Annotated in this window: 45 protein-coding genes and 2 pseudogenes (1 of these 47 running past the window's edge); 28 read left to right on the top strand and 19 right to left on the bottom strand. The window is 59.9% G+C overall.

Annotated features, from left to right (window positions below):
- Positions 1-423, top strand: partial view of a hypothetical protein gene (locus GGD67_RS28835; RefSeq protein ID WP_179737662.1) — the 3' portion only. The gene continues 249 nt to the left of window position 1, outside the view; only the last 423 of its 672 coding nucleotides appear in the window; the start codon falls outside the window, past its left edge; the stop codon is at positions 421-423.
- Positions 424-625: 202 nt separating this feature from the next.
- The gene (locus GGD67_RS28830; RefSeq protein WP_179737660.1) at positions 626-808 is read left to right on the top strand and encodes a hypothetical protein; all 183 of its coding nucleotides are present in this window, start codon (positions 626-628) and stop codon (positions 806-808) included.
- A 1,002-nt stretch (positions 809-1,810) separates the two neighbouring features.
- On the opposite strand, the gene GGD67_RS28825 is transcribed toward GGD67_RS28830, so the two are convergent.
- The gene (locus GGD67_RS28825; protein ID WP_179737658.1) at positions 1,811-2,839 is read right to left on the bottom strand and encodes an acyltransferase; all 1,029 of its coding nucleotides are present in this window, start codon (positions 2,837-2,839) and stop codon (positions 1,811-1,813) included.
- Between the two features lie 637 nt (positions 2,840-3,476).
- On the opposite strand from GGD67_RS28825, the gene GGD67_RS28820 reads away from it, so the two are divergent.
- Positions 3,477-3,683, top strand: coding sequence for a hypothetical protein (locus GGD67_RS28820; RefSeq protein ID WP_179737656.1), 207 nt, complete (start codon positions 3,477-3,479; stop codon positions 3,681-3,683).
- 749 nt (positions 3,684-4,432) lie between these two features.
- Here GGD67_RS28820 and GGD67_RS39555 read toward each other — a convergent pair.
- Complete coding sequence (locus GGD67_RS39555; RefSeq protein WP_246790881.1) at positions 4,433-5,068, bottom strand: hypothetical protein; 636 nt, start codon at positions 5,066-5,068, stop codon at positions 4,433-4,435.
- A 569-nt stretch (positions 5,069-5,637) separates the two neighbouring features.
- Here GGD67_RS39555 and GGD67_RS28810 point away from each other — a divergent pair.
- From GGD67_RS28810 to pseF, 13 genes and pseudogenes are all read left to right on the top strand, one after another.
- Positions 5,638-6,452: pseudogene (locus tag GGD67_RS28810) on the top strand (YqaJ viral recombinase family protein).
- A 137-nt stretch (positions 6,453-6,589) separates the two neighbouring features.
- Positions 6,590-6,790 (top strand): hypothetical protein, encoded by a 201-nt coding sequence (locus tag GGD67_RS28800; protein WP_179737560.1) that lies wholly within the window; start codon positions 6,590-6,592, stop codon positions 6,788-6,790.
- 221 nt (positions 6,791-7,011) lie between these two features.
- Positions 7,012-8,973 (top strand): SDR family NAD(P)-dependent oxidoreductase, encoded by a 1,962-nt coding sequence (locus GGD67_RS28795; protein WP_179737654.1) that lies wholly within the window; start codon positions 7,012-7,014, stop codon positions 8,971-8,973.
- Between the two features lie 334 nt (positions 8,974-9,307).
- Positions 9,308-10,684: a CBS domain-containing protein gene (locus GGD67_RS28790; protein WP_179737652.1), complete on the top strand. Its 1,377-nt coding sequence runs from the start codon at positions 9,308-9,310 to the stop codon at positions 10,682-10,684.
- A gap of 22 nt (positions 10,685-10,706) precedes the next feature.
- Positions 10,707-12,626 (top strand): N-acetylneuraminate synthase family protein, encoded by a 1,920-nt coding sequence (locus GGD67_RS28785; protein ID WP_246790875.1) that lies wholly within the window; start codon positions 10,707-10,709, stop codon positions 12,624-12,626.
- Positions 12,626-13,315: an acylneuraminate cytidylyltransferase family protein gene (locus GGD67_RS28780; RefSeq protein WP_179737640.1), complete on the top strand. Its 690-nt coding sequence runs from the start codon at positions 12,626-12,628 to the stop codon at positions 13,313-13,315. The genes GGD67_RS28785 and GGD67_RS28780 overlap by 1 nt, the downstream gene beginning before the upstream one ends.
- A complete protein-coding gene (locus GGD67_RS28775; protein ID WP_179737638.1) occupies positions 13,308-14,069 on the top strand; it encodes an SDR family oxidoreductase in 762 nt (253 codons plus the stop codon). Before GGD67_RS28780 ends, GGD67_RS28775 begins: the two co-directional genes overlap by 8 nt.
- A complete protein-coding gene (locus GGD67_RS28770) occupies positions 14,066-14,914 on the top strand; it encodes a sugar phosphate isomerase/epimerase family protein (RefSeq protein WP_312013814.1) in 849 nt (282 codons plus the stop codon). Before GGD67_RS28775 ends, GGD67_RS28770 begins: the two co-directional genes overlap by 4 nt.
- Positions 14,911-15,672, top strand: coding sequence for an SDR family NAD(P)-dependent oxidoreductase (locus GGD67_RS28765; RefSeq protein ID WP_179737636.1), 762 nt, complete (start codon positions 14,911-14,913; stop codon positions 15,670-15,672). The genes GGD67_RS28770 and GGD67_RS28765 overlap by 4 nt, the downstream gene beginning before the upstream one ends.
- A gap of 13 nt (positions 15,673-15,685) precedes the next feature.
- Positions 15,686-16,525 (top strand): SDR family oxidoreductase, encoded by an 840-nt coding sequence (locus GGD67_RS28760; RefSeq protein ID WP_179737634.1) that lies wholly within the window; start codon positions 15,686-15,688, stop codon positions 16,523-16,525.
- A 53-nt stretch (positions 16,526-16,578) separates the two neighbouring features.
- Positions 16,579-17,580 (top strand): UDP-N-acetylglucosamine 4,6-dehydratase (inverting), encoded by a 1,002-nt coding sequence (gene pseB, locus GGD67_RS28755; protein ID WP_179737632.1) that lies wholly within the window; start codon positions 16,579-16,581, stop codon positions 17,578-17,580.
- Positions 17,577-18,755 carry a UDP-4-amino-4,6-dideoxy-N-acetyl-beta-L-altrosamine transaminase gene (gene pseC, locus GGD67_RS28750; protein WP_179737623.1) on the top strand — a complete coding sequence of 393 codons (1,179 nt, stop codon included), beginning with the start codon at positions 17,577-17,579 and terminating at the stop codon, positions 18,753-18,755. The genes pseB and pseC overlap by 4 nt, the downstream gene beginning before the upstream one ends.
- Positions 18,752-19,441 carry a pseudaminic acid cytidylyltransferase gene (gene pseF / locus GGD67_RS28745; protein ID WP_179737612.1) on the top strand — a complete coding sequence of 230 codons (690 nt, stop codon included), beginning with the start codon at positions 18,752-18,754 and terminating at the stop codon, positions 19,439-19,441. The genes pseC and pseF overlap by 4 nt, the downstream gene beginning before the upstream one ends.
- Here the strand turns inward: pseF and GGD67_RS28740 are convergent.
- The 6 genes from GGD67_RS28740 to GGD67_RS28715 all read right to left on the bottom strand — a co-directional run bounded on the left by GGD67_RS28740 (position 19,428) and on the right by GGD67_RS28715 (position 26,605).
- The gene (locus tag GGD67_RS28740; RefSeq protein WP_179737610.1) at positions 19,428-20,657 is read right to left on the bottom strand and encodes an HAD-IIIA family hydrolase; all 1,230 of its coding nucleotides are present in this window, start codon (positions 20,655-20,657) and stop codon (positions 19,428-19,430) included. The genes pseF and GGD67_RS28740 overlap by 14 nt on opposite strands.
- The gene (locus GGD67_RS28735; protein ID WP_179737608.1) at positions 20,651-21,553 is read right to left on the bottom strand and encodes a hypothetical protein; all 903 of its coding nucleotides are present in this window, start codon (positions 21,551-21,553) and stop codon (positions 20,651-20,653) included. The genes GGD67_RS28740 and GGD67_RS28735 overlap by 7 nt, the downstream gene beginning before the upstream one ends.
- Before the next feature lie 25 nt (positions 21,554-21,578).
- Entirely contained in the window at positions 21,579-22,967 is a 1,389-nt protein-coding gene (locus GGD67_RS28730; protein WP_179737606.1) for a DUF6418 domain-containing protein, read from the bottom strand.
- A gap of 289 nt (positions 22,968-23,256) precedes the next feature.
- Positions 23,257-24,180, bottom strand: a complete 924-nt coding sequence (locus tag GGD67_RS28725; RefSeq protein ID WP_179737604.1) for a hypothetical protein — start codon at positions 24,178-24,180, stop codon at positions 23,257-23,259.
- 9 nt (positions 24,181-24,189) lie between these two features.
- On the bottom strand, positions 24,190-24,924 hold the full coding sequence (locus GGD67_RS28720) for a hypothetical protein (protein WP_210286678.1): 735 nt from the start codon (positions 24,922-24,924) through the stop codon (positions 24,190-24,192).
- Between the two features lie 169 nt (positions 24,925-25,093).
- Positions 25,094-26,605: a lipopolysaccharide biosynthesis protein gene (locus tag GGD67_RS28715; protein WP_179737602.1), complete on the bottom strand. Its 1,512-nt coding sequence runs from the start codon at positions 26,603-26,605 to the stop codon at positions 25,094-25,096.
- A 350-nt stretch (positions 26,606-26,955) separates the two neighbouring features.
- Here GGD67_RS28715 and GGD67_RS28710 point away from each other — a divergent pair, with 350 nt between their 5' ends.
- Genes GGD67_RS28710 through GGD67_RS28700 form a run of 3 tightly spaced genes read left to right on the top strand, consistent with a single transcriptional unit; the run spans position 26,956 to position 29,325 of the window.
- Positions 26,956-27,651 carry an SDR family NAD(P)-dependent oxidoreductase gene (locus GGD67_RS28710; RefSeq protein WP_179737600.1) on the top strand — a complete coding sequence of 232 codons (696 nt, stop codon included), beginning with the start codon at positions 26,956-26,958 and terminating at the stop codon, positions 27,649-27,651.
- Entirely contained in the window at positions 27,648-28,391 is a 744-nt protein-coding gene (locus tag GGD67_RS28705; protein WP_179737598.1) for a metallophosphoesterase, read from the top strand. The genes GGD67_RS28710 and GGD67_RS28705 overlap by 4 nt, the downstream gene beginning before the upstream one ends.
- A complete protein-coding gene (locus tag GGD67_RS28700) occupies positions 28,381-29,325 on the top strand; it encodes an ATP-grasp domain-containing protein (protein WP_179737596.1) in 945 nt (314 codons plus the stop codon). The genes GGD67_RS28705 and GGD67_RS28700 overlap by 11 nt, the downstream gene beginning before the upstream one ends.
- Before the next feature lie 26 nt (positions 29,326-29,351).
- Here GGD67_RS28700 and GGD67_RS28695 read toward each other — a convergent pair whose 3' ends face one another.
- From GGD67_RS28695 to pseG, 4 genes are all read right to left on the bottom strand, one after another.
- Positions 29,352-30,176, bottom strand: a complete 825-nt coding sequence (locus GGD67_RS28695; RefSeq protein WP_210286677.1) for a class I SAM-dependent methyltransferase — start codon at positions 30,174-30,176, stop codon at positions 29,352-29,354.
- A gap of 133 nt (positions 30,177-30,309) precedes the next feature.
- Positions 30,310-31,710, bottom strand: a complete 1,401-nt coding sequence (locus tag GGD67_RS28690) for a surface carbohydrate biosynthesis protein (RefSeq protein ID WP_179737592.1) — start codon at positions 31,708-31,710, stop codon at positions 30,310-30,312.
- Positions 31,703-32,815 (bottom strand): pseudaminic acid synthase, encoded by a 1,113-nt coding sequence (gene pseI / locus GGD67_RS28685; protein ID WP_179737590.1) that lies wholly within the window; start codon positions 32,813-32,815, stop codon positions 31,703-31,705. The genes GGD67_RS28690 and pseI overlap by 8 nt, the downstream gene beginning before the upstream one ends.
- A 212-nt stretch (positions 32,816-33,027) precedes the next feature.
- Positions 33,028-34,122: a UDP-2,4-diacetamido-2,4,6-trideoxy-beta-L-altropyranose hydrolase gene (gene pseG, locus GGD67_RS28680; protein WP_179737588.1), complete on the bottom strand. Its 1,095-nt coding sequence runs from the start codon at positions 34,120-34,122 to the stop codon at positions 33,028-33,030.
- Positions 34,123-34,281: 159 nt separating this feature from the next.
- Between pseG and GGD67_RS28675 the strand changes: the two genes are divergently transcribed.
- From GGD67_RS28675 to GGD67_RS28665, 3 genes are all read left to right on the top strand, one after another.
- Positions 34,282-35,682: a capsule biosynthesis protein gene (locus GGD67_RS28675; RefSeq protein WP_179737586.1), complete on the top strand. Its 1,401-nt coding sequence runs from the start codon at positions 34,282-34,284 to the stop codon at positions 35,680-35,682.
- Positions 35,683-35,693: 11 nt separating this feature from the next.
- Complete coding sequence (locus GGD67_RS28670) at positions 35,694-36,443, top strand: glycosyltransferase family 2 protein (protein WP_179737584.1); 750 nt, start codon at positions 35,694-35,696, stop codon at positions 36,441-36,443.
- A gap of 159 nt (positions 36,444-36,602) precedes the next feature.
- On the top strand, positions 36,603-37,565 hold the full coding sequence (locus tag GGD67_RS28665; RefSeq protein ID WP_179737582.1) for a UDP-glucuronic acid decarboxylase family protein: 963 nt from the start codon (positions 36,603-36,605) through the stop codon (positions 37,563-37,565).
- A gap of 546 nt (positions 37,566-38,111) precedes the next feature.
- Here the strand turns inward: GGD67_RS28665 and GGD67_RS28660 are convergent.
- Positions 38,112-40,481, bottom strand: a complete 2,370-nt coding sequence (locus tag GGD67_RS28660; RefSeq protein ID WP_179737580.1) for a M10 family metallopeptidase C-terminal domain-containing protein — start codon at positions 40,479-40,481, stop codon at positions 38,112-38,114.
- 198 nt (positions 40,482-40,679) lie between these two features.
- Between GGD67_RS28660 and GGD67_RS28655 the strand changes: the two genes are divergently transcribed.
- Positions 40,680-40,982 (top strand): hypothetical protein, encoded by a 303-nt coding sequence (locus GGD67_RS28655; protein WP_179737578.1) that lies wholly within the window; start codon positions 40,680-40,682, stop codon positions 40,980-40,982.
- A gap of 118 nt (positions 40,983-41,100) precedes the next feature.
- Positions 41,101-42,294: a CaiB/BaiF CoA-transferase family protein gene (locus GGD67_RS28650; protein WP_179737576.1), complete on the top strand. Its 1,194-nt coding sequence runs from the start codon at positions 41,101-41,103 to the stop codon at positions 42,292-42,294.
- Positions 42,295-44,973: 2,679 nt separating this feature from the next.
- Here the strand turns inward: GGD67_RS28650 and GGD67_RS28645 are convergent.
- Both GGD67_RS28645 and GGD67_RS28640 read right to left on the bottom strand, forming a co-directional pair.
- Positions 44,974-45,855, bottom strand: a complete 882-nt coding sequence (locus GGD67_RS28645; RefSeq protein ID WP_104461356.1) for an outer membrane protein — start codon at positions 45,853-45,855, stop codon at positions 44,974-44,976.
- A 153-nt stretch (positions 45,856-46,008) separates the two neighbouring features.
- Positions 46,009-46,400: pseudogene (locus GGD67_RS28640) on the bottom strand (tripartite tricarboxylate transporter permease); the annotation flags it as partial.
- A 534-nt stretch (positions 46,401-46,934) separates the two neighbouring features.
- Between GGD67_RS28640 and GGD67_RS28635 the strand changes: the two are divergent.
- On the top strand, positions 46,935-47,420 hold the full coding sequence (locus tag GGD67_RS28635) for a hypothetical protein (protein WP_179737574.1): 486 nt from the start codon (positions 46,935-46,937) through the stop codon (positions 47,418-47,420).
- 350 nt (positions 47,421-47,770) lie between these two features.
- On the opposite strand, the gene GGD67_RS28630 is transcribed toward GGD67_RS28635, so the two are convergent.
- The 3 genes from GGD67_RS28630 to GGD67_RS28620 all read right to left on the bottom strand — a co-directional run bounded on the left by GGD67_RS28630 (position 47,771) and on the right by GGD67_RS28620 (position 50,976).
- On the bottom strand, positions 47,771-49,273 hold the full coding sequence (locus GGD67_RS28630; protein ID WP_179737572.1) for a tripartite tricarboxylate transporter permease: 1,503 nt from the start codon (positions 49,271-49,273) through the stop codon (positions 47,771-47,773).
- An 11-nt stretch (positions 49,274-49,284) separates the two neighbouring features.
- Complete coding sequence (locus GGD67_RS28625) at positions 49,285-49,827, bottom strand: tripartite tricarboxylate transporter TctB family protein (protein WP_179737570.1); 543 nt, start codon at positions 49,825-49,827, stop codon at positions 49,285-49,287.
- Positions 49,828-50,001: 174 nt separating this feature from the next.
- Positions 50,002-50,976: a tripartite tricarboxylate transporter substrate binding protein gene (locus tag GGD67_RS28620; RefSeq protein WP_165637466.1), complete on the bottom strand. Its 975-nt coding sequence runs from the start codon at positions 50,974-50,976 to the stop codon at positions 50,002-50,004.
- Positions 50,977-51,294: 318 nt separating this feature from the next.
- On the opposite strand from GGD67_RS28620, the gene GGD67_RS28615 reads away from it, so the two are divergent.
- Entirely contained in the window at positions 51,295-51,648 is a 354-nt protein-coding gene (locus tag GGD67_RS28615; RefSeq protein WP_179737568.1) for a hypothetical protein, read from the top strand.
- Between the two features lie 255 nt (positions 51,649-51,903).
- A complete protein-coding gene (locus tag GGD67_RS28610) occupies positions 51,904-52,398 on the top strand; it encodes a hypothetical protein (RefSeq protein ID WP_179737566.1) in 495 nt (164 codons plus the stop codon).
- A 720-nt stretch (positions 52,399-53,118) separates the two neighbouring features.
- On the opposite strand, the gene GGD67_RS28605 is transcribed toward GGD67_RS28610, so the two are convergent.
- Positions 53,119-54,792 (bottom strand): hypothetical protein, encoded by a 1,674-nt coding sequence (locus tag GGD67_RS28605; RefSeq protein ID WP_179737564.1) that lies wholly within the window; start codon positions 54,790-54,792, stop codon positions 53,119-53,121.
- Between the two features lie 1,054 nt (positions 54,793-55,846).
- Between GGD67_RS28605 and GGD67_RS28600 the strand changes: the two genes are divergently transcribed.
- Positions 55,847-57,241: a hypothetical protein gene (locus GGD67_RS28600; RefSeq protein ID WP_179737562.1), complete on the top strand. Its 1,395-nt coding sequence runs from the start codon at positions 55,847-55,849 to the stop codon at positions 57,239-57,241.
- Positions 57,242-57,671 lie beyond the last annotated feature (430 nt).

The raw sequence follows: 57,671 nt of genomic DNA, 5'->3' as shown, positions 1-57,671 counted from the left end.
CGAAATCTGTATCGGTTGCTCGGCTACACCCCGAAGCGGAATTATGAATTCCTCGACTCGCGTCCTGTTTGGTCACAGCTAAGAGCAAGGCTTGTCGAACAGGCTGCGACCGCGATTAAGGCAGCGGGCGGACGGATCAGCTCGGGCGGCTGGAGCGATTGCCTGCGCGTCAACGGGACAACCTATCTTTCAGTCAGGGCGGCCCGTTGGACACCCGGGCGAAAACCGAACCATGCACCGCACTGGAGCATCGAGCGCGAGACGTGCCTTCCCGATGGCTGGATTGCCGCCATCAGGCTGTCCGAGCACAACAAGACGGTGCTCGACTACGTTCTATTACCGACCGACGGCAAGGTGAAACGCACGATCCGCTTTTCGGAAGCGGCGCGGGCAGGACGAGGGATTATACGCTTCAAGCCGTAAATGGCCTTGTTCGAGCGATTACCCGGCGGGCTTATCAAGGCGCACCCCACCTTCAAAGCCAGGCTGGGGTCACAGCGCAAACGGCGATGCGGATTGCGGTCACGTCCGCAACAGACGCGGCGAAGGTGGTACGGGTTAGCTTTGTCACCGGCTTATGGGGTGGTCGACCACACGAACCCGTTGGTCGCGGTTGGCAACCTCCATGCGTTCACCGAATTGGCCCCTCGACGGCATCCACCCGGACGACGCCGGCCATATAAAGCTGAAGAATGCCTTCGTAGCGGCGATCGATGGATCTTGGTCGAACTATGAAGCGGCATATCTTCCGAGTTCGGCCAAGGCCGCATTCGTGACCTTCCGCAATATCGGCCATCCTAATTCTTAGTAGCGGTCATAGTACCGTGGCCGGTACCCATAGTCTGGGGCGTCATATCGGTGATGTCGATAACGATAGCCGTATGGCGGGTCATCGGGCAGCGGCCTCTTATAGGTGCCGGGGGCGTGATAGTTATTCGGGTAGCAGCGGCCGTTCGAAAAGTTGAAGTCGTAGCCTGGCGGGCATCCGCCGTCTCTTCCTCGGAATTGAATTTGCTGGAATTGAGCTTCCTGGGCAGGCGCGCCCGCTACCGGTCCAAGGGCAGCCAGCGCCAGTATTGCAGTGTGAATAAGCACTGTGTCTCTCCCTCTTGATCAATCTACAGCGAAAGCCACGATAGCAACTTCCACTACGTGCAGCATGGGCCGCGAACATGCAATCGCCCCTGAATGGGGCGTTCACCAGCCGTTCACACTGGAATGCGTTCGTGCGGCCGCCGAGGTCCACAGACCAGCGTCGATCGTCGGCAGTGAGTCAAGGTCGCGGCTTCGAGGGGGTGTTTTAGGTTGGGTTGCGGTGGCAAGAGTTTTGGACCTCTCAACCAAGCGAGAATTTTCTAATGGCGGTACGATCAAAGCACGCTTAATCATCGGATTTGGCGGATGGCGATCAAGGCAACTCCGCTGCAAATTCTCGGCCGTTCGCGCGATTCATCGTTCTGGCAGAGCCATTGGCGAGAACGCCAGCCGGATGCCGAGTTGGCCGGATAGCCGAACCATGATGATCCGTGGTGATGTCGGTTAAGCTCAAACATCTCCCTCGCCCAACCACCGCAACCGCAGGGTGAGGGCAATAGGACGGCTGGCGAACTCTGACCCGCCGCGACCGAGGCGCGTTCTTCCCCAGCGCATCTTGGACGCGATAGAATTCGACCGTTGTCCGCGCCAATGAAATCTTTGGCAGTTTTGAAACCTCTCCACGCTCTTGATTTCCAGTTCAAGATCGGCAATCCACCGAAAAGTCGCGTGGCGAGTAGCTACATCAACGCGCCGCAAGACGACACCGCTTTCCTCAATCCGTAGCGACGTCTTTCGTCAGAGCGAGTTCATTTGAAGGAAGCGGATTTTGCAGGAATGTGGTGAGCGGCTTGACGCTCCGCCGCTCAATGAAGGAGTATGTCAGCCAGGCGATCATTCCAAGGAAAACCGGCAGGGCTACCGCCCGCAAGAGTAGGTCGATCGGCCGATCGTCGCCGATGCGCAGCGCGTGAAGGATCATGTGGCCTACGTCCTGATGGATCAAGTAGAGCGGATAGCTGATCAGGCCAATGAAGGCGGCAGGCCGCAGAAATTTCGGCGCTTCGTATCGAGAGGCGAGAAACACGGCAAGTGTGCCAAGCGATAGCGTCAGAAGCCGCCATCCTTCCATTGGAATAGACGGTTGCTGATAATGCAGAAATTGATGGGCGCATTCGAGGAACAGCGCAGTCGCCAAGCCAGAGAGCGCTTGCTTGGGATTGCCGCCGGCTAGAGAAGCGACACTTAGGCCTGCGATGAAGAAGGCGAAAAAGTCGTTTGTGTAAAACGTGCTCGGGCTCGACAGAGCAAAGCGCGCCAGGCAGTAGGCACAGACCGCAGGCAGGAGGAATTTGCGGAGGCCGAGTGCAAGGATTGCTGCGCAAAGCGCATAGAACTGAAACTCCACGAACAACGACCAATACGCCCAATCCGGCGGCGCAAAGTCGATGCGGAGAACGTTGAGGGTGGGGAGCGCAACGAGTGTGTAGGCGTAGTCGCGCCACGACACCAAGCGGGACGGCTCAATGAGTTCTGGAGCAGCGTGCTTGAAGGCAGTCGTCAGGAAGCCGCAGACGACGAGAGCCGGAAGCAAGCGGCCAACGCGCTTGCAGTAAAAGTGCCAGGCGGACCGTGATGTATCGGCGCTGAACGAAATGCAGTACCCGCTGATGATGAAGAAGAGGAGAACGCCGTGAGTCCCCCGATTAAACAAGGAGATCGGCACGAAGTGATAAAGCAGTACCCAGATTATCGCGACTGCCCGCAGGCAATCGATTCCAACCGACCGGTGGTCGTGTTTCAAATTGCGCCCCGTCGTTTGTAATTGTTTCCAGCTCCTACCACCAGGGACCGAGAGCGGACAACCGTTGATTGATAAGGGGCTAATGGAACTCGGATGGGTGTGTCCTATAGGACGCAGGCGATCGTGCATGGGCCCAAAGAAAATGGCGGAAGCGCCGAGGCGCTCCGAAAGGGGATAGACAAAATTGGCCAAATCATGGTGGGATGGCTCTGGGTTTGATCACCCGGACCAGAGCTAGACCGCCTTCCCTTGGTCAAGGAATCACTCGTTTGGCGACGAGAGATGGCCGCTGAAACGACGGACGCGCTTGGCGGCGCGGCTCCGACCCGGCCTTTTATGGCCGGGCGTCTTCGCGAAGTTGAAGATCGTCACCGCACCAACGCGATCCGCTATGTACATTCGCGACTGACCGTCGCTGGTCGTGTTGGTTAACCTCCGCGGGCGATCACAAGTCTGGTCGCAATCTCAGGTAATTTCCCGCTGGCTCCCAGGCCGGCGGGTTTTCCTTGAAGCTTTGGTCTGACGGAACACGCGCTTCATGACGGCGGTGTTAACCCAATTTTAAGAGCTATTGTGCGGCGGCATCCCTCTAAGCTAAAAGAGGTGCCATCCAAAGTCAGTTGCGTTTAAAAGAGTCATGATTACGTACAAGCAATATCACATCCAGCGCGTTGAGCACGGCCATAGCCGCTGGACTGCCCGCATCACGCGGGCGGATGGCCAGAATATCCGCACCATCCTGCCGGCTTCCGAGCATCAATACCTGGATACGAAGCCAACCGCGTCCGCTGAGGAGGCTGAGAAGCTCGCCAAGGAAGGCATCGACTTCGGCGGTGTGGTTTAACCGGCCCCTTGAGGAACTCTCCCGCAGGGCCTGAGAATCCAAGTGGTCTTTGGGTTGCACCGCCCTTCATTTTCCGCGGCTGCGGGAGCGCAGCAAAAATCCTTCACCTCAAGCGGCCCATTGCCTTCCAGCCTAATCACCTCCAGCTCATAGCAAGACACCCCGTCTCCCCAGCCACGCCAGCGCCGCGGAGCAAACGGCCCAAAGCTAGGCGGTCCAAAACCAGGACCGTCCACGGGCAGCGCTGATCGAACGCAGATACAGGAACGCTCCGAGAAGCGTCCCGTAGTTCCTTCGGAATTCTCGGTTGAGCTTAGCGACTTCCGGCAGATCGGATAAAGGCTTGCATTCGTCGGCCATTAGCTGGGCTCCATTGCGGGCCCCATAAACCACTGCCTTGCCCGACGGTGCAAGCTAAATTTCCGTTTTTCCGATGGATTTGAGTATCGCGACCGATTAACGCTGTAGGGCCAATCGCCACCAATGCCGAGCTAGTCGCCGAGGCACCTATCTCAGGTTCGAATCCGGCCACTGAGGAACCTCATCGGCGGGGCGGGATCGACGCAAGTTCTGCCTCACGACAGCGTAGAACACAAAAAGGCCGATGGTGATGGCGACCGCCAGCAGTGGGAAAATGCAGTTCATGCAGCCTCCAAGGGATCCCAAATTAGCAGTGCTGCACAGATCACACAATCAGGCCCGAATGTTCCCCAGGTTGAGCCCGCACGGTTGCCTCCTAACCTGTGTCCTTATCCGCTGTTCCGCTTTAGGCGTTTGATTCGCCGCTGCCGCGACAGGGCAGCCTTCTCATAACGTTCCAAGCTCGATACATCTCTCATTTGCTCCGGTTCAGCGCGCTCAATCACGGCCAAGATCAGACCTATCCTGACAGCTCGCAAGCGATCCTGCCAATTCCTGGCTTGAGCCAGATCTTGCAGCGCGATCTCCATACCCGCGCCTATGAACTCCTCCGCAAAAGCTGCATCGAACACGGCGAAACCAGAACCATCAGAAGCGTCCCAACGCGATAAACCATGCCGATAAGCGTTGCGGCTCGATATTGCTTTCCCAGAACTTGTTTGCGGGCCTGTACTCTTCGCTGGTTTCGATTTGTCGCTTTGACGCCAACTTCCCTCCTTGATTTTGCAAGCTAGAATCGACGCACAAATCCTACGTTCCCGCGTCTCGGCGATGCGACAGTGATTGATGAGGAGGGTCGTGGGACAAGTCGCTAACAGCGGGGCGATGAAGGTGTGGAGGTTCGACTCATCAAACAGATAGGCTGCGATGCCGGCCGCCTGCGCCGCAGCAAGGTCCGTCTGCTTGTCCCCGATCATGAAGCTAGCATCGTATCCACCGGGTACCGCTGAAGCAGCTCTAATCATCCCCGGCTGCGGCCTACGACAATTGCAGAGGACACAGTAGCGCTCAATCAAGCCGCAGGGATGATGGGGGGCAGAACTCAAATGCATCGAATACGCACCAACGATTGCAATCTCACGCGACATCCATTCGTGCAAATTGCGAACATAAAACCCTCTCGCAATTCCTGATTGGTTCGTTACGACAAACGCGAAGTACCCGGAATCATTGCCTGCCTTCAAGGGCCTGTTGGGCTCCTTCTACCCACACCGGATCTTGTCCGGATCAAAAGCATAGCCAATCGTCCTCATTGAGGAAGCCATCGCGATTAAAAAAAATCGCCGAACGCACCAAGCTCACTGGCCCACCATGGAAGGGATATGAGCAACAATGTTGCTGCAGAAACGACTGGCATTCCCCGGCGATTGGAGCGTTACTGAGTCGGCCGGGCGCCTACGCCGATTTTAGCGCCGGTATCTCGCCTCGCGGACGCGGGGCTTCAGGCAGTGCGGCGAAGAGCGCCGCTGTTCTGAGATAGGAGATACCCGTGCGTAGCGTGGAGAGTGAAGGCCAGGCCGAGCCACAGATTCAAATCATCAGGTTCAAGCGGAACGACCGGCGATATTTCATCGGCGGATCGGATGCTCGCATCATCATGGGGGATGACCAAGAGAGGCTCATCCGCCTCTGGCGCGAAAAACGCTGCGAAACGGAGCCGCAGGACCTCTCGGACAATTTGATCGTTCAGCTCGGAACTGTGACCTAGGTCCTGAATTGCGCCTAGTATCAACGCGCAAGCGGGCATAGGATCAAGGACATCCAGAAGCGCGTTCGTCATCCCATCCACAAGTGGATGGCCGCAACGTTGGATGGGACCGTCGAGCAGACCGGCGCGGATTCGAAGCCAAATTCATGCTGCCCTGGGTCTTCACGGAGGAAGCCGCCGCCGAGAAGCACATGGCTCAGCTGCAGCACAACATGTGGATCACCGCTTCCCGCAGCGCCGTTCTCTCCATCATCACCGGCGGCGGCAAATGGGTCGAGATCAAAATCCACGCGGATCGCCGTATCAACATCTCCTCCTGACTGCCGAAGAGGTTCTGGCGGTGCGTCCAGAACGGCGAGCCACCTGCCCTGTTCGACATCGAGGCACCGCGCCCGCGGCTGGAGGCAATTAGGGTCGTCGACATGTCCCCTTCCAATCAGTGGGCGGAGCTGGCGGCCACTTATCTACGAACCCGAGAGGCGCACGGCGAGCACGAGACGGCGAAGTCCGATCTGAAGAAGCTCGTGCGAGAGGATGCCAAGGAGGCCGCCGGGCATGGGATCAAGGCCAAGCGATCCAAGTCGGGCGCGATCAGCTTTGAAGCTCAAGCGGCGGAGGCTTCCCATGCATCAGTCCAGTGAGCGCACGGGACCATCGCGACCGCCCTCGCCCGAGCGCAGGCAGAATTAACGAATCCGGAAAGAACCGTGACCGCCCTTCCCACGTGAAGACGACCGAACCTTGCGCTACGCCTCGCTGCGTACGGCCTGGGGACATCGTGCGCAAGTCCTACCCAGCAGGAGATCGCAGCGATGCCTCGCCGAACTTCACCAACCAAATGCAGTTCTCGACCGCCTCATACGAATGCGAGAGCCATAGAACCAATGAGCCGATTGCAGGTGTGATCGAAGGCAGCCACACGAACGAAACCAAGGGCGCGTTCAGACCGCTCAGGTTCTACGTTGCTCGAGTTGAATGAAAGCGAGCCGTCTTTCACCAGGACCGTTCTGATTTGTGGCTCGCTCAAGAACAGCTCGCCCCCAAAGCGCTGCCTCCTTGTTCGAGTGAACGGATATGGCGCATCAGCCCAGAAGGACTGCTACCCCTCTCGTCATAACCGACATCCCCGCTAGCATGTCCTGCCGAGATGGACTATCAGCGCAGCCAGGTTGTTCCAAACTGGGTTTCATCGGTCGGCGGATGACGCGTCTTTCGCATCTCACCTTGCGCAATTTCCTAATCGCGCTCCACGACCTGCTGGCGACCGCGGCGGCGCTTTTTGCCGCCTTCTATCTGCGATTCGAGGGTGGCGACGGCTTCTTCGACCGCCTGCCGCTGCTGTTCCAGATCCTGCCCTACTTCCTCGCCTTCAGCGTGGTCGTGTTCTTCATCTTCAACCTGACCACGACGAAATGGCGCTTCATCTCGCTGCCTGACGCGCTGAACATCATCCGCGTCGCGACCGTGCTGACGGTCGCCCTGCTGGTGCTCGATTACATCTTCGTCGCCCCCAACGTCCGCGGCGCCTTCTTCCTCGGCAAGGTGACGATCGTCCTCTACTGGTTCCTCGAGATCTCCTTCCTCAGCGCGCTGCGCATGACCTACCGCTACTTCCGCTATACGCGGGTGCGGCGTCACGCCAGGGGCGAGGAGGCCGCGCCGACGCTGCTGATCGGCCGCGCCGCGGATGCCGAGGTGCTCCTGCGCGGCATCGAGAGCGGGGCGATCAAGCGCATCTGGCCGGTCGGCGTGCTGTCGCCGTCGAGCTCGGATCGGGGTCAGTTCATCCGCAACGTGCCGGTGCTGGGCGGCATCGACGACGTCGAGGACGTCGTCGCCGATTTCGCCAAGCGCAACAAGCCGATCGCGCGCCTCGTCATGACGCCCTCGGCATTCGAGCCGGAAGCGCGTCCGGAATCGATCCTGATGCGGGCGCGCAAGCTGGGTGTGATCGTCAACCGGATGCCCTCGCTCGAGAGCGGCGATACACCGCGGCTTACGGCCGTCGCGGTCGAGGACCTCCTGCTGCGGCCGAGCGAGACGATCGACTATGCGCGCCTGGAAGCGCTGATCAACGGCAAGGCGGTGATCGTCACCGGCGGCGGCGGCTCGATCGGGTCGGAGATCTGCGAGCGGGTCGTGGCCTTCGGCGCCGCGCGGCTCCTGATCGTGGAAAACTCCGAGCCCGCGCTCTATGCCATCACGGAAGCGCTCGCCGCGCGAGGGGCGGCTGCCGAAGTCGAAGGGCGGATCGCCGACATCCGCGACCGCGAGCGCATCATGCGCCTGATGGCCGGGTTCAAGCCGGACATCGTGTTCCACGCCGCCGCGCTCAAGCACGTGCCGATCCTCGAACGCGACTGGAGCGAGGGCGTCAAGACCAACATCTTCGGCTCGATCAACGTTGCGGATGCCGCCGTTGCCGCCGGCGCCGAAGCCATGGTGATGATTTCGACCGACAAGGCGATCGAGCCGGTGTCGATGCTCGGCCTGACCAAGCGTTTTGCGGAGATGTACTGCCAGGCGCTGGATCACGACCTCGCAGCCGGGGCGCACGGCGCCAAGCCGCCGATGCGGCTGATCTCGGTCCGGTTCGGCAACGTGCTGGCTTCGAACGGCTCGGTGGTTCCGAAATTCAAGGCCCAGATCGAGGCCGGCGGCCCGGTGACGGTGACGCATCCCGACATGGTCCGCTACTTCATGACCATCCGCGAGGCCTGCGATCTCGTCATCACCGCGGCCACGCATGCGCTCGGAACGCACCGTCCTGACGTCTCCGTCTACGTGCTCAACATGGGCCAGCCGGTGAAGATCGTCGATCTCGCCGAGCGCATGATCCGCCTTTCCGGACTGCAGCCCGGCTACGACATCGAGATCGTGTTCACGGGCATGCGGCCGGGCGAGCGCCTGCACGAGATCCTGTTCGCCACCGAGGAGCCGACCCGCGAGATCGGCGTTGCCGGCATCATGGCCGCGCAGCCGAACGAGCCGCCGATGCAGACGTTGCGCAAATGGATCGCGGCGCTGGAGCAGGCGATCGCACGCGACGATCGCGCCACCATCAGGACCATCCTGAAGGATGCGGTGCCCGAATTCGGGTCGATCCCGGCAGGACCCAAAAGCGAGGTTTCTTTCGCGATTTCACCGATCAAGCTGCCGTAGGTAGAGCGGGATTGCTGTCAGTGTGCACGCTTTGGATGCGTGAAAATGCTTCTCTTGCGCGGCTGCAATCAACTTGCGTCCAGCAACACCGCCGCACCATCGTGGTGCCCGCGCTCGATTCCCACCCTAATTTTGATCACATTCGGTCGGTCTGGGCCCTTCTATAGAAGCTGCGACCAATGTAAATCGGGCCACTGCGCTGACAAAGCGGTTGACGCGTGCCATTTTGGCGAGTGAAGCCTGGGCGCAGGAACCTTGCATCGTCCCACCCGCTCCCGTATTACCAGCCCTGCAACGATATGGCCTGGAACTGACCTTTCCTGGATTTCAAGACGTGCTTGAACGAACCCTCGTCACCATCGCCGAGACCGAGACCATTGAGGAAGCCTTCCGGCGCCTGAATGCGAACATGCTCGGTATTCTGTTCGCACAGGACGCGAGCGGACGAATCGTCGGCGCCGTGACCGACGGCGACATCCGCAGGCGCATGCTGACCGGCACCACGATCCAGGACCGGGTTGCGACCTGCGTCAATCGCAACTTCATCTCGGCGAGGGCCGGCGGTCCGCGCGAGCAGATCCTCAAATTGCTCGATCAGCGCGTGCACGTGGTGCCGATCCTCGATGGCGAAGGCCGGCTCGTCGACGTGTTCAGCCGCGAGCTGTTCAACCTGTCCGAAGAGAGCGAGGTGTTCGCGCGCGCCCGCTCGCCGGTGCGGATCAGCTTCTCCGGCGGCGGCACCGACCTGACGCACTATTTCGTCGAGAATGACGGCGGCGCGGTCATCAACGCCACGATCAAGATGTACGCTCACGCGACGCTGCGGCGCCGGAGCGATTCCAGCATCCGGATCTATTCGCACGATTTCCGCAGTACGATCGAGGCCGAGAATCTTGCAGAGCTCGGAACGGACGGGAATCTTGCGCTGATCAAGTCCGTCGTGCGCCTGATCAAGCCGACTTACGGGTTCGAGCTCGAAGTCTCTGCCGACTTCCCGGTCGGCTCAGGCCTCGGCGGCTCGGCCGTGGTCACATCCGCCATCATCGGCTGCTTCAACGAATTCCGCGGCGACCAGTGGGACCGCCACGAGATCGCGGAGATGGCATTCCAGGCCGAGCGGTTGATGCTCAACATCCCCGGCGGCTGGCAGGACCAGTACGCCACCGTGTTCGGCGGCTTCAATCACATGGAGTTCTTCTCCGACCAGAACACCATCGTGCCGCTTCGTCTCGACCCCAATATCATCGCCGAACTCGAGGAGAGCCTGGTGCTCTGCTACACCGGCTCGGGCCGCGATTCCGGCGCCATCCACCGCGACCAGAAGGCACAGCACGAGACCAGCGACGCCGTCGCCGGGGCCGCCAAGCAGAAGGAAGTGACGCGCCACATCCGGCGGCATCTCCTGCGCGGCCAGCTCCTGGAATGCGGCCGGCTGATCGACGAGGCCTGGCACGCCAAGCGGAAGCTCAGCTCGAAGATCTCGTCGGACGCGATCGATGCGATCTACGATTTCGCCAAGCAGCACGGCGCGGTCGGCGGCAAGCTGCTGGGCGCCGGCGGCGGCGGTTACTTCATGTTCTTCGTACGTCCGTTCGAGCGCTACCAGCTCATCGCCGCGCTGGAGCAACAGGGGCATAGCTGTTCGCGCATCATGTTCGAAGAGAACGGGCTGCGGACGTGGAAGTCACGCTTTCCCGCGCGCTTCGCCTGACGCATATGAGACGAGAATGTTGATGACATCGCCCAAACAGCCTGCTCCGGTCCGCATCGGCAACCGTTTTCTGGGCGATGGCGAGCCCTGTTACGTCATTGCCGAGATCGGCAACAACCATAATGGCGACTTCAACCGCGCCATTGCGCTGGTCGATGCCGCGGTCGCGGCCGGTGCCGATTGTGCCAAATTCCAGATGCGCAAGCTCGACGAGGTCTATCGTGCGTCGAGCCTGTCCGGAAAGAACGACGACCTCGCGGTCGAATACACGCTCGATCTTTTGCGCCGCTTCGAGCTTCCGACGGCGCAGCAGAAGAAGATCGCCGAATATTGCGCGGCCAAGGGCATCCAGTATCTCTGCACGCCCTGGGACGCGAGCAGCGTCGCCGTGCTCGAAGGTTTCGGCGTGCAGGCCTACAAGGTCGCCTCGGCCGACCTCACCAATTTGCCGCTGCTCGCGCGCCTCGCCGCCACCGGCAAGGCGCTGATCGTCTCGACCGGCATGAGCACGACGGACGAGATCAAGGCCGCGGCGACATTCCTCGACGAGCGCAACGCCGGCTACGTGCTCCTGCATTGCCAGAGCACTTATCCGGCCGCGCTCCACAACATCCATCTGCGTTTCATGGAAACTTTGCGCGAGATCCATCCGGTGGTCGGCTATTCAGGCCACGAGCGCGGCACTGCCGTCTCGACCGCCGCGGTGGCGCTCGGCGCCGTCGTGATCGAACGTCACATTACCCTTGACCGGAAGATGGAAGGTCCGGACCATGCCGCCAGCCTGGAGCCGGAGGAATTCAAGTCGCTGGTCTCGGGCATCCGCGAAGTGGAGGCAGCGCGCGGCGTGAAACGAGCCGAGCGCGCGCTGAGCCAGGGCGAGTTGATCAACCGCGAAAACCTGGCCAAGAGCCTGGTGGCCGCGCGCGACCTTTCGGCCGGCACCGTGATCTCCGAAGCCGACATCGCGGTGAAAAGCCCGGGACAGGGCCTGTCGCCGCTGAAGATGCCGGCGCTGCTCGGCCGCAAGCTGACGCGGACGATGGCGGCCGACGACTATTTCTTCCAGAGCGACCTCGACGAAGGCGCCGCAAAAGCACGGCGGTACCGCTTCGACCGCCCCTGGGGCGTGCCGGTGCGCTATCATGACACCGAGCGCTTCCTGGAGATCTGTCAGCCCGACATCATCGAATTCCATCTCAGCTACAGCGACATGGAGCGCGATCCCGCGGCGTATCTGTCCGGCACCTATGATCTCGGCTTCGTCGTGCATGCGCCGGAGCTGTTTGCCGGCTCCAAGCTGATGGACCTGGCAACGCCTGACGAGGCGCTGCGGCGCTATTCACTGGAGCAGACCCAGGCGGTGATCGACATTACCCGCGGCCTGAAGAAGTACTTTCCCAAGACCAAGCGCCCGCCCATCGTCGCCAATATCGGCGGCTTCACCATGGACGAGCCGCTGCCTCCCGAGGAGAAGGCCGAGCGCTACCGCATCTTTGCGCAGAGCTTGACCGAGCTCGACATGGACGGTGTTGAGCTGACGCCGCAAACCATGGCGCCGTTCCCCTGGCATTTCGGCGGCCAGCGCCACCAGAACATCTTCATCTTCCCGGAAGAGTCTGCCGCGTTCTGCGCCAAGCATGATCTGCGCATGTGCGTCGACATCTCGCACACCAAGCTCGCGGCCAATCATTTCGGTTTCGACTTCGCGCAAGGCCTCGCACAGCTCGGGCCGCACACCGCGCATCTGCATTTCGGCGACGCCAAGGGGCTCGATGGCGAAGGCCTGCAGATCGGCGAAGGCGAGATCGATTTCGGCGACATCGGACAGGTGCTGCGCAAGCACGCGCCGGGAGCTTCCTTCATTCCGGAAATTTGGCAAGGCCACAAGAACATGGGCGAAGGCTTCTGGACCGCGCTCGAGCGTCTCGAGGGACACATCTGATGGCGCGCAAGACGCTGGCCGTGATCGCCGCGCGCGGCGGCTCGAAGGGCATCCCGCACAAGAACCTGCTCGATCTCTGCGGCAAGCCGCTGATCGCCTGGACCGTCGAACAGGCGCGCGCCGCACGGGGCGTCGACGTGGTAGCCGTGTCTTCGGATAGCGACCAGATCCTCGCCGCGGCTGAAGCCGCCGGCGCGGTCGGCGTGCGGCGCCCCGACGACATTTCCGGCGACCTCGCCTCCTCCGAATCCGCCTGGCTGCATGCGCTCGATGCGACCGACGCGCGGATGGGACGGTTCGAGCGGATCGTCGCGCTCCAGGCGACCTCGCCGATCCGCGAACCCGGCGACATCGAGAACGCGCTTGCGACCTTCGATCGCGACCACCTCGACAGCCTGCTCTCGGTTTGCGAGGTCGAGGATTATTTCAACTGGCATATCGGCGCGAACGGACCGGAGCCGATCAACTACGACTATCACAATCGCCGCATGCGGCAGCAGATCGAGAAGCGTTATCTGGAGAACGGCTCGTTCTACGTCCTGATCCCCTCCCTCCTGCGCGAGGAGAATAACCGTCTCGGCGGCAAGATCGGCTTTCACGTGATGGAACGTCACAAGATGTTCCAGATCGACCGTCCCGAGGACGTCAAGCTTTGTGCCGCCATCATGCGCAGTTACGGCTATGCCTGATCTCAGCGCCTTCTCGCTCAAGGACAAGATCGCGGTGGTGACCGGCGCCTCGCGCGGCATTGGCGCGGCCATCGCGACCGGCCTGCAGGATGCCGGCGCTACGGTGTACGGCCTCAGCCGTTCCGGGACCGCGCCGCAAGGTGTGACCGCGATTGCCTGCGATCTCTCCGACGACAAGGCGATCGAAAGCGCGTTCCGCACGATCGCGGCGCAAGGCCGTGTCGACGCACTGGTCAACGCCGCCGGCATCAGCCTTCCCCCGCAAAGCACCGAGAGTGAGCTCGCGCGCTTCCGTGCTACGGTCGCGACTGACCTCACCGGCGTCTACGCCACCATCCTCGCCGCCTATCCCCTCTTGAAGAAGGCGGGATCGGCTGCGATCGTCAACGTCACCAGCATCAATTCGATCCGAGGCTTTCCCGGCAATCCGGGCTACGTGGCGGCGAAGGCGGGGCTTGCCGGGCTGACACGCGCGCTCGCCACCGACTATGCGCCCGACGGCATCCGCGTCAATGCGCTTGCGCCGGGCTATGTCGCGACCGAGATGACCGCGAAGAGTTATGCCGATCCTGTCATGCACGAAGAGAGGCGCCGTCACACCATGCTTGGCCGCTGGGGACAGCCCATCGACATGGTCGGCGCCGCCGTCTTCCTGGCGTCGGAAGCCTCCGCCTATGTGACCGGTCAGGAGATCTTCGTCGACGGCGGCTGGATCGCCAAGGGCCTCGCCATCACTTCGGATAGCAAATCGTGACCACAACGCTGCAACGCATCGGCTTCATGCAGGGACGGCTGACGACTCTGGTCGACGGCAAGATCCAGGCGTTCCCCTGGGACGAGTGGCGGGACGAGTTTCCACGCGCGAAGGAGCTCGGCCTGACGCGGATGGAATGGACCATCGATCAGGAACGGCTGCGCGAGAACCCGCTGACGACCGAGCCGGGACAGCAGGAGATTCTGGCGCTGTCGCGCGAGAACGGCGTGCGCATCCCGAGCCTGACCGGCGACTGCTTCATGCAGGCACCGTTCTGGAAGGTCGATGCCGTCGTGCGCGACGCACTCGTCGCCGACCTCGATCTGCTGATCGCCGCCTGCAGCCGCATCGGCATCGAATTCGTCGTGATCCCGCTGGTCGACAATGGCAAGATCGAGCGCGAGAGCGAGAGCGATACGTTGAAGCGTGTGCTGCTCGCACGCTCCGAGCAGCTCGCAAAGCGGAACGTCAAGATCGTCTTCGAATCCGATCTGCCGCCCGGCGAGCTCGCCCGTTTCATGGAGGCGTTTCCGCCGGACATGTTCGGCATCAACTACGACAGCGGCAACAGCGCCTCGCTCGGCTATGACAGCGACGAAGAGATCGCCGCCTACGCGCCGCGCATTCTCAACGTGCACGTGAAGGATCGCATCCGCGGCGGCACCACCGTGCCGCTCGGCACCGGCAACGCCGACCTCGCCAAGACGATCCGCCTGATCGAGCGCTCCGGCTACAAGGGCCAGTACATTCTGCAAACCGCACGCGCGGCCGACGACGACCATGCCGGCGTGCTGGCGAAATATCGCGATATGACGGTTCGCTGGATCGAGGACGCCGTGCGATGAAGCTCGAGCTGAACGATCGTGTCGCGCTCGTCACCGGCGCCAGCCGCGGGATCGGGCTTGCGATCGCGACGACGCTCGCCGCTGAAGGCGCAAAAGTCGCGCTCGCCGCGCGCGGTTCCGAGGCGCTCAACGCGGCGCGCGGGGCGATCGGAGGCAGCGGGTCGGTCCATGTCGCGGACGTCACTGACCCTGCCGCTGCGAAGGCACTGGTCGCGGGCATCGAGAAGCAATGGGGCCGGCTCGACATCCTCGTCTGCAATGTCGGCAGCGGCGCCTCCGTGCCGCCGGGCAAGGAAACCGCAGCGGAATGGTCGCGGGTGATGGACCTCAATCTGTTCGCCGCGACCAACATGATCGAGGCCGCCCGGCCGCTGATGGCGCGCGGCAGCGGCGACCGGTCCATCGTCTGCATCTCCTCGATCGCCGGCATGGCGGCGCTTGGCGCGCCCGTGACCTATTACGGCGCGAAGGCGGCCTTGAACGCCACCGTGCGCGGTCTCGCGCGACCGCTGGCGCTGGAAGGCATCCGCATCAATGCGGTTGCGCCGGGCAACATCCTGTCGGCGGACGGCACATGGGCGCGCAAACTTGTGGAAAACAGGCAGGCGGTCGACGACATGCTTCAGCGCGAGGTGGCGTTGCGCCGGCTCGGCACGCCCGAGGAGATCGCGGACGTCGTTACCTTCCTTGCTTCGCCCCGCGCCGCCTTCATCACGGGCAGCGTGATGGTGGCGGACGGCGGCCAGCTCAGAAGCTGAACAGGAGCCTTCGATGGCAAACCCCTCCTCCCGCTACGACCTGACCGGACGGACCGCGCTCGTGACCGGCGCCGGCGGCCTGCTGGGCAAGCAGCATGTCGCAGCCCTCACCGAATCCGGCGCGCGCGTGGTCGTCACCGACGTCGGCCTGGCGCAGGCCGAGGCCGCCGTCACGGCGATGAAGCAGGCAATGCCTTCGGCCGATCTGATCGCGCTCGAGATCAACGTCACCTCGCTCGAATCGGTGCGCGCCGCCAATGAGCAGCTCGCAGGCCGCGGCATCACCGTCGACATCCTTGTCAACAACGCCGCGATCGATCCGAAGGTGACGTCGAGCCCGGGCGTCATGCACTCCTCGCGCTTCGAGGCGTTTCCGGTGCCGCAATGGCAGACCGAAATCGCCGTCGGCCTGACCGGCGCGATGCTGTGCGCGCAAGTGTTCGGCGGAGAGATGGCCAGACGGGGCCGCGGCGTGATCCTCAACATCGCCTCCGATCTCGGCGTGATCGCGCCAGACCAGCGGCTCTACCGCCAGCCGCACGTGACGCGCGAAGAAGAACAGCCGGTGAAGCCCGTGACCTATTCAGTGATCAAGCATGGCTTGATCGGGCTGACGAAATATCTGGCGACCTATTGGGCCGATCATGGCGTGCGCGTCAACGCGATCTCGCCGGGAGGCGTCTTCAACAACCAGGACCCAGCCTTCGTTGAACGACTGACGCGCCTAATCCCGATTGGCCGCATGGCCGACGTCGACGAATATCGCGCCGCGGTCCAGTTCCTCTGCTCGGATGCCTCGAGCTATATGACCGGTCAGAACCTGGTGATGGACGGCGGCAGGAGCGTATGGTAACCAGCTCCCACTCTCCAATTTAGTGCAAATGATGATCCGGCGCAGAAATGAGTATGTTCAACGATAAGTCTATTCTGATCACCGGAGGCACGGGATCGTTCGGAAAGAAGTTTGTCGGCTGTCTCCTGAAGAACTTCAAGCCACGTCGTATTGTGGTCTATTCGCGCGACGAGCTGAAGCAGTATGAGATGCAGCAGGAATTCGATCAGCCTGCTATGCGCTACTTCATTGGCGACGTACGGGACGGCGAGCGCCTTCGCACCGCTATGAAGGGGATCGACTTTGTTGTCCATGCGGCAGCGCTGAAGCAGGTTCCGGCCGCCGAATACAACCCCATGGAGTGCATCAAGACCAACGTTCATGGCGCGGAGAACGTGATCCAGGCGGCGTTGGAAGCGGACATTGAGAAGGTGATCGCGCTGTCGACGGACAAGGCTGCGCAGCCGATCAACCTCTACGGCGCGACCAAGCTTGCCTCCGACAAGTTGTTCATCGCCGCCAACAACATGGCGGGCGGCCATCGCACCGCTTTCGCCGTGGTCCGCTACGGCAACGTAGTCGGCTCTCGCGGATCAATCGTGCCGCTCTTCAACAAGCTGATCGCCGAAGGTTCGGATCAGCTGCCGATCACCGATCCGCGGATGACGCGCTTCTGGATCTCGCTGCAGCAGGGGGTCGATTTCGTCATCAAAAGCTTTGAGCGCATGTCGGGCGGCGAGATCTTCGTTCCGATGATCCCCTCGGTACGCATTCTCGACTTGGCGAAGGCCATGGCTCCCTCGCTACCGACGCGGGTGGTCGGCATTCGTCCAGGCGAAAAGCTCCATGAGGTCATGTGCCCCACCGACGACTCGCATCTGACGTTGAAATTCCACGATCACTTCGTTATTAAGCCAACGATCAAGTTTTTCCGCCGCGACGTCGACTATGTCATGAATTTACTCGGCGAACGCGGCGAGGCGGTTTCTGACGGATTTGAATACAACTCCGTCAACAATGATCACTTCCTGAATGTTGCCGAGATCAGAGAATTCAACAAGATTGCTATCCAATGATCCCCTACGGTCGCCAGGATATCTCTGAAAACGATATCAACGCAGTCACGCAGGTGCTGCAGTCGGACTGGCTGACCCAAGGACAGGCCGCGCCGCGTTTCGAACAGGCAATGGCCCGTTATTGCGGCGCGGAGCATGCGATCGCGGTGTCGAACGCGACCGCAGCCCTTCATATTGCTTGCCTTGCCCTCGATCTGGGTCCCGGCGATGTCTTGTGGACAGTGCCAAACACGTTCGTCGCCTCCGCCAATTGTGCGCTCTATTGCGGGGCGAGCGTCGACTTCGTCGACATTGATCCTCGCACCTACAACATGAGCGTTACAGCGCTCTCCGAGAAACTCGCGCAGGCCAGCGTCCAGGGACGGCTACCGAAGGTCGTCATTCCCGTGCACTTTGCCGGCCAGTCCTGCGAAATGACGGAGATACATGCCCTCGCTGATCGCTACGGCTTTCGCATCGTCGAAGACGCTTCTCACGCCGTCGGCGGTGAGTATCTGGGACGAAAGATCGGCGCCGTCGAGCTTAGCGACATGGCGATTTTCAGCTTTCATCCCGTCAAGATCATCACGACTGGCGAAGGGGGCATGATACTTGCGAACGATCGCGGACTGGCGGAGCGCCTCGGCTATCTGCGCACTCACGGCATCATCCGTCCGGCGCAGCAAGAGCCGTCCGATCCGCGGCACTCCAACGAGGACCAATTCGGTCCCTGGATGTATGAGCAGATCGAACTGGGCCTGAACTACCGGATGACCGACATCCAGGCCGCACTCGGCGCCAGCCAGCTCGATCGGCTCGATGCCTTCCTCGCACGCCGGCGCGAGCTCGCTGCGCGCTACGATGCGCTGCTTTCGAAGCTGCCGGTGACCCGTCCATGGCAGCACCCGGACACCAATTCGGCTTGGCACCTCTACGTGATCCGGCTGCGGCGGAACGAAATCAGGCTCAGCCGGCGCCAGGTCTTCGATGCGTTGCGCGCCTCCGGCATCGGCGTTAACGTGCACTACATCCCGGTGCACACACAGCCGTACTATCAACGCCTCGGCTTCCGCTTCGGCATGTTCCCGGAGGCGGAAAGCTACTATCAGGACGCGATCACGCTGCCGCTGTTCTCGAAGATGACGAATGACGAGCAGGACGCCGTTGTCGCGGCACTCACGAAGATCCTGGCGTGAAGATCGCAGTCATCCCGGCACGAGGTGGAAGCAAGCGGATTCCCCGCAAGAACATCCGATCGTTTTGCGGAACCCCCATTATCGCCTATTCGATCAACGCGGCTTGCGACAGCGGCCTGTTCGATGAAGTCATCGTATCCACGGATGACGAGGAGATCGCCGGTGTGGCGCGCCAGTTCGGCGCGACGACACCGTTCGCCCGGCCAAAGGAGATCTCCGACGATTTCACAGGCACAAATGCCGTCGTCAAACACGCCGTTGGCTGGTTCATCGAACAGGGCAACGACGTAAGTCATGCCTGCTGCATCTACGCCACGGCACCATTGATTCGGACACGTTATCTACGCGAGGGCTACGACGCCTTGACCGGCTCGGACGCTGCCTTTGCCTTCTCGATCACGAGCTACGCATTTCCGATCCAACGCGCTGTGCGCCTGACCTCGGAAGGCCGGGTCGAGGCGCTCTATCCGGAACACCGCATAACGCGGTCGCAAGACCTCGAGCCGGTCTTTCACGACGCGGGACAGTTCTACTGGGGCACCGCGCGCGCCTTCCTCAACGACGTTCCCGTGTTCTCACCGCGATCGATCGGCATCGTGCTGCCGCGTGTGCTGGTGCAGGACATCGACACGCTGGAGGACTGGGAGCAAGCGGAGTTCATGTTCCGCGCCCTCAGAGGGGACTGACGCCCACGGCGACCTCCTGATCCCTTCCGTTGCCGAGAAACGGCTGAATGAAAGTTTCAAGATTGGGCCCCTTGAATAGATGCCCCGCTATCCCGGCCGCAACCGCCGCCTGGACGTCGTGCGAATTATCGCCGACCAGCAGGCTCGATTCAATTTGCACCGGCCAGCCGTCGAAGCAATCCAGGATCATGCCCGGCGCCGGCTTGCGCCGGTCGCTGGCGCGGCGCCACTGCTCTACAGTTCCATCCTCATGATAGGGGCAGTGTTGGAATTCGTCGATGTGGGCGCCGGTCTCCGCGAGTTCGTGGCTCATCCAGTCGTGCAGGCTATGAACCGCATCGACACCATAATAGCCACGCGCAACGCCCGCCTGGTTGGTCACGACGAAGGTAAGATAGCCACGGTCATTGCATAGCTTGATGGCTTCGCGCGCTCCGGGAATCCATTCGAAATCCTCGATCCTATGCACATAGGCCTTGTCGACGTTCAGCACGCCATCGCGATCGAAGAATACCGCGGGGCGACGCATTCTTGCTGGAAACTCGCGCTGGGCTCGCTCCAGATCCTCGGGAATGCCGATGTCAATGAAGAAGCCGTCATAGACGGCCGCTTCGAGCTGCCCCATCTCGATCAACCGCGGAAACACCGACTGTTCGAGCGAGCACGGCAGCTGATCGATCAGATCGAGGATTCTGCGGTCGATACGATAGATACCTGCGTTGATCGGCCCGTTCGGTTGCGTTCCAGGCGTCAGAAAGCGCCTGACGCTGCCCCGCTCGAGCAAGACACGGCCGTAGCGATCGCCGGGATGCTCCCTCTTCAGCGCAACGCGCACCATCGCCGCCGAACCAAAGGCTGCGAGGTCGAGCAGGTTGAAGTCAAAGAACGAGTCACCGTTGAGGAGAAGGAACTGCGGCTCCAGCTTAGGGGCCGCGTGCTTCAGCGCCCCACCGGTCCCCATTTGCGTTGGCTCACATATAACCGAGATCGCCGCACGACGCCATGTTCTGCCGTCATAGCGCTCGACCACCTGCTCGGCGCGGTGTCCCGCCAGAAGCGCTATTTTCTCGATGGTGGGATAGCGCGATACCTCATCGAGGATATAGTCTAGGAAAGACTTGCCACCGACGTCCAGCAGCGGCTTGGGGACCGCGCGAGTTCGCTCGCCCAGCCGGGTCCCGAGGCCGCCAACGAGTATCACCGCTTGCGTCAGCACGGGGCACTCTCCCCTCGGTCGATCGTTGTGTCCGCGCCCGCGACTGGATTGCGAGAGCCGGGCCGAGATTGGCGCATGAGCGCATATAGCACGCCCGCCAGAAGCGTCAGCCCGCCGACACCGAACATCGCCGCAATCGGTCGGGGCGACACCTGCCTGGCCGTGACGAAGGCACCGTCGATCAAAGCCGCCGGATAAGTTCGCCACGAGCCAAGCCGCGCCGCGAGCGCGAGCCGCTCAGCCCTCAACGCAGCCAGCCTCTCTCCGTTACGCTGGATCAGGTTGAGCAGCCAAACCGCGCGTAAAGCAGATGCGTCGGAGTCACTCGAGTTCGACTCGGACATCGTCTTCACCAGGGTCTCCACCCTTTCCCGCATCTGAAGCAGATCGCTCACGTTCGCGTCGATGGCAGCAAGCTGCGCATTGATATCGGCAAAGAACGACGCGCGAATTCCTTCCCGATCTTCATTCAACAGACGCACGATGATGGCGAGCGCGTGCTGCACATCCTGGGCGTCAGCCGCCCGCACGCTGATCAGCATGGCATCCGCCCCTTCGAGCCGCGCCACTAAGCTGGAGGAGATCAATTGAGGGCTTCGGCCAGCTTTGTCCGGAAAGCCCATCGATTGCGCCACGCGTCGCTTGAACGGCGACGAATTGACCTGTGAAACCAGGGCTTGCAAGTTCATCAATTCGGCGCCGTCGAGACGGCCGCCCCGCACGATCGCCTGCGCTTCATAGGCCGGAGGAAGACGGCTCGCAACGAGGAAAGCTGGCACCATCGTTGCTGCGGTCATACCAAACAGCAGCAACCATCGCTTGCGGACAGCCTGAACGAAAAACAGCAGTAAGCCGCCCAAATACGGATCGAAATTCAAGATTCGTTGCTTGCTCATTCTCAGGCTTCCAAACCAGCCGAAATTAGTAGATCGGACGAAGCGGCTGCGGATCCGGTGTCATGCTGGATCGCCAGCTATCCTCGGTTACGTAGACGATCAACGCGACTGCAATTTTTGCCGCGAAGGTCCACTGAATGAAAGAATTAGCCATACCCGTCACGACGCCGATCGACATCGCATACAGTAACGGCGTGAGGAAGACGCAAGTCACGAAACGTTCCTGGACGATACAGCGCGTGAGCAGAAACATGAACTCCGAAAATGCGATCGCAGAAAGCAAAACCAGCAAGAACCCGCCGATTGGGCCACCCAGTTCAAAACAGAGTTCAGGCCAGCCTCCAGTATAGGCGGAGCCCTGCTGCAGGATGAAGTGCGCGCGCTCAAGCGGCAACGCCTGTTCCATGAGAAACTGCATGGTCGAGTTTCGGGTCGGATCGAATGGGTCGATGAAGAGCTTGTGGAAGGCCAGAGCTCCGTCCCAGGTACCTCGCACGAACACACGCTCAAACGTCGCCCACCACATCTCGCCTTGCTGAACCAAGAGCCGCTGCGAGAGCTTGGAAGCCAGCGTAGTGCCCTCGAATCCGCGAACGAAAACATAGGAATAAGCGAGGGCCATGGCCGTCATCACCAATAGAACGCCGCCGGCGATTCCGACTTTGCGAAAGACTGAAGCCCCGGATAGCTTGTCCTCGGATCGGCTGGATACCTGCTCGATGAAAAGAACGGCGCCGATCGGGATTAAAAAGAATGAAGTAGAGGCGTAAAATGACGAGAAACGGTGCCCTACCAGGAATAGGTAGAACAGCATGGTCGCAAATAGAAACGCAAATCTGCGATCAAAGGATTTGCCGCTCAACACCGGCGCTACGAAGAATAAGCCGAGTTGGAATGCCAACATGTTTCCCCACTCGATGAGACGAACATGCAAGGGGCCACCATATTGCTGGGTATAGTCATAACGTTCCATCGCGGCGAATAGCGGGATGGGCCCCCTCACCACCAATTCGATCCACAGTCCCACCATGAACAAAACGGCGGACCAAAAAGCCAGGTTGGAGATCCGGACAGGTGTTCCGGGCGGCAAAACTGGCAATGTCGCCTCAAGAAGTCTCTGCACTCGCCGGCCGCGGAACGAAAACAGCATTGCTGCGATCACAAGACCCTGTGAGATTGCAATCGGAACCGCAGCCACGCCGGGTCCAATCTCCGCTTCCAACTGCTCTGAGAAAATCGGCCCGAACAGATCAACATACAATACCGAGACAAGCCTCCCTGCAAAAGCAAAAAGGGGAAAGAAGTAGAGCATTGCGAGCGCCGGACACCTCAACGCAACCCAAGCCATCGCAGCCAGCGTCCCGCCGGCAGCAATCACGCTCAGTGGCGCAAAAATCACGAACTCCGCGCTCAACGGTTGAAGCTCTCTGTCTCCGGCTCATCCGCGATGGACATAACCATTCCCCTGGCCAGCCGCTTCAGGTCCAATAAGACCCATATAGAGCATTTGGCATCCATAGCCCTCGGAAAATGGCCGGAGACGAACGATCCGCTAGCTGCACCCGAACTATTCGCGCACCCTGTCATTCCGACAACCTGGGCGCGAAAACGAAAGCGTAGGAACCCAAGGGAGACCCAAAGAGGCAAGGAGATGGTTCGCCGGAATGGCGACTCCTGTTTCGGACGGCACCGGATCAAAGGGATCAATGCTGCAAAATCCCGGCAAAATTCATATGAGCGGGCCGGGAATGTTCGATCCCTAGGAGGGTTCGACGATTGTCATTCGAGCGTTGCAGATGAAGACTCGCCAGCGTGACACCTAGGCAGGTAGTGACGGTCGTCCCCCTGCCGCCAAACGGCTTCAGGAAGTCAAATACCTTGTTGCCAAAAATGTCCGCTATACACATCTCGCGGGCACCCAACGGGGAGATTTCTCCAAAATCACCTTCCAGCCGTTCTCCGTCCTCGCGGATCAAGACAGTCTTCGGGCTCGCCGCAAAGGCGTACTCCGGGTCGGAAGAATGGTTGATGAGCATAAGGCTGCTCACCACGTCTTTCGTCGCGATTACCTTCGGATTGATGCCAGTGAACCCGATGTGGGATTTAAGTCGACCTTCATTCAATGGCCGCGCGAATGCGCCTGTCCGATAGATCGCCACATTGTCCTGGTCGACGTAGGTCATTGAAAAACTAGCCGGCGAAGAACGATTACCATCCATCCGCCCTCGCGACATCACTGCGACAACGAGATAGTCATCGTCGGGCAGCTTTAGGTCGGCCAGGAGCCTCGACAGATCAATCTCAAAGGACGCCCTCGGCGCGTAGGCTGATGGGACCTGGTAGGATGTCAAATATTCGCCGCCGCGCGACAATATGTGCAGCCTGAACCGCAGCTTCCGACTGAATCCCGATGCGACCAGACTCGTCAACTCCGGCCCCAGATCCTTCAAGGACTCGAAAAATTTCTTCCTCAAGCTGCCTGCAACGAGGCCCCGCATGTAACCCAGCGTCAATGGCCGGTACCAGATCGGTATAGAGAGACCGAGCCTGCATTCAAGCCCGGCGAAGGTCGGAAGAATGAATCGCGGCTCATAGGGCTTCCAGGGCGTCGTCGGAAATCGGCTCACTGCACTATCCTAGAAATGATGCAAGCTGAACTTGCCATTCGCGAACTGATAGAAGCTGAATGGACTTGCCAGGTTGGCACCGCTGATCTCAAGAGCAAACGTAACTGCGGATCCGACAAGTTGCCTGGCATCTGGGAAAAGCTCGAGTGTATCAATGCGGCGAGCTCCCATCGGTCGAATCTTCGGGAGCTTCTGCTCAGCAAGGACAGCACCATCGAGCGCAATCAACCTGGCCGTCCCCATAGCGTCGCATCCCGGTGCCATGCAGGGATTGATGACGATGACCCCTGATTGCTCGAGGAACTTTGACAGATATGTCTGCGCCCAAGCCGGCGTCGGGAATTCTGTTAAGGTGACCGGCTCTCGCTCATGGGACAAACTGATTGCGCCCTGCTGGGAATAGTACTGCGCGTAATACCCGGTCGTGACTCTCTTGCCAGGTCGGACCTTTGCCTCGCCCTTGGGCATCAAAGTCACCGCCACCGTCCCGGAAATGCTCGAGCACAATTGAGAGGTCTTCAACTGCAACTGACCGTCCAACCCGAGTTCCTTGTGGAAGTAGCCAACCTGGGTCCCGTCCCTGTCGAACAACCAGACGTGCACCTGAGCTTCCGGAGAACCCTTGAAGAATGTGGAGAAATAGTTGAAAGCACAAACCTCGGTCTCAACGACATCATCGTTGCGGAGGTAAAGGACCGACGGTGGATATCCCCTCGCGACCGCTTCGGCAACTTCAAGTTTCATAGCTATTCATCTCGTCACTCGAGGGGCCTGCGGTGCTTCAACAATTGTTCTCGTTCGAGGACTTCGTCACCGTCCGCCCGAGGTCTGCTTACGCTAGGAAGCAGAAGGAAGCAACTTGGCATTGCAACAGGTGCATCAGGTCGGAAGCTCATTCGCTGCCCCAGAGAGTTCACCGATTCGTCATTAATCGTACAAATCGCCCGAGCATCAGCCGTTCATCCCTCGTTAGAATGATCATAAAGCTTAAGGCCCAGGCTGCCAAACAACCCAGCGCGCCGAAGATAATGAGTTCAGCAAGATTATCAGGATAGTGGATAAATTTGCACGCGACCACAAGCGCTGCAAGTATGGCTGCCACGGCCGCGTGCCTGACCACCTGCCCCCAAAACAGAGAACCACGGAGGTCCATTTCAGACAGCATGTAGCGCGCAAACACTGGCACGAATAAGATGTGCGAAACAGCCCATCCAAAAACAAACGCACGCTCCTGGAACCAAAGCAGCGTCATTCCTATCAAGAGATATTGGGTCAGGACCTGCAGGTACAAGAGCCGGGTGTTGTAGCGCAGGAAGTCCGATCTGACCATCAGCGCGGCCTGTCCTGCTCCAAGCAGAATGGTCGTCGCTGGAACACATAGCGAGAGCGCTAGCCAGGGCCACTGCTCGGCATTTTGCGGCCCGACCCACAGATACAGTATCTGCTTCGACAAAAGAGCCATCACAATCAGAACGGGCAACGCGATCGCACCAGGAAAGACGAGGCTGTTCCGCCCAAGGATCTGAAGGCGCCGCGCATCCGACGCTTCTTCGATGCGAGCAGAAATCGGAAGGATTGCAGAGTAAAGCGGGGCCATGATCGCCTTCAAGAAGCGAGGCAGTCGCGTAATCAGATCAAAAGTTCCAACCTCTGCAGGACTGAACAGAATTCCAATAGCAAGCGGCGCCGTTGTATGCTGCAACACGCCGACTATCCTGCCGTTGAACATTAACCAACTGCGATAGAGGATATCCCTGCGACTATCGCTTCTCCATGCGACGAACCGTAACGGCGTTGGGAGTGCAAACCTGTAGACGACAACTGCCAGTACTACATATTTCGCGACGATCGTGGTGGCGAGGTAGGAGTACGCAATTAGTTCAAACGGCGCCCCGCGCCAGACGGCGAGATAGATCGAAGCGACATAGAGTACGTTGCTCGCGACTTCCGTCAACCGTAACCAGCCGTACTCCTCAAATCCCTTAAGCGCTCCTTCCGTAGCGAGACCCAAGAAGGCGATTGGAAGCACCAGCGCAGTAACTTCAAGGATAGAATTGAACGCTGCAACCTCATTGGGTGCAACCTTAAAAATCGCCGCGAGCGAGTCGCTCGAAATCCAGAGCGCAAGACCTGAAACGGTTCCAGTCACCGCCGCAATTACCGTGAGCAGCGAAACCTTCTCACTCGCGGCGCGCCAATCCCCGAGGCGCCCTCGCGCAACCGCTTGAGTAATCGTTTCCGATACGCCGAAGTCCAACAAGGACAAGAACCCACTCGGCAGGAACGCCCGCGCGAGCACAATTAAACCCAGCACGCTGAGACCGTAAGACCGCGCAATCAGGCCGACCGCCAGCAGCCCCAACACGCCTGCAAGGCCGTAAGCCACAGCCGAGATAGCCGTGTTTTGCAAGAAACGTTGCAGCATCGATCAATTCGCCTCATTCAGGGCCCGCAGCTAGCATAGACCCAAGTCATTCACCATTGCGGGATTCGGGGGGAAGCAAGCAATGGTCATACCCTCTCGCCTGGCGTTTCATGGTGCTCGCCTTCGGCCCACCCCAAATGTCATTCCAGAGGTATTTTAACACCGATTGCTCCCCCCCCCGCGTCAGCGCACATGGTTTGATCCTGATATGGGCTTACCCCCCGGCAGCCATCGTCCGCGCAGGTTACTTCTTGCGCGACACCCGCAGATCATCCACGACACCTCGACGGGCTCTTGCAAAAGCGGCTCCTGTCGGTGAATACCGAAGGATGTAAGAAGAGAAGATCCTCATGGAGCAACAGCGCGCGATCATCGTCACCGGAGCCTCACGTGGTCTTGGCTTTGAGTTGCTCGACCTGCTTATTGCGGCTGACGCACGACCGATGGCGTTAGGCCGGCGTCTGCATCCGCGGCACGAGGCCGCCGCAGCCAAGAACGCTTGCACCTTCGTGGCTGCGGACTTTTCCGCGTTGCCAAGCCTCGATCAAATCGATCTCGCCAGCGCTTTGCCGCAAACCGCCGATGAGATCGTCCTGATCAGCAATGCCGGTATAGTCGAGCCGATCGGCACGCTCGGTTTCATCGATGCCGGCGCGCTGGTAAAGGCCTTCGAAGTCAACGCCCTTGCTCCGGCAATCCTGGCACGCAAGCTGCTCGCAGGGGCCGACGCGCAGGGGACCAGGTTGCGTGTCCTTAACATCAGCACGGGAGCCGCGCACCGCGCGTTGCCCGGGCTTGCCTCATACTGCGCCAGCAAGGCCGCGGCCGCGATGATCTTTGATTGCCTCGCCGCCGAGCGACCCGACGTCGTTGTCGAGCACATCGATCCTGGCGTACTGAACACCGACATGCAAATCGTGCTACGCAGTGCTGCCGATCAGGACTTGCCGGTGCGAGACATGTTTTTGAGCTTCGAGGCCGAAGCCAAACTGCGGCATCCTCGCGATGTTGCCCGCGAAATCCTTGCGCGAGCCGGGCTGCTATGAAGATTGCGGTGCTCGCCGATATCCACGGCAATGCTGGGGCTCTGCGCGGGACACTTGTCGAGGCGCGTAAGAGCGGCGTTCAGTATCTGATCGTGCTCGGAGATCTCATTGGCTATTACTATGCCGCAAGCGAAGTGCTTGAACAGTTGCGGCAGTGGCCTTTCGTTGCGATCCGAGGCAATCACGAACGGATGTTCGCCGAAGCTCTCAGGAGCGAGCGCGCCAAGCAGACATACCAAGAACGATACGGCAGCGCGCTGGATTTGGCAGCAGCAACGCTCGAGCCGCAAGATTGCGATTGGTTGATCCGCTTGCCCGACCGGGCGACAATCCATCTCGGAGGCGTTGCACTGGAGCTGTGCCATGGCTCGCCACGCGATCCCGATGAGTACGTCTATCCCGATTCGAGTGCCGCCACACTGAACGCCTGTCGAGTAGACGGTGCGGATATCGTGCTGATGGGGCACACGCACTATCCCATGCTTAATGCCGAAGCACGCCCCGTGCTTCTCAATCCTGGCTCGGTGGGTCAGGCGCGCGACCGCGGAGGGTTTGCGTGCTGGTGCAGCATCGACACGTCAACGCGCGCCATGGTGATCAACCGCACACCGTACGACACGCGTCCTCTCGCCGAAGAAGCGCGTCGACGCGACCCTCATCTGCCCTATCTCGCAGAGGTACTCGAACGAAACAATCCGGCAGCCGATTCGACAAAGTCAGGACCGCGAGATGATTTATGATACAATGCTGATAACTGGGTGCGGCGGCGATATCGCGTTGGCTCTCTGTCGCATTGCGCGTGAAGCAGGCGTCGTGCGCCGGCTCATCGGCTGCGACATCCACTCCGATCACGTGGGGCTCGCCTTCTTCGACGTGTGCGAAGTGGCGCCGCGGGCAAACGACTATTCATATCTCGAAACACTTCAACGAATCGTCGTGGATCACGGCGTGGATGTGATCGTCCCCATGTCGGAAGCAGAGATCGCAGTCTTGCTGGCAGCTGGACACCTTGACGCCTTTGCCGGCGTACAGGTCCTGGCCGCAAACCCGCTCGCCGTCGAAACAGGTCTCGACAAATACGCAACGTTCAATCGCCTTGCCGAGCACGGACTTGGGGTGCCCTGGACCCGCATCGTCGGGGAAGCGCCGCCCGTCGCATTGCCCTGCATTTTAAAGCCGCGGCGCGGCCAGGGCAGTAAGGATCTGCGGCAGGTCAACACGGAGGAAGACGTCGAAATCGCCACGCGAACACGGGCCGGCGACTTGTGGCAGGAGTTGCTGTTGCCGAGCGACCAGGAATATACCTGCGGCCTGTACCGCAACCGTTCGGGCGAAACCCGTATGATCGCGCTCCGCCGTCGGCTGCATGGCGGACTAACCGGCGCAGCCGTGGTCGCGGACAGCACGCCGTTCCGCCTACAGCTGCATGGAATCGCGGACGCGATTAAGCTCAATGGCTCGATCAACGTGCAGCTACGACTGACGGCCGATGGCCCAAAAGTGTTTGAGATCAATCCGCGCTTTTCGAGCACGGTCCGCTTCCGTCACAAACTTGGTTTTCAGGACTTCATCTGGTCCTTGCTCGATTCGCGTGGGCTTCCGATCGGGCCATATTGTCCACCGTCTCCTGGCAAACGGATGTACCGATGCGCGGATGAAATCATGATCGATTGACGGCGACGCGTTTCAGGACAGGTAGATTAGGGCCGTCGCACCACGATACAAATATCCCTACCCAATCCCGCCGTGAATATCGACCTGAACAACGCGAGCCTGGCTTCAACTTCGACACTACATGCAAAACGAAAGAACTTTCGTCGCAAGGAATGCGCGAAGGGACCGAGTTTTCTGTCTTTGTAGTAATTGAAAGCGTCTTCCATCAAAAGATGATCAATTGGGTAGTCGCCGAAGCAATCGATGACGGAGAAGCCGTTGCGCCTGCCAAGCTCAGGTAGCGTTTTCGTCGTGAAATAATGCAAGTGTACGGGCGGCACGAAGATCGGAAGCTCTTCCTTGCTGACATCGCCAAATATGGTCGAATGAAGCGTAGAGAAATCGTTCGGAACTTCGATAATTGCTAGCCCTTCGGGAGACAGGTAGGAGCCGATGCGCGTCATGATGGTGTCTGGATCGATGACGTGCTCGATGACGTTCTTGCAATAAACCAGGTCAAACGAAACGCCTTCGAAGTGGCGCTGAGATCCAATGTCCCCGGCATGGAGATGATCGACGTTATTTTCGATTAGATCGCGATTTTGCCGTTCAACGCCGACTAGGGAGTGGTCCACGCCGAAGATATTGAAGCCGCGTCGATGCGCCGACTTCAGGAAGAACCCTTCCCCGCACCCGAGATCAATCGCATTTCCCCTGGAAACGCCATGAGCCGCCGCGAAGTCCAATGCGACGCTTGCGCGATCGTCGAAATAGTTGAGCTCCGCTTGATCATACTCCTTCTTGTATTGCCCTGTCGGGTCTTGATAATAGGATTCGCGATAGTGTTTCTCGATCTCCCCAATGGTGGGCATCGGGTCCGCTGAATGGCCATACAAGGAGGGAACGCATCGATATTTTGGCATCGGGTACTCGTGAAAAAGTATCAAGGCATATCTGACAGGTGTCGGTCCTCGGAGTAGCACTGCATCTCCTCGGTAAGCGCAATCAGCTCGCTTCCGTCAATTGCAGGCTAGCACCGCTCACGACCCAGGCCATCCACCGCGTGTCACCAACGACCTCGCGGACGGAAAATTGTCGTCCGTCCGCGGAAACAGCATCTATCCTTTGAAGTACGGCGCCGACGGCGTCAACTGAGAACGCTTTCCTTAGACGGCGACGCTCGATCTCCGCCGAGCCATGATGGCGACGTATGGCGGAGCTTGCCTTGTATCCCAGCGCGACCCGGGCCATGGCAACTGCACGGCCGCGGGATGAAGGTCGTGGTAGGGTGCCGAGACGCACCTTGCCACGGGCCGCCACGATAGTTTCGAGTATGGCATTGGCTACGCGGATCGAACTTGCGCCGTCGACAGCTGTAAAGAGATCGCTGATGATCTGGCGCCGGAGGTGCGCGGTTTCCTCAGCAACCGGGGGCATCCGCCCTTCCAGCCCCTGCTTTACTAGCGCGATCAGATCGGATTCCGACGCGACGGGCCGGCTCACTTGTGCTGCTGCCTGAACACGCAAGGAGGGCGTATTGAACCATTCCATACTCAGCGGCTCGACATCCAACATCGTCGCTTCAATGGCTGTCGAGCAATTCTGGTGAATCAGCAGGCGCGCCCCATTGATCCACTCTATCGACGTACCTTCCTGCCGCACCTCAAAATTCGGATAGGCGCCCAGTGCATCGTATGATTTGATGTTTTCGAATGGGTGCGGACGCAGCACGAAATGTACGTCGGGGTAATGCTCTGCCAGCTTCATCGACATCTCGAGCGTCGATCGATAAGCGTGTCTGGCTTCGATGATGACCTGATTCGCGTAGTCCCTGGAATAGCCTGCGTTGACGATGGTCTCCACCTCGTCATCCGGGCCGTTTGAAAAATGCGGATTCACGCTCGGGTAATTCGTGTTGAGGAGGACATAGTCCCCACCGACAGCCGGCCTCGACAGTGCCGCGCGCCATGGCCCCGCACAAAAATCGTACCGCGGACATCCAGTCGCACGAAGGATATGCGCAGGCACGGTCCCGTGCTTGAGAAAAGCAGCCCGTTGCGCCTGTCCCCATACGCAGTAGAGGTCGAGCAGAGCGGTAGAGCCTGCTTTCTTGACCAGCGTGGCGAACTGGTCAGCATTGTTGCCGCCAATCCCCTCAGTATCCAGTACACCGACCAGTATACCTTCTCGCTTGTAAAGCTTGATTAAGTCGGAATTGTTCGGCCGCGTGTAGTTCAACAGCACCAGATCCGGTTTCAAGGCAGGAACATCGGATCCTTGCTCGTACATGGGAACGAGGGTGACTTTCACACCGCGGGTGGCGAGTTCCCGCCCAAGCAGAACCAGACCCTCGAGATCGCGTAGCGGATTGTCAACGATCAGGCAGACATGCGGCTGGTCAGGCACGGACGTTCCTCGGCACCGCCTGTCGCGGCTCAGCAACCTGATCGTCCACGGCAGTCAGAAGGTCCCAGCTCATCGGCGTGCCCTTGCGCACGGTGCGGCCGATGCGCTTGCCGATCAGGGTCGCGAAATACTTCGGTGGCAATCCAAGGCCGGGGCGAATGATCCGCAGGTTCTTCTCTGTCAGGACATCTCCCGCCTGGAGATCTTCGGCTACGTAGAGCGAGCGGCGGAAGGTTCGCGAGTTCTTTTCCTTCTCGGTCACCCCGTATTGGACATCGCCCAGCGCCATCCAGGCACGCTCGGTCTCAACGACCAGCGAGGCCATCTCATCGGGCTCCATGGAGAAGGTCGAGTCCACCCCGCCTTCAGCGCGCGCGAGCGTGAAATGCTTCTCGATCACGCTGGCACCGAGTGCAACGCTGGCCACGCTGGCACCGATACCGAACGTGTGGTCGGATAATCCGATTTCGCAACCGAACAGCACACGCATATGCGGGATTGTCAGAAGGTTCGTATCAGAAGGAACAGCCGGATAAGTGCTGGTGCATTTCAGGAGAATCAAATCCTTGCAGCCAGCTTCCCGTGCGGCCCGCACAGCCTCGTCTATCTCTGCCACCGTCGCCATGCCCGTCGACATGATGACCGGCTTGCCAGTCGACGCAACCTTGCGGATCAACGGCAGATCCGTGTTCTCGAACGAGGCGATCTTGAAGCAGGGTACGCCGAGCTCCTGCAGGAAATCCACCGCAGTGGCGTCGAATGGGGACGAGAACGGGATCATTCCGAGTTCACGGGCCCGCTCGAAGATCGGCTTGTGCCATTCCCACGGCGTGTAGGCCTGCTGGTAAAGCTTGTGCAGCGAGTTGCCCTTCCACAGACTGTTCGGATCGTCGATGAAGAATTCGTCGTGGTCCAGATCAAAGGTCATGGTGTCGGCGGTGTAGGTCTGCAGCTTCAGCGCGTGGGCGCCGGCCTTCCCCGCGGCCTCCACAATGGTCAGCGCTCGATCAAGCGATTGATTGTGATTGCCCGACATCTCCGCAATGATGAACGGCCGGTGCGCCCGGCCGATTGGGCGTCCCGCAATTGAGATCGTGTCGGTCATCGATTGCTCCTGATACCCACGGGTCGCGGCGCCACTGCACTAAGACAGCGACCCAGCCCGCTCGCTTATTTAGCCAAAACCCGGCCTCGGTTTCAAAGCCGAACGTACTCGAAACGCCCCAATGCGAGCCCGAAAGCAGCACCCACATAGGCGCGCATCGCCAATTAGTCAACCGAATCGGCCGGATCTCGGGCTTGCTTTGGCTAGCAAAATCAGGAAAAAATCGCGCGACAGACGCGTTCCGCTCCGTCGCCGTCAACGAGCGTCGCTGCAACTTCGCCTAGACGCCTGGCCTGTGCCCGGTCCGCCGCGAGCGCTTTTACCGCAGCGGCAATATCATCTGCCGATACACTGACCCCGGAACCAAGATGGACAAGCGCTCCCGCCTGTGCCAACCTCGTCAGTGACGGCACTTGGTTTTTTGCAATATCGAGGGCCAGCACGGGTAGACCCAGGCAGCAGCGCTCCCAGTTCATTACACCTCCCGCTCCGATCGACAGGTCGGCACGCCGCATTAACTCCGCAATATTGCTTGAGCTTGGATGCAGCGCTACGTTCGGCATTTGTCGGCAAAGCGCATGGACCGAACCTGTGTTCGGATTGGACGGGCCGATCACGACGTCAACGGCAAGCTGCGACGTTGGAAGGATTGCAATCGCCGTCAGCGCTTTCGCGGTCTCGTTAGTCGGATCGGAGCCGCCGAAGCAGATTAAGATGCGGCTAATCTTACCGCTTCGCGGGGTGAGGAGTGCGCGCTGCTCGGCGAACTCCGGCCGCAGCATCGCGTATCCCGGCCCGAGCAACTGCACGCAAGCAGCTGGGACGCGGTCACGATAGCGCACCTCCATTTGGAATACGAGATTCTGGTCGAGCAGCACCTCGCAATCATGGTCGCGGTCAGCGAGATCATCAATGACGAGAATACGCAAACCATCGCGCCGGCAGGCGCGTTCCCATCGAATATCGAGTGCGTAGTGATCGACGATGAGCCATTCGACCCGACCGATCTCCGCCAAAGCGCTGCACGTCTGTTCAGCGTCCTTTTGCCGTGTCGTCGGCAGCCAATGCGCGTGCGGGACGGCGTCACCGCCGGGCTCCGGGGCCGGCTCGGCCGGGTCAGGCAGAAGCCGGACCGCGTGTCCCGCCCGTTCGACCATATGCACAAGGCCGGCAGCATGACTGCGCATGAGGAAGTATGATCTAACCGCGCTGCCTGCGAGTGCATTGGCCAGCGTAAGGCACCGCGTCAGGTGACCCAGCCCCATCTCGACCGATGCATCGACGCGAAAGGCGACCGTTTTATCCATGAATTCGAGCCAGTATTTCTCTCCTGTCCGGGACTTCCGACAGCCGGGTTTATGGCACTCTTAGCACGATTCAAATGGCGGAACCCCGTTCAATCGCCCTTGAGCTATCGAGCAGGCTTCTATATGCGGAAACAGCAACCGAGTAACCCTGCCCTAGTTATGCCCGCCGACAAAACAGTCCTGATCACGACTCTCGCGGAATACCAGACTCGGTTCTGGATTCCGATCGCGCAGCGGTTGCGCACGGCAGGCCATGATGTCGAGTTGCTGGCCTTCGACGACCGCAGCGCGGAGATGTCGACGTCCGAAGGCGTTCCGGTGACGAACATGTATCGCGAGGGCCTCAAGGCGGGCCCCGCGCCCGACGATCGCAAAGCGTTCGACGCGCGCGTTGCGGCCTACGGGCTTGACGGGACCAATTTCCTGTTCAGCCATGAGCGTTTCACTTTCGGCATCCGCGACACCGCGGCACTGCGCCGGCGCTTCATGATCTATGCCAATGCGATGGAGACAGTGCTCGACCGGCTCGAGACGCAAGGCAAGCGCGTCGAGCTGGTGCAGGAGCTCGGCGGCTTCCTTTCGGTGATCGCGAGCTTCTACGCCGCCAGGCGCCGCGACATCCGCAACTGGTTCATCGAACCCTCGTTCTTTCGTGGCCGGATGTACTTCACGCCCGATACACTCGGTGCACCCGACGTGATGCCGACGCCGACGGACGCTGTCTCATCCGAAGTGCGCGCCTATCTGGACGATACGCTGACGCAACGCGCGATCGTCATCCCCAAGAAGGATCAGCACCATTATTCGGCGGCCTTCAAGAAGGTCGTCAATCTGCGCAACGCGCGCCGCCTCACCGAAAAGCTGTGGGACCAGTTCGCGCTCGGCAAGCACCAGGAGTTCGGGCACAATCTGCGCCACGCCCGGGTACACGCCGCGATGGCGCTCAACGCGACGCGGTTGCGCAAGCTCTATAAGCCGATCCCCGAGGCACCCTTCGTCTACTATCCGTTCCACGTTCCCGCCGACATGGCGCTGACGTTGCGCTCCCCGGACTATCTCGACCAGGTCGCGACCGTCGACTTCCTGCTGCGCACCATCCCGGACTCGCATGTGCTCGTGGTGAAGGAACATCCGGCGCAGATCGGCGCGATCTCGGCCGATCGCCTGTTCGAACTGGCGCGCAGGTTCGACAATTTCGTGCTGCTGCCACCGCAGACCAACAATTACACCGTGCTCAACCGCGCCGATGCGGTCATCTCCGTTAACAGCAAGTCGGGTGCCGAAGCGCTGCTGCTTGGCAAGCCGGTGGTGGTGATGGGCGATGCGTTCTACCGCTCCTGTCCGCTGGTCTATGCGGTCGACCGTCTGGCCGACGTGCCCGCGCGGCTGCGCGAGGCGCTCTCCGTCGGGCCGTTCGATCCGGCCAAAGGCGCCCCTTATTTCGAGTCTGCCTGGCGCCGGTCTTATCCGGGCGAGCTCTATATCAGCGATCCCAAACTGCTCGACACGTTTGCGGCCTCCTTGCGCGCGGCAATCGCCGAGCCGACCCGCGTGAACTGAACGGACCCATCATGCCGCTCGTCTCGATCATCACACCGTCCTGGAACGTCGAAGGCCTGATCGAGGAGACCATTCGTTCGGTGCAGAGCCAGACCTTTGCCGATTGGGAGCTCCTGATCGCCGACGACTGCTCGACCGACAGGACACCGCAGATCATCTCCGAGATCGGCGCACGCGATCCGCGCGTCAAGCTGATCCGGATGCCGAAGAACGGCGGCCCGGCGTTGGCGCGCCAGGCGTCGATCGACGCCGCGCGGGGCCGCTATCTCGCCTTCCTCGACAGCGACGATCTGTGGCTGCCCGAGAAGCTGGAGCGGCAGCTTGCCTTCACGCAGGCAAAACGAGCCGCCCTCAGCTACACCGCGTTCCGCCGCATCAACGAGACCAACACCGTCACCGGGCGGCTGATCGAGGTGCCCGCCTCACTGACCTATGATCAGCTCCTGGAGAACACCGCGATCGCGACGCTGACAGCGATGGTCGATCGCGAGATCGTCGGCCCCATCGCGATGAAGAACGAGGGCTATGACGATTTCTGCCTGTGGCTCTCCATCCTCCAGCGCGGCCACACCGCCTACGGCCTCAACGAGGATCTTGCACGCTATCGCGTCAGGGGCTCCTCGGTCTCCAGCCGCCCGGTGCGCTCCGCCAAATGGGTCTGGCAGATCTACCGCAATGTCGAACACCTCTCCCTGCCCAAATCGGCCTGGTGCTTTGCCCATTGGGGCGCGCGGGCTTGGCTGAAGCGGCGGGAATTCTAGCCGCCGGCGCCTGCCGGGCGAGCCCACCAAAAAAAGCGAAAACAACCCATGCACGGTAACGGTATTTAGATACCCGAACGAAGCCATTTGGCTATTGGCGAGTCCGGCCGTTGCCGATACCACTCAGCGCGCTCAGCCGCAGACAATCTGGAACCGATCATGCCGTTTGAAAGCTACAAGAACAGCCGCATCCTCGTGACTGGAGGCGCCGGCTTCATCGGGTCGCACTTATGCGAGCGGCTTCTTGAGACGGGGTCCGAGGTAGTGTCCGTTGACAACTACTTCACTGGCAGCCGGCGCAACATCGCCCATCTGATCGCAAACCCGCTGTTCGAGGCGGTCCGGCACGACGTCACCTTCCCGCTCTACATCGAGGTCGACGCCATCTTCAACCTGGCCTGCCCGGCCTCGCCGATCCACTACCAGCGCGACCCCGTGCAGACCACCAAGACCTCGGTGCACGGCGCCATCAACGTGCTGGGCCTCGCCAAGCGGCTCAAGGCGCGCATCTTCCAGGCCTCGACCAGCGAGGTCTATGGCGACCCGCTGATCCATCCGCAGACCGAAGATTACTGGGGCAACGTCAATCCGATCGGCATCCGCTCCTGCTACGACGAGGGCAAGCGCTGTGCGGAGACGCTGTTCTTCGACTACTGGCGCCAGCATAGCCTGCCGATCAAGGTCGCACGCATCTTCAACACCTACGGACCGCGCATGCAGCCCAATGACGGCCGCGTGGTGTCGTCCTTCATCGTCCAGGCGCTCAAGGGCGAGCCGATCACCGTGTTCGGCGACGGCGGGCAGACCCGCTCGTTCTGCTATGTCGACGACCTCGTCGAGGCCATCATGCGGTTGATGGTGACGGCGGAAGACATCACCGGCCCGATCAACCTCGGCAACAATTCGGAGTTCACGATCCGTGAGCTTGCCGAGAAGGTCATCAAGCTCACGGGCTCGCGTTCCAAGCTCGAGTTCAAGCCGCTGCCGCAGGACGATCCGCGCCAGCGTCGGCCCGACCTCACCAAGGCAAAGGCAGCGTTGGGCTGGGAGCCGAAGGTCGCGCTCGAAGACGGGCTGAAGGAGACGATCGCCTACTTCAAGCACTCGCTCGACATCGCTTGATCCCGCTCGCAAGTTCAGCGTCCGCAGCGAACTTCGGCAAGAGAGCACCGCCCGGCATCATCAGCGATTTTGCGCGCCTCTGAATCGAAAGCTGGGCTGAGGACCCTAGTGTTGCTGCCCAGCGGGCCGTCGCCTCCTTGTCGCTGATTGAGGTCGCGACCTTTTGGCTCTCCAATGGATCACAGCCAGCGTTGCGATCGGCTTCTCCGCCGTCTCCCGCTGTTTGTCCGCCCTTCTGCTTCGGCTATTTCGTCCTCGGCTTCTGTGGATCGGGTTCTTCTCCGAATCCTACGAGCGACTACTCACGGTTCCGCGGCGACATCCCTGCTGCTCCTGCTGCTGTCCCCGGGCGCCGTTCAGGCAGTTTGTCGGGTGTCAAAATGCCCGCTTCGAGAACCCGCTCACGCAGTGCGGTGTCGCCCTTTATCAGCACCAGCACGGCCGGGACCAGCAGCAACGTGGGAGCCTCGAGAGGCTTGGGACGTCCACGCGTTCATCTCTTCTTCGAGCGAAGCGCTACGACAGACGCAAAGTTCATAACGCACTTCAGTAGATCAAGAAGTGTACCAGAAGATTCGCGGCAGATGACGCGCCGCTCACACCGACGCTGCCATCACCATTGAGGTCTTGATGGAAGGTGTTCTCCAGCGACTGAAACGACGCATTCGTACCCGTCACCTCGGGAACGATATTGCTGATATAGTTGCCGTTGCTGTCCGTGCTCCAGGCCGTGTAGTGGCCTGACACCGAGTCCTTCCAGGCCACATCATATCCGCTGGCGGTTTGCTCGGCTGCGATGGGCGCCCAGGTGCCGCACCCAATGGCGCTGACCGGCGAGCCGGAAATCTTCAGGATGGGCCCGCTGCCCGTACTGATAGGGTCAAGATAGAAGTTATCTCCCGTCTGCACCAACTTGGTGGAGCCCTGCACCTCAATCGTTTTGGCGAGAACACCAATGCTGCCATCACCATTGAGGTCTTGATGGAAGGTGTTCTCCAGCGACTGAAACGACGCATTCGTACCCGTCACCTCGGGAACGATATTGCTGATATAGTTGCCGTTGCTGTCCGTGCTCCAGGCCGTGTAGTGGCCTGACACCGAGTCCTTCCAGGCCACATCATATCCGCTGGCGGTTTGCTCGGCTGCGATGGGCGCCCAGGTGCCGCACCCAATGGCGCTGACCGGCGAGCCGGAAATCTTCAGGATGGGCCCGCTGCCCGTGCTGATAGCGTCAAGATAGAAGTTATCTCCCGTCTGCACCAACTTGGTGGAGCCCTGCACCTCAATCGTTTTGGCGAGAACACCAATGCTGCCATCACCATTGAGGTCTTGATGGAAGGTGTTCTCCAGCGACTGAAACGACGCATTCGTACCCGTCACCTCGGGAACGATATTGCTGATATAGTTGCCGTTGCTGTCCGTGCTCCAGGCCGTGTAGTGGCCTGACACCGAGTCCTTCCAGGCCACATCATATCCGCTGGCGGTTTGCTCGGCTGCGATGGGCGCCCAGGTGCCGCACCCAATGGCGCTGACCGGCGAGCCGGAAATCTTCAGGATGGGCCCGCTGCCCGTGCTGATAGCGTCAAGATAGAAGTTATCTCCCGTCTGCACCAAACTGGTCGACCCGACCGCTTCGATCGTAGCGTTGATCAGGTTGGCGCTTGCAATTTTGCCGTCGGCGAACTGAAAATACTCAGTTCCTGTCACGGTGTCAGTCCCGTCAGGCGAGCCGGAACGCAGATCAGCCACCGCGAATGTCTGGGTCGCCGAATTGTACGAGACCCCGTAATTCACTCGGCTGCCCGAATACACCGCGGTGTCGGTGCCCGAGCCGCCGATGATGGTGTCGTTGCCCGCCCCGCCGGTGATCGTGTCGTTGCCGCCGCCGCCGTTCAGCGTGTTGGCGATGGCGTTGCCGACGATGGCGTCGTTGCCGGATCCGCCGATGGCGTTGTCGATGTAGGAGCGCGCGTCGCCATTATAGAGATAGGCGTTGTAGACGTTGCCCGATGCGTAGTGGCCGTCGCCGAGATAGGCCAGCTGCACGGAGGAGAACACCGACGAGGCGCCGGGATTGAGGTTAATGCTCAGATTCGTCGTGTAGTTCGACAGGTCGTATGTATCGACGCCGCCGCCGTCCCAGACCGTCTCGTAGATGCGGTTGGCCGAGCCGCCGACGCCACCGCCCGGTGCGAGCTGGCCGACGCCGTTGATGAACTCCTGCCCGGTGGTCGGATTCCAAGTGTAGACCGTGCTGCCGCTCTGGGTCGTGTAGTCCGCGCCGTACATCGTCTGCAGCGCGAGGATATCGTTGGCCATGTAGGTCTGCGAATATCCGTACGCTTCGTTGGTGTAGCCGGACGTGGTCGAGCCGCCGACATAGCTGCGATAGCTCATGACGGTGTATTCGCTGTCGTCATGCGCGCTCGGCACCGCGACGTTGCCGGGGCCGCCGGCCTCCTGGCTGTGCTTGAGGCCGAAGGCATGGCCGAGCTCGTGCAGCGCGGTGGTGAAGTAATAATTGCCGAGCTTGGCCAGCGAGAAATTGTATTGAGTGCCGAACCAGACGTCACCGCCGGACGCGTAATTGCCAGGATAGTAGGCGTAGGCGGTCGGATTGGCCGCCGGCGACTGCGCGATCATGATGTCGGCGCCGTTCGTGCCCGCGTACTGGATGTCGGCATTGGTGTAGCTGAGGATCAGCCCGATCGCGTAGTTGATGGCCGCCTGGATCTGGGTGGGCGCCGAGGCAAAGCCCGACATGGTCGGCTCGCCGTCACCGCCACCGTAGGGATTGGCATAGTCGCTCGGTGCGTCGGGAAAACTGTAAGTGATCGTGCCAGACCATTTGTAGCCCGACAGCAGCCCGTCGATCTCGGCGTTGTTGGTGGCACTGACATTAACAGCGGTAGCCAAAGGACCCTCCAGAGCAACACATCGCGCGCGATTCGGGACGAAAGCACATGATTCTAGCGTGAGAGTTAAACGTTTGGTTTAAATTGGGCAGCTCCGCCTGCCCCTCTTCCATAAGACTGTGTTAGCCATCAGATCCCGTAGTCATACGGGGCGCAACAACAGCCTCGGTTCCTGCGGCACCAAATTTTACAGGGTTTCATGAAACGACGTTCACTCATAGCCGGTCTGTTTGGCGCCTTGATGGCGCTCGCCGGGCTGGACCATCAACCCTTCGGAGGACTGCCTGTCATGGTGGAGAAGGCCAAGGCGGACGACAGCGGCAAGGCGGCGCGTGCGCCCTCCATGCCGCTGGCCCGCGATCCCGCCGTTGCGGTGGCAGAGGAATACGAAGCCGCCCGCCGCAGGGGAACGCGCCAGGCGCTCGAGCTCTTCATTGCGCGCCACGGCGATGATCCCCTGGCCGAGCAGGCACGCACGGAGTTGAAGCGCCTGTCGCGCTGATCGCTCGGGCACCGCATCAGGCATGGCATTTCGGTAGGCGGCATCGGCGCCGGGCCGGCTTGTCGTGTGGTCGTTCGGCACTATGGTAGGTCCGCAATCTGTCCCGGAGCCTCTCAAGATGCCCTTTCCGCATGCCTCGGAAGCCCTGTCGCGCTTCACCGTGCTCGATCTGACCCGCGTCCGCTCCGGGCCCACCTGCGTGCGGCAGCTGGCGGACTGGGGCGCCAATGTCGTCAAGATCGACGCGCTGACCGAGGATGCCGGCGGCGAGCAGCCGGGCGGGCCGCGGCGCGGTTCCGACTTCCAGAATTTGCACCGCAACAAGCGGGCCATGACGCTGAACCTGAAGGACGAGCGCGGGCTCGCCGTGTTCAAGCGCCTCGCCGCCAAGGCCGACGTCGTGGTCGAGAATTTCCGGCCCGACGTGAAGAAGAAGCTCGGCATCGACTATGAAAGCCTTGCCGCAATCAACCCGCGCATCGTCTATGGCAGCATCTCCGGCTTCGGTCAGGACGGCCCCTATCACAAGCGGCCCGGCTTCGATCAGATCGCGCAAGGCATGGGCGGGCTGATGTCGATCACCGGGGCGCCGGGCCAAGGCCCGATGCGGGTCGGCATCCCCGTCGCCGACCTGACGGCCGGGCTGTTCTGCGCCATGGGCATCCTCACCGCGCTGCTCGAGCGCGAGGTCTCGGGCAAGGGCCAGTGGGTGCAGACCTCGCTGCTCCAGGCCCAGATCTTCATGCTCGACTTCCAGGCCGCACGCTGGCTGATGGAGAAGGAGGTCGCCAAGCAGGCCGGCAACAACCACCCGACCAGCATTCCGACGGGCGTGTTCAAGACCTCGGACGGCTACATCAACATCGCCACCACGGGCGGGCGGATCTGGGAGCGCTGCGCCCAGGCGATCGGCGCACCGGAACTCTATGCCCATCCCGACTATGCGACGGCCCCTGCCCGCTCCAAGAATCGCAACGCACTCAACGCCGAGATCGAGAAGCGCACCGTGACGAAGTCGACCGAGACCTGGGTCAGCGAGCTCAACGAGGCCGGCGTGCCCTGCGGGCCGATCTACGCGATCGACCAGATGTTCAAGGACGCCCAGGTCAAGCATCTCGGCATTGCCCAGGATGTGCCGAACGACGAGGACCGCCACATCAGCCTGGTCGGCCAGCCCGTGACGCTGTCGCGTACCCCGAGCAGGATGGTGGCGCGGCCGCCGGAATTCGGCGAGCAGACCGACGAGGTCCTGAACGAGTTCGGCTTCGACGCCAACGAGATCGCAAGCCTGAGAGAAGCCCGAGTGATCTAAGAGTGCTCGATTTTGAGTTACAGGTCCAAAAAAGCGTATCGAAACGCGAGACGCTGTTCGCAGCGCAACGCGCGCAGCTTATTCGTCCGGTGGCAGGAGGAGATTTTAGAAGCGCTGTTTTGAGCCACAACTTTGAGGTGGGCTGATGGCATGGCGCCGTTGGATGAATTCGACGAAAAGCTGCCTCATTGAGTTCAACCAGAGTACCACGGCTTCAATTACTAGCCAGCAACGGGAAGCTGTCGCCTCTGATAGTCCGCCGCCAGTCACCATCCCGCAACGTACACTTCGCAACGCAGCTTTTTTTCACCTAGTAGCCATTATTCCAGTGCTAAAGTCGATCCTGAGGCCGGATCGAGACAGCTTGGACACACAAGCGGCAGACGCCTGGCTTTACAATGGTCTCTGAGACCAAACACAATGCTGCGTGCTCTGGGAGGCAGGCTCCGCGCGACTGAGGGACCCACCTCTGATAGGTCTCACTTGGATGGCGCCCCAACTTACCGCATAAGCGGGCAACACGTGAAGCCCTGGCTGTTGCCTGCAAGGTCTACTCAGGTCTCCGTGCTGGCGGTCGGCTAGGCGGCGGCTCGTTCAAATCCCGGGCCCAAGGAGCACCAGTTGTAAGTCTTGATTTCGATGAGATTTCGCCAGAGCTCACACAGGACGAAATAAGAAAACCTGCCGTAACCGCAGCGGCGCCCCCCACTATCCTCACAGAGGTCAGCAGCAAACGGCTAGATCGGAATGGAGCTTCCTGCATCCCAAGCACCAGGACTTGATCGATTTAAACTAGCATGACCCTGCACAGGGCGTCGAGCGGCTTCTCCCAGAACCTAGTAGGAGAACCGCATCAACCCGATGGAAGCTGCTTCCAGCCTCGACATCCCATGGCCGGACCCGCCGTTGCGTCATCCGGCAGCCCTGAGCAGAATGGTGGCTCGGCTGTTGAACTCGGGAGCAGACTAGGTGGTAAAAGAATTCGGGTTTGCCGATAACGAGAGTGGATCCGTCTGAGGCTGAGCTTTATGTGCGCGCGTGTGGCGGCTCGATTAGCACGCAATCAAATATGCCTGTGTAATCTCCAAAATGCGATCAGCACGAGAGCGATAGCCCAGAGTGTCAGCAACAAGAGAATGGTTTCAAGCATGACGAATCAAGCTCCGCCGCGCAGAGATATACCCAGGAGCGAAGTTGTCATCGAAGAACGAGTAATTCACGAGCGCGAACCAACCATGGCGATAGCCGAACGAGCCATGATCGTGGAACTTAGAGGTTACAGAGTCGTGTAGATTAGCCAGCCTCTTCACAGAGAACGATCTCTCGCGAGTTTGTTGAACGACATTGGCAAGGCGATTGCAGAATTCCGTCAGCAGTCGTCCAGAACAGTCAGTGTTGGTTTGCCAAACTGCCTCTCAATCATCGAAATACGTCCGGGAACGGATTTGAGAATCTTTCTGAAGGCCGCAGCACGTAATCGGCGGCGAGCCGCCAGCCTGCGATGTCGGCGCACTTCCCGCAGCGTTCACAAGATAATTCTTCGCCTTGGAGTAACCATCGCCCTCGCGTGAATGAACTTTTGGAGGCTATCTCGAGACATCGCGGACAAAACAAAGGTAAGCGTCGGGCTCGCCAACGCTGCAACAATCTAGAGGCCATTTGATTTCCCTTTGGCTCATAACGGAGGAATGAACATAACCAATACATCAGAAATTGACTTGTTTGTAATGTTGTGGCCTCCCGAAATGTAGACGCAGCCGCGGACCGCACCAACCCATGAATGTATTAGCCATCTTCGGCGTCGACTCACCCGAAGCCGTTCGCGGATGAAATGGGCTCCTTTCGTACGCGGCCTGATCCGCCGGGCGCGAATCGATGCTCGTGAGTTCGGGATTTCTGCTTTGGTTCCGGTCCCATTAGCGGGATAGCAACCGATGACAACTTTCGCATGAAGTCCGAATGCAATGACGGACTTGCGGTTGCACCTCGGTTTTGTAGACTGCCAGTGGCGAGACCAACCGCGAGCTCCGGAGAGAAAGTGATGGGGGCACCTAGTCGAAATATTTCGCATACGGTCTGCCCGGTGTGTCAGTCCGTTTACCTACGCTCCATAAGAGCCTCTGCCACGTCTGAGACGGGGCTCTTTCGATGTAACAATTGCGGCGAGATCATCGCGCGGTGGCACACGCCGTACGTGCCAGTTTACACCAAAAGCGACCAGGAAGCTTTGCTTTCGACGAAGTTCCTTCAGCCTCCTCGTAACACAAAGCTCGCGTTTGCCCATGCGATAGCTGGCGAGATATGCCAACCGAGAAGCGGCTTGTCTGCAAAAGCTCGGCGGCACTCGTGGCCAGTCATGGACACTGAGTTTCCTCTCGACAGAATCTGTGCCATGCGGTGAAAGCCCGGTCGAAGTTCTCACGCGTCGGCGGTACCGGAAATTGTCCCGACTAAGGCCCCTGGCCTTACAGCGAGGTTGCTCTGCGACACATTGCTTTTGCCGAATCGCCGGAATTCGCCGAGCAGACCGACGAGGTCTTGAAGGAATTCGGCCTCAGCGCGGACGAGATCAGCAAACTTAGGGACGCCAAGGTGGTGTGAGCCCCTCGCCTGCCGTCGCCAAACGACAAAGCCCGGCGCGAGCCGGGCTTTGCTTCTTGTTGGACGCCTCTGTTGATCTTAGTACCTGGCGACGACCGGGCTGTCGAACTGGTAGTTGATGCCGGCGCGCAGGATGTGGTCGGTGAAGTGCGACGAGACATTGGCGCTGATCGGCAAGGCGGGCGACAGCGTGAACGGACCGGACGAGAAGCGCCCGAGATCCATGTAGAGATATTCGAGCTTGGCACTCCAGTTCCGGGTGATCTTGCCCTCGACGCCAACGCCGGCGGTCCAGCCGACGCGCGTGGTTGAGTTGGAACCGACCGATGTAATCGGAGCACCAAAGGGCGCAATGCCGCTGAAACTCGTCATCGTGCCTGTGGTCTTGATTTCGCCGAAGGCCAGACCACCAGTGCCGTAGAACAGCACCTTCGGGGTCGCCAGGATACCAACGCGGCCCCGGACCGTGCCGAACCACTGGAGCTTCTGGTCGACCGTCAAGGTCGTGCCAGCCAGACCGCCGGGCGGCAAGAACGTCAGGCCGGGAAGACAGGGGCCGGCGACCGGCGCGACGGCAGTACCGACGCAGCTGAAGCCGGCGCTGCCCTTCTCGCCCGACCACTGGAGGTCGCCCTCGATGCCATAGACCCAGTTGGCATTTTGCCAATTGTAGCCGGCTTGGCCGCCCGCGATACCGCCGTTCATGTCGAACGCCCCACTGGTTATGGAGCCGGCCGGAGGCGCGATCGGTGTGCCAGTCGGCGTGTTAAAATAGGATACGTCGGTGCGCGAACGGCCCCAGCTGTAGCCGCCATTGGCGCCGACGTACCAGCCGGTCCAGCTCCACACCGGATCGACGATAGGCGCCTTCACATAGGGTCTTGCTGCGATATCGGCAGCCAACGCGCCCGTCGCGAACAGCGACATCGCCGCTGCCATTCCAATCACGATCCGCTTCATGGAGAACCCCCTCCGCACGATTTTGTGATCGAAACATACGCCACCACCTGCCGAAAGGCTGTGCCGCGGCAGCAACATCCAGAAACAATCGCGGCGTGTAGTGACCCGGACTACAACGACACCGCTTGCCTTATACTCTTGAATTTAAGAGGCTTATTTGGGTTGCAATGTCGTCCTGGTCCGCTGCGTCCATCCGACGCGGGAAAGCATGCCGTCGATCACCGGCCAGAACGGCAGGACGATTGCCAGCGTCGTGATCGAGCCGACCAGGCCGTTCGACCAAAACACCCTGAGGTCGCCGCCGGAGCCGATCATCGACAGACGAAAGGCATCCTCGGCGCGATTGCCGAGCACGAGCGCGAGGGTGAACGGCGCCAGCGAAATGCCGATCTTCTTGACGAATGGCCGGACCACGACGAAGCCGAGCATCAGCCAGAGGCGATCTCGCATTTCGGGATTGCGTAGACGCCGATCGCGCAGGATACCACGATCATCTGCGGCGCCCAGCACGCCGGCGTGAGCAGTCGGGCTAACCGCGGCGCAGTTCCGACTTTCTAGAATATAAACGGCAACATGCGTGCGATCATGCTGAACCCGAAGATGCGCACGGGCTCGCGGCGTTCACGCGCCTCGCCACCCCAGGCCGACGTCGGCAAGGGCACGGACAGTACCCTTTCGACTTGACGGTTCAAGCCCTCGCTGCTCTAGAGGCATGACATGGTTGAAGAAGATGATACAAAATTGGTTTCTCTCCGTGTTTACCGGCTTGATGGTTGTCGCCTGCTTATTCGCTGCTGTCCTGGTCGATAGTATCTGCTGTAACAAGAGAGCGAAGATCCCGCTCCGCTGCTTCCTGTCGCCGCACTTTCGGGACTCTAACAGCCGCTCGTGCAACCGAGGCCGGTCTTGATCCGAAGGCCAATTCCGACAATCACGTCTAACATTCTCTTTTCCAACGGTTAGCGCAAGATGATCTCCCTTGGTCAAATCGCAGCAACCTCGGAGGACCACGATATGACTAGGGTAGTCAATGCTATTGTTCCCATCCACAACCATTCCTGCAGTAAATAGAGAATCAGATGATCCTGAGTACGCATGCGATCGTCGGTGGCGCGATCGCCAGCCTGTTTCCATTGCACCCGGCAGCCGCGGCGATCGCAGGGTTCGCAAGTCATTTTGCAATTGATGCAATTCCGCATTGGGACTATCCACTTCACTCGATAAGTCTAGGCAAAGGTGCCAACAATCGCCGCCTGTCCTTCAGCCGCGCGACGCTGAGGGATTTGTCAATCATCGGGATTGATGCTTGCGCCGGGCTCGGCCTTGCGCTCTGGATGTTTGCAGCGGAAGGATCGATTTGGACAATTGCGATCGGCGCCTCCACCGCGATGTTGCCAGACGCGTTGCAATTCACTCACACCCTTTACCCGCGTGGCTTGCTTCACGTCCTCCAACGCTTTCATTGGTGGATACACTCTAAGCGCGCGTTGACAGGACTATTTGGCGTGGGTTCGCAACTCGCATTCGCCGGAACGATTGCCGTACTCGCAAGAAGCATCCATTGACTCCGGCAGCACTGGCGGCCGGTATTTTAGTTCGTCATTCAATGAAGAATGCGCAGTTCTCTCCGTTGACGCTTCACCTACACTTCGGCTTTGAGCCAAAACCGGGCGTCAACTAGACGGTGCCCAAAGTCATGGCAGCTTGTTGCCGGGTAGCCCGTCAGAAAATGCCACAGAGCCAACCACGATGAGAGAGAGAGAGAGAGAGAGAGAGAGAGAGAGAGAGAATTAGCGCAAGGAGATGGGTCGTGCTGCATAAGAACCGAGCGTGCCTCGAATGCCCTCAGCTCACAACCTCCCGCGCATGCGGGCTTCCATGCCGGGCCAAATATTTGCCTTACCCTTGCATAGCTCTAGCCCCGTTGCTTCCGTCCCAAGCGCGTAAGGAGTCCGTCGATCACTGGCCAGAACAGCAGGACGATCGCCAACGTCGTGATCGAGCCGACCAGGCCGTTCGACCAGAATACCTTGAGGTCGCCGCCGGAGCCGATCATCGACAGACGAAAGGCGTCCTCGGCGCGATTGCCGAGCACGAGCGCGAGGGTGAACGGCGCCAGCGGAATGCCGATCTTCTTGAAGACGTAGCCGACGACGCCGAAGCCGAGCATCAGCCAGATGTCGAACATCGCGTTCTGGATCGCGTAGGCGCCGATCGCGCAGGACACCACGATCATCGGCGCCACCGCGGCAAACGGCACGCGCAGGATCGAGGCGAAGATCGGCACCGTCGTCAGCACCAGCACGAGGCCGACGACATTGCCGAGATACATCGAGGCGATCAGGCCCCAAACGAAGTCCTTATGCTCGACGAACAGCAGCGGGCCCGGATTGAGGCCCCACACCATCAGGCCGCCGAGCAGGATCGCCGCGGTGCCCGAGCCGGGAATGCCGAGCGCCAGCATCGGCAGCAGCGCCGAGGTGCCTGACGCATGTGCCGCCGTCTCCGGCGCGAACACGCCCTCGATGCGGCCCTTGCCGAAACTTTCGGGATCCTTGGCAAAACGCTTGGCAAGGTTGTAGCCCATGAAGGAAGCCGCGATCGCGCCGCCCGGGGTGATGCCGAGCCAGCAGCCGATGAAGGAGGAACGCAGCAGCGTGGTCCAGTATTTCGGCAGGTCCTTCCAGACGCCGAGCACGACGCGGAGCGAGATGCTTGCGGCGTGGCCGCGCAGCGCCAGCCGCTCCTCCATCGTCAGCAGGATCTCGCTGATCCCGAACAGTCCGATCACCGCGACCAGGAAGTTGATGCCGCGGAGCAGCTCCGGCGAGCCGAAGGTCATGCGGAGATTGCCCGACACCGTATCCATGCCGATGCCGGCGAGCAGCAGCCCCAGCGACATCGAGATGACCGTCTTGTGCTTGGCCTCGCGCCCCAATCCGACGAACGAGCAGAAGGTCAGCAGATACACCGCGAAGAACTCGGGCGGGCCGAACTTCAGCGCAAAGGACGAGATCATCGGCGCGAGGAACGTGATCAGCAGCACCGCGACCAGCGAGCCGATGAAGGAGGAGGTGAACGCCGCGGTCAGTGCCTCCGCCGCCCTGCCCTGCTGGGCCATCGGATAGCCGTCGAAGGTGGTCGCGACCGACCAGGCTTCGCCGGGGATGTTGAACAGGATCGAGGTGATCGCACCGCCGAACAGCGCGCCCCAATAGATGCAGGACAGCATCACGATCGCCGAAGTCGGATCCATCGTGAAGGTGAGCGGCAGCAGGATCGCAACGCCGTTGGGGCCACCGAGGCCCGGCAGCACGCCGACGAAGATGCCGAGCACCAGCCCGACCATCATCAGCACGAGCGTCTTCCACGTCAGCAGGACGGCAAAGCCGTGAAGCAGGAGACCGAAAGCTTCCATCGCGGGACCGCCTAGCGGCCGAAGGCCGCTTCGAGCGGCCCTTTCGGCATGATGACGTCGAAGGCGACATCGAATGTGACGAACATGATCGCCGTGAACACAAGAGCGGTGAGCAGCGACTTCCACAGCGCGATCTTGCCGACGAAGCGCATGAAGCCCGAGATCAGGAGGAAGCTCGCGACATAGAGGCCGAGGAACTGCATCACGAGGCAGAACAGCAGCGTCGGCACGAACACCGCCATGACGCGGCGGGCCTGCGCGCGCGTGACGAAGGTTCCGGACGCCGCACGCCGCGCCAGCAGCGCCACGATCAGGCCGTAGAGGCTGCCGCCGCCGAGGATGACCGAGAGATAGAACGGAAAATAACCGGGTTCGGGCCCGGTCGAATCCCAGGATGCGCCGGTGCGCCAATTGTCGTAGCCGAGCGTGACGGCCAGCGCGAGCAGCAGGAGGCAGACGAATACCTCGATCGTGCCGGACGAGACGACGGAAGGCGAGTCGTCTTCAGGCGCGGTCGGATCGTCAACGACGATTTCAAGATCGGTTTGGGACATGCTCTGTCAGGGACGGAGTGCGTTCAATTCCCCTCTCTCGGCGTGCGGGGAGAGGGTTGGAGTGAGGGGAGTCTCCACAGGGACGGTGAGAATCGGACTCGCGGAGAGAGCCCCTCACCCCAGCCCTCTCCCCGTGAGGGCAGGGAGAGGGAGAAGAGGGAGAGAGAGAGACGACTACTTCGCGACGAATCCGGCTTCCGTCATCAGCGACTTGTTAATGGCATCGTCCTCCTCGAGGAACTGCACCATATCCTTGCCGGTGAGGAAGATCGGCTTCAGCGCCTGCTTCTCCATGTAGTCCTTGTACTCGGCGGTCTGCGTCACCTTGTGGAACAGCTCGACATAGAACGCCTGCTGCTCGGCCGTCACCTTGCCGGGCAGGAACATCGCGCGCAGCATCAGGTACTGGACGTCGACGCCCTCCTCCTTGCAGGTGGGGATGTCGGCCCAGGACTGGGTGTCCGTCACCTTGCTGGTGTAGGAGATGCGCTCCTTGTCGAACACGCAGAGCGGACGCACCTGGCCAGCGCGCCAGACTTCGAGATTTTCCGATGGATTGTTGACGTTGGCCTCGGTGTGGTTGCCGACCAGCTGGGTCGCGGCCTCGCCGCCGGACTTGTAGGGCAGATAGGAGAATTTTGCGCCGGTCTTCTGCTCGAGGAAGACGGTCAGCACGTGGTCCTCGCGCTTGGAGCCGGTGCCGCCCATCTTGAACGGCGCGCTCGCCGCCTTCGCGGCCGCGACGAACTCCTTCACCGTCTTGGGGCCCGCGCTGTTGTCCCAGAGCACGAACTGGTCGAGCGCGACCACCGAAACCGGGGTCAGCTCACGCCAATTGAAGGGGATCTTGGCCGACAGCGGCAGCATGTAGATCAGCGAATAGGCGATCAGCACCTTGTTCGGATCGCCCTCGCTGGACTTCATGTACATCAGCGCTTCGGCACCCGAGGCGCCGCCCTTGAGCGAGACGACGATCGGCTGCTTCATCAGATTGTTCTTCTGGATCGCGGCCTGCATCATCCGCGCCATCTGGTCGGAGGCGCCGCCCGCACCCGCCGCCACCACGATCTCGACCGGCTTTGCCGGCTCCCAGCCGGCAACAGCCGGAGTGCCGCACAGCGCGACTGTCAGCGCAATCGCGGCCTTCATTCCATGTCCCACGGGCGTCTTCCCTATGTTCTTGTTCGGATTGGAAATTCAGAGATGAATTCAGGAGCATTGTGCTGGCGAATTCGCCCGAATTCAAGCCATCCGACGCCATCCCCGTTATGACTTTGGAATGAGATCTGAAATGAGACAAGCCTCGCCCTCCTAAGCTACAAGCGATCCGCGGGGCTCATAGACTCGGAGCAAGCAATCAGTGGCCCTGATCAGGGCCTAAAGTTATAAGGAATGGGCCCCTTCGATTACGTGAAATTTCCGAAAATACAAAAAAGCTAAAAGTAAGAAAGCTAAGAGTGACGAGTGATGCCGCGCCTGCTCTACATCAACGAAAAATTTGGCCACGATGCGACCATCATACTGGAGAGCGGAGACGCCTGCTGGATCTCGGTGGGCAAGAAGGGCGTCTTGGTGCGTTCGCACAAGCATAACTTTTGGGGCGGATTGCTGGGAGGCCTCTTTGGCCCGAAGCTCTACCAGGAACGAAATATCTACCAGGCACTAAGTGTCGCCCAAGCTCTCGCGTCAACGTTTCCGCCGGTTCCACAAATTCGGTGCAGAGACATGATGCTGAGGGCATTTTGTACAGCAGTCTGGCAGTGCTCGTCACCAGAACGTGTCAAGGCCATACTAAATGATCCGGAGTTGCTCGCCGCGTAATTGCTTCGCTTCACCGAGCCCATTTTGCGGCCACGCCGCGCTTGCAATTTTCTGATCTGACCATATTGCTGAAGTATGAATACGCGTAGAAAAGTAAGGTTAGACCTCGACCACGCGCGGCGGAGAACGCGGTGGAAAGTCCAGTGGGGAGTTCCCGCCCGAGCCGCTGGCGGCGCTGCAAGGGCAGCCGCCCTATCACGTGACGAGCGCAGGGAAATAGCTCGGAAGGCCGCTAAAGCCCGCTGGGCGAGACACTTGCCGCAAGCGACGCATGAAGGCGTCCTTCAATTCGGAACCATCGAGATCGAGGTTGCGGTCCTCGACAACGGGCAGCGCGTGATCACTCAGAGTGGCTTCATGGTGGGCCTAGGCCGCATTCGCCCGCCCAAAGGACGTCAGTATTACAGGAGCGGCCCCAATCTCCCTGCTTTTTTGACAGTGCAGAGTCTCAAGCCTTTTATCGGCGAAGACCTTTTCGCGATAGCCGACCAGATCGAATTCCGCACCAAGCAGGGCGTTAAGGCGTTCGGGTACGCGCCGAACTTCCTCCCAAAGGTCTGCGATGTCTTTGCGCGCGCACAACATGCTGGAGTCTTAAAAGCCACTCAGCACGACATCGCCAACCGCGCCCAAATTATCGCTAAGCAGCTCGCACGCTCATGCACGATGCGTCTCATAGATGAAGCGACGAGTTACCAAGAAATTCGCGAGACACAGACGCAGCGGAATACTTATCGGCGCGAGGAATGAAGCAAAGCTCCTCCACAGGTTCCGCGGCATCAATCTAGGATAGGACTTATTTAGTTTAGCGCCGAGCCATAGCCTGATTAGCGAACTGGAAGAGCGAGGCAGTTGGCGGTAAATTTGCCGTAGCGCGCCGCTATCCGATGATGTTGCTCGATCCGTTGAAGAACCGCTCAATTGATTGCCACCGCTATAAGGACCACGCATGAGCTTCCTTCAAGGCGTCCTTATTGTTTTAATGCTGGCCGGCGCTGGTACAGCCGTGTACGCTAAGGGTGCGTCGCAGGATCCAAAACCTAATTCGCAATGCCTCGTGAATGCTTCCGAACTGCCGTCGGGAGCACCAAAGGTCATGTGTCCAACCCGCAGCTCACCGGGAGGCTTTTGCGTCTGTCCAAGATTCACTAAGGACGGCGAGGCGGACGGACACTTTGTTGGGACGGCAAGATAGCCAACCGCCTCCAAGGCAATGAACGCGCTCGGCGTTAAATTGGTGGCCGAGCCTATCGACGATCAGCAGAAAGTGGCTTGATTGCGCCGCACTACTCTCCCGCCGGCCACCGGCCGGAGACATCGAGGATTACCCTAACGCCGCGCCTTGTTCGGCAAAAGCGGCTAGATCAAACGGTAGTGCCACTTTTGGTTTCCAATACAGCAGCGGCGGCGGTGCGGACCAATGCTGAATCCCACGCCGCCGCGCAATCGGCTCTGCCGAAAATGCCTCCTTCAACGCGAAGTGACATCGACAAAATAACCACTCTTCAGGAACTCGAAGTCGTCATCCTTAGTCGAATAAAGCGCATACCGGTGCTCAATTAGCGCCCGCGACCGGCAGTCCTTATCCTCTAGGCTGCAAGTTACAGCAAAGCCGCTAACCAACAGTTTCTTTGCTACGTCACGACGAACATACATTCGTGTGTTGTCAATGATGAGGGGTTCATATGACCGAGTAAACGACGCTAGCTTGTAGAGCATTGGAATCTCTGCCCACTGCTCATGGGCCTCGATTAGCTCGGGGCGCTCGGTAGATATGACGTCGTCTAGTGCGCCGTACCCTTGATGGGCAAGGATTCGGTTCGCGAGAAGGCCTAAATCCACGATCCTCACGCGTGAGCAACAAAGGCCGACACCACCCACGTCTGGCGTTAGAAAGCTAATACTCGCCCTGCCTGTCAATTCCCGGATCCGATCCACGGCAAGTCCGGTGAGCCGGTAGGATGCGGGCGTTACACCGAATGGAGCAGACTGTGCCTGTGATCTGATTGTCAGATAAGCTTGCGAGAGCGGCGGCCTGGCGCTTGACCACCAGCTGACTACAACCGTTACTATTGTGGCAATCAAAACATATGAGCGCTGCAGTTCACTGCGAAACAACTCGAGTTTCTTAGACCAAAACCCGAATAGAAGAAGTGCAAACGGGAAAGCGAGCGTTTGCATTCGCCCCACGTAACCCCAATTAGTCCCTATTGCAGAGTTGAATGCAATTACTCCGAACATGGGGGCAAAGAGATATAACGACTTGGTGAATAGCTCCGTTCGCTGATTAAACGCGTCTAAAAAGCAAGCAAAGTGCAGATACACTATGATAGCCATAGACGAGAACAACAGTGGCATTGCCCTCACGACTTCGAATGCCGCAGAGGCCTTTTTGACTAACTCCCTTAGGTTGTCTTCGTGGTAGGGAGGCTGCATTTTGGCGTAGATGGTGTTAGAAACCCAATCCGAGAAAAGCCAGAGCCGCAGGGCCTCGGTCCCACCCAGCACTGCCGTGCCCGTAAGCGCCAGGATCACGAAGTCTTTGGTCCGGCGCTCGTATAAAAGCGGTGCAAGGATGAATGCGTAGTAGACCAATGCCTCAAAACGAGTAAGGAGGAACACACTCCCGAAGGCTGCAGCCTGCAACAGATTTGGGCGAAAATATAGATTCCGTACGACCCCAACCCCCGTGAAACACAAGAGCGGCATTTCCATTCCGTTCGCGATTTCGCTCAAAGACATTCCGAGAGCAGCGTAGGTCGAGAGCAACAGGGTCGAGGCGAACTTATCGAGTTTAAGATCCTTGGTTAGCAACCAGATCTGAAGGATCGAAAGGCAGAAGAAGAGCCCCGTCATGCCCTGAGCAACGGCGATGGCAGTAGCAAAGCTCGGCTGGAACAGGGCGACGAACGAATTAATTAGGAACCACGCGATAGTGGAAAACCCCTCCACCTGTTCCGAAAGCGGCGTCAGTGCGATGCGGCCGGTCGCAGCGAAGGTCTTCGAGTAAGCGAGTGTGATCGCGCCGTCGTCCCATCCCCGTGTTCCGACTAAGAGGACTACAACCATCGTGATCGCCACCTGCATTGCAATCGGCACTGCGATCGCAATTTTAGTGTTCGAGTTTCGAATCTCACGGTTCATCTCACGCCTGCCATGTCATCGAAAGAGGATCATTGAGGCAGCCCAGGACTAGCGCAGACGATCATGCTGGCGGGGTTCTTTATGGCACCGGCATAACAAGTTAGAGACTTTTTCACCATGAGACCTCAACGTCCATTTAAGTTGGCAGCGGGGGTGCGGATTGGCGATGAACCGAGATCTCAAGGAGTTTCATCGTCTCGAACGATTTTGCTTAGAGCTTGCGGTCGAGGCTTCCGATGATATTGAGCGGGCCGGACTATTGGCAGTTGCTGGCGATCTTCGAGTAGCGTCAGCAGGTTTGTCCCCCACGGCCCCGTCCCAAGAGCAACACTGACAGGTTCTCGCTAATGACGGACTAAGATCGTGGCGAGGCTGGCGCGCGATATGCTTAGGTTCAGCCGCCCCGCCGATCGTGCGGAACGACGCGGTATCGGCCGCAGAGGCCGTTCATGTCCGACCTTTGCGGCCTTTCTGCTTGTCAGCAGACCTGTGTGAGTTTTGACACACATTCGGGAATATTCGGCAACAACGGCACGGTTGGCGTCGTGCTTTGGATTCGGTGAAGGCCTCAGTCCCATGAGGCTGGCGTATCTGGCCGCTGTTGAACATAGAATGCGAAAACTGATTTATTGCGGCCGTCGTGCTTCCATGTCCTTGTCAAATATCTGGCTTGGCTGGGGATAAGCAGACATACGCGGCGGCTCACCGGTAGCCCCTGAGATCAGGCGAAGGCCCTTGCGACCGGCGCGGCCTTCAATCCACACGAGGACGCGCAACTGATGCTCACCGGCGACCTGCATCAACGCATCTTCCACGGCCGTACGCGGGGGCGTGAGAACCATGAAGGCGGCCCAATGCGAACCGCGTCCCTGCTTCCGGCCAACTTAAACGATCATCAGTTTCCACCAAAGCTTTGCTAACCAAACAATCCTTCTGAGAGAAATTGCCCATGGCAGAACCGCTCCTTATGAAACTGGAAATGATTACTCCTTTAGGTTGAAAGCAAAATGAAGTCGCAACGCCCTCCAAAGACTTCAAAAGCAAAAGCGATCGCGTGAAAAAAGAGACTATTGGCACGTCGGCCGATCCCGGCCTCTGCATCAGGCCTAACGAGACGTTGCACACGTACTCGCCGCTTGCGATCGGCCTAGTGATGGGGGCCGGGTTTGCAGGCCTTGGGCTCCGTTACTTCGCCCGGGAGCACGCCACCGACGACGCCATTCAGTTCCTGATCCCGTGGTATGCCTTTGCTCGAGATCACGGTAATGCTGCACTGGCCGAACCTTTCACCAACTACACCCCGGTTTATAGCTATCTCCTGCTGATCGCCGCCCATTTTGATTGGCTGGGACAGCCACTGTCCCTCGTGAAAGCGATCTCGGGAGTATTCGAGCTGGGCTGCGCGCTCGTCGTCGCCCAGATGGCCTGGCGAGCGACAAAGGTACCGTTGCGCGCGTGCGTGGCCTTCTGCGCGGTTTGGCTTGCACCTACGGTGATCTTCAATGGCGCATTGTGGGGGCAGGCCGATTCGATCTGGACCTTCTTCACCCTGGTTTCCGTGGCGCTTTTCATGCGGGACCGAAATGGCGTTGCGCCATTTGCGATGGCGTTTTCTGTGAAGGCTCAGGGCGTGTTCCTGGGACCCTTCGTGCTCGGCATGATGTTGCGCCGCCGGATCCACCTGGCGTGGCTAGCTACCGTTCCCGGGATCTATCTGGTTCTCGCGATACCGGTTCTCGTCGCCGGCAGATCGTTAGTCTCCGTGTTTGCGGTCTATTTGGACCAAGCTCACACATTCAATCGCCTCACCATGAACGCAGCGAACATCTGGGTGTTGGCTGGAGGAATGCCGTACGCGATCGGGGTCGCCGTCGGCATAGTGCTCGCGGCGGCGAGCGGGCTTGCCTTATCGATCTTCATCGCGCGCTCTCAACGGGCGGGGCCGGAGTTTATTCTGGTGGCCGCATGTGTATCGCTTATGCTCATGCCCTATTTGCTCCCGAAGATGCACGAGCGGTACTTCTACGCGTTCGAGCTTGCGTCGATCGCGCTGGCCTGCCTCAATCCGCGCTATTTGCCCTTCGCGGTGATTGCTCAGCTCGACGGCGTGTTATCCTATCTCGCGTTTGAAACCGGAATCGTCCTGGGGGTGCTGCCGGCGGCACTCTGCAACAGCCTTCTCGCGTACTACCTCGTGCTTGGTCTTTGGCGGAGCGAACGTCGATTTCGCCTACCGAAGCTAGCCTGGGTCGGCTTCATCGTGTCGGCCGCGGGATTGTTCTCCTATCTGGTCTTCGAAGGACCCGGCTTGGACATATCTCCCGCGTACCTGCTCGCCACGGGTCTCGTCACGGCTGCGGCGCTGCGGCTCCTCAAAGACTCGCAACAGGCACCCACCAGCGGTCAAGAAGCAGGAACGCCTGGCGTTGCGGAAGCTTTGAGTAGTTAGTTAGCTTATCTGGTCGATTTAGACCGAGCATAGTTCGTGATTTCATAAAATCCTGCAGTGGCTTATATTTTTCTCGCCTCGATCACATAAGAGCTCTGGCGGCCTCCCTCATCGAAGACCGTGGTGGCCAAGACGCCAACTTTTGGTGGGCGCTCCCAGCTGGGACCGTGCTTTTCGCGGCCGTCGCACCCCTGGCGGGGCTGTCATGCGAGTTCTTCGAGAAACCGCTTCTACGACTGCGGAAGCCCTACATAGTGCGATCTAAAACGGGTTCGGCGGCGCCGCATACGCATTGAAATCCGATCTGCTACCTTAGAGCAGCTCGATGGTTTGAGGTCTGCTATGGGTCTTGGTCGTGTAAAAACAGCCTTACAGGACCGCGAGTCTTGAAGCCAAAACTGGGCCGGCCTCAGGCCGCGATCGCGGCGAT

The sequence above is a fragment of the Bradyrhizobium sp. IAR9 genome (assembly GCF_013408065.1).
GTDB lineage: Bacteria > Pseudomonadota > Alphaproteobacteria > Rhizobiales > Xanthobacteraceae > Bradyrhizobium.
This window is presented reverse-complemented; position numbering and strand designations above follow the sequence as displayed.

What these genes read in the sequence shown, in the direction of transcription:
- GGD67_RS39555 (WP_246790881.1), bottom strand. Translation starts at nt 5,068, where the DNA reads ATGATTAGAGCTGCTTCAGCGGTACCCGGTGGATACGATGCTAGCTTC.
- GGD67_RS28785 (WP_246790875.1), top strand. Translation starts at nt 10,707, where the DNA reads ATGACATCGCCCAAACAGCCTGCTCCGGTCCGCATCGGCAACCGTTTT.
- GGD67_RS28620 (WP_165637466.1), bottom strand. Translation starts at nt 50,976, where the DNA reads ATGAAGGCCGCGATTGCGCTGACAGTCGCGCTGTGCGGCACTCCGGCT.
- pseC (WP_179737623.1), top strand. Translation starts at nt 17,577, where the DNA reads ATGATCCCCTACGGTCGCCAGGATATCTCTGAAAACGATATCAACGCA.
- GGD67_RS28655 (WP_179737578.1), top strand. Translation starts at nt 40,680, where the DNA reads ATGAAACGACGTTCACTCATAGCCGGTCTGTTTGGCGCCTTGATGGCG.
- pseG (WP_179737588.1), bottom strand. Translation starts at nt 34,122, where the DNA reads ATGGATAAAACGGTCGCCTTTCGCGTCGATGCATCGGTCGAGATGGGG.
- GGD67_RS28710 (WP_179737600.1), top strand. Translation starts at nt 26,956, where the DNA reads ATGGAGCAACAGCGCGCGATCATCGTCACCGGAGCCTCACGTGGTCTT.
- GGD67_RS28675 (WP_179737586.1), top strand. Translation starts at nt 34,282, where the DNA reads ATGCCCGCCGACAAAACAGTCCTGATCACGACTCTCGCGGAATACCAG.
- pseB (WP_179737632.1), top strand. Translation starts at nt 16,579, where the DNA reads ATGTTCAACGATAAGTCTATTCTGATCACCGGAGGCACGGGATCGTTC.
- GGD67_RS28630 (WP_179737572.1), bottom strand. Translation starts at nt 49,273, where the DNA reads ATGGAAGCTTTCGGTCTCCTGCTTCACGGCTTTGCCGTCCTGCTGACG.
- GGD67_RS28625 (WP_179737570.1), bottom strand. Translation starts at nt 49,827, where the DNA reads ATGTCCCAAACCGATCTTGAAATCGTCGTTGACGATCCGACCGCGCCT.
- GGD67_RS28645 (WP_104461356.1), bottom strand. Translation starts at nt 45,855, where the DNA reads ATGAAGCGGATCGTGATTGGAATGGCAGCGGCGATGTCGCTGTTCGCG.
- pseI (WP_179737590.1), bottom strand. Translation starts at nt 32,815, where the DNA reads ATGACCGACACGATCTCAATTGCGGGACGCCCAATCGGCCGGGCGCAC.
- GGD67_RS28765 (WP_179737636.1), top strand. Translation starts at nt 14,911, where the DNA reads ATGAAGCTCGAGCTGAACGATCGTGTCGCGCTCGTCACCGGCGCCAGC.
- GGD67_RS28760 (WP_179737634.1), top strand. Translation starts at nt 15,686, where the DNA reads ATGGCAAACCCCTCCTCCCGCTACGACCTGACCGGACGGACCGCGCTC.
- GGD67_RS28670 (WP_179737584.1), top strand. Translation starts at nt 35,694, where the DNA reads ATGCCGCTCGTCTCGATCATCACACCGTCCTGGAACGTCGAAGGCCTG.
- GGD67_RS28715 (WP_179737602.1), bottom strand. Translation starts at nt 26,605, where the DNA reads ATGCTGCAACGTTTCTTGCAAAACACGGCTATCTCGGCTGTGGCTTAC.
- GGD67_RS28830 (WP_179737660.1), top strand. Translation starts at nt 626, where the DNA reads ATGCGTTCACCGAATTGGCCCCTCGACGGCATCCACCCGGACGACGCC.
- GGD67_RS28705 (WP_179737598.1), top strand. Translation starts at nt 27,648, where the DNA reads ATGAAGATTGCGGTGCTCGCCGATATCCACGGCAATGCTGGGGCTCTG.
- GGD67_RS28780 (WP_179737640.1), top strand. Translation starts at nt 12,626, where the DNA reads ATGGCGCGCAAGACGCTGGCCGTGATCGCCGCGCGCGGCGGCTCGAAG.
- GGD67_RS28635 (WP_179737574.1), top strand. Translation starts at nt 46,935, where the DNA reads ATGATCCTGAGTACGCATGCGATCGTCGGTGGCGCGATCGCCAGCCTG.
- GGD67_RS28795 (WP_179737654.1), top strand. Translation starts at nt 7,012, where the DNA reads ATGACGCGTCTTTCGCATCTCACCTTGCGCAATTTCCTAATCGCGCTC.
- GGD67_RS28700 (WP_179737596.1), top strand. Translation starts at nt 28,381, where the DNA reads ATGATTTATGATACAATGCTGATAACTGGGTGCGGCGGCGATATCGCG.
- GGD67_RS28615 (WP_179737568.1), top strand. Translation starts at nt 51,295, where the DNA reads ATGCCGCGCCTGCTCTACATCAACGAAAAATTTGGCCACGATGCGACC.
- GGD67_RS28695 (WP_210286677.1), bottom strand. Translation starts at nt 30,176, where the DNA reads ATGCCCACCATTGGGGAGATCGAGAAACACTATCGCGAATCCTATTAT.
- GGD67_RS28650 (WP_179737576.1), top strand. Translation starts at nt 41,101, where the DNA reads ATGCCCTTTCCGCATGCCTCGGAAGCCCTGTCGCGCTTCACCGTGCTC.
- GGD67_RS28720 (WP_210286678.1), bottom strand. Translation starts at nt 24,924, where the DNA reads ATGAAACTTGAAGTTGCCGAAGCGGTCGCGAGGGGATATCCACCGTCG.
- GGD67_RS28735 (WP_179737608.1), bottom strand. Translation starts at nt 21,553, where the DNA reads ATGAGCAAGCAACGAATCTTGAATTTCGATCCGTATTTGGGCGGCTTA.
- GGD67_RS28775 (WP_179737638.1), top strand. Translation starts at nt 13,308, where the DNA reads ATGCCTGATCTCAGCGCCTTCTCGCTCAAGGACAAGATCGCGGTGGTG.
- GGD67_RS28820 (WP_179737656.1), top strand. Translation starts at nt 3,477, where the DNA reads ATGATTACGTACAAGCAATATCACATCCAGCGCGTTGAGCACGGCCAT.
- GGD67_RS28605 (WP_179737564.1), bottom strand. Translation starts at nt 54,792, where the DNA reads ATGAACCGTGAGATTCGAAACTCGAACACTAAAATTGCGATCGCAGTG.
- GGD67_RS28665 (WP_179737582.1), top strand. Translation starts at nt 36,603, where the DNA reads ATGCCGTTTGAAAGCTACAAGAACAGCCGCATCCTCGTGACTGGAGGC.